Raw genomic sequence first — 42,813 nt, forward strand, 5'->3', positions numbered from 1 at the left:
CTGGGCAAGGGCGATCCCACGCTGACCATCCTGACGGTCATTGGCGACGGCGCGTTCTTCTTCCTGCCGCTGATGGTGGCAGCCTCGGCGGCGGTGAAGTTCAAAACTAATATGTCGCTGGCGATTGCCATTGCGGGCGTGCTGGTGCACCCGAGCTTTATCGAGCTGATGGCGAAAGCCGCTCAGGGCGAGCACGTTGAGTTCGCCTTTATCCCGGTGACGGCGGTGAAATACACTTACACCGTCATCCCGGCTCTGGTCATGACCTGGTGCCTGTCATACATCGAGCGCTGGGTGGATCGCATTACCCCGGCGGTCACCAAAAACTTCCTCAAGCCGATGCTGATCGTGCTGATTGCAGCCCCACTCGCCATCGTGCTGATTGGCCCGCTGGGCATCTGGATCGGTAGCGCCATCTCCGCGCTGGTCTACACCATTCACGGCTATCTGGGCTGGCTCTCCGTCGCCATTATGGGCGCGTTGTGGCCGCTGCTGGTGATGACCGGGATGCACCGCGTGTTTACGCCGACCATCATTCAGACCATTGCCGAAACGGGCAAAGAGGGGATGGTGATGCCGTCGGAAATCGGCGCCAACCTGTCGCTCGGCGGCTCGTCGCTGGCGGTGGCGTGGAAAACGAAAAACCCGGAGCTGCGCCAGACGGCGCTAGCGGCGGCGGCCTCCGCCATCATGGCGGGGATCTCTGAACCGGCGCTGTATGGCGTGGCGGTACGCCTGAAGCGTCCGCTGATTGCGAGCCTGATCAGCGGCTTTATCTGCGGCGCGGTGGCGGGCATGGCCGGTCTTGCCAGCCACTCGATGGCGGCACCGGGGCTGTTCACCAGCGTGCAGTTCTTCGACCCGGCCAACCCGATGACCATCGTATGGGTGTTTGGCGTGATGGGGCTGGCAGTGGTGCTGTCGTTTGTTCTGACCCTGATACTCGGCTTTGAGGATATCCCGGTCGAAGACGAGGCTGAAAAAGCGCGCGCCCTGCAGACCGCACCGGTTCAGAACAAAGCAGCAGAAGCATAAATTGAAAGCGAGGTAAGAATGTCTGTTTTTCCACAAGGATTTTTATGGGGCGGCGCGCTTGCCGCCAACCAGAGTGAAGGTGCTTACCGTGAAGGCGGCAAAGGGCTAACCACGGTCGATATGATCCCGCACGGCGCGAATCGCCTGGCGGTGAAGGTCGGTAAGGAAAAGCGTTTCTCGCTGCGTGACGACGAGTTCTACCCGAGCCACGAGGCGATTGATTTTTACCATCGCTATAAAGAAGACATCGCCCTGATGGCGGAGATGGGCTTTACGGTGTTCCGCACCTCGATAGCCTGGAGCCGCCTCTACCCAAACGGCGACGAGCCGCTGCCGAACAAAGAGGGTATTGCCTTCTACCGCGCGGTGTTCGAGGAGTGCAAAAAGTACAACATTGAGCCGCTGGTAACCCTGTGCCACTTCGACGTGCCGATGCACCTGGTAACGGAGTACGGCTCCTGGCGCAACCGCAAGATGGTCGATTTCTTCGCCCGCTACGCCCGCACCTGCTTTGAAGAATTTAACGGGCTGGTGAAATACTGGCTGACCTTCAACGAAATCAACATCATGCTGCACAGCCCGTTCTCCGGCGCGGGGCTGGTGTTTGAGGAGGGTGAAAACGAAGATCAGGTGAAATACCAGGCCGCGCACCACGAGCTGGTGGCGAGCGCGCTGGCAACCAAAATTGCTCACGAGGTGAACCCGGAAAACCAGGTCGGCTGCATGCTGGCGGGCGGGAATTTCTACCCGTACTCCTGCAAGCCGGAAGACGTGTGGATGGCGCTGGAGAAAGACCGCGAGAACCTGTTCTTTATCGATGTGCAGGCGCGCGGCAGCTACCCGGCCTACTCCGCTCGCGTGTTCCGCGAAAAAGGCGTGGTGATTGTGAAAGACCCGGGCGACGACGACCTGCTGAAAAACACCGTCGACTTTGTCTCGTTCAGCTATTACGCCTCGCGCTGCGCGTCGGCGGACATGAACGCGGGCAACACCAGCGCGGCGAACATCGTGAAGTCCCTGCGTAACCCGCATATTCAGGTGAGCGAATGGGGCTGGGGTATTGACCCGCTCGGCCTGCGCATCACCATGAACATGATGTACGACCGCTACCAGAAGCCGCTGTTCCTGGTGGAAAATGGCCTCGGGGCGAAGGACGAGATCGACGCGAATGGCGAGATCAACGACGACTACCGCATCAGCTACTTGCGCGAGCACATCCGCGCGATGGGCGACGCGATTGAGGACGGCGTGCCGCTGATGGGCTACACCACCTGGGGCTGCATCGACCTGGTGGCCGCCTCAACGGGCGAAATGAGCAAACGCTACGGTTTTGTGTACGTTGACCGCGATGACGCCGGAAACGGCACGCTGGACCGCAAGCGCAAGAAATCGTTCGGGTGGTACAAGAAGGTGATTGCGAGTAATGGGGGGGATCTGGAGTAGCCTGTTTTGCCGGGTGGCGGCTTCGCCTTACCGGGCCTACAAAACCGTAGGCCCGGTAAGCGTAGCGCCACCGGGCGCTGTTCAGAGCCGGGAAAATCCCCCGTCCCCAACCCATCCGGCAAGCCGTGAATAGACCACGTCCACCGCCTCTTTCACCGGCGGCGTCATCGGGTAATAAAACCCAACGATGTCCGGCTGAATGCCCAAAAACAGCACCTCGCCCACGTCGTCTTTAATCTGATCGACCAGGTAGTTCAGCGGCATATTGTGCGTCGTCATCATAAACATCTCGGCGATGTCGTCCGGGTCAATCAGGCGGATCTCACCGGGGTTAAGACCCATATCGGTGGCATCGACGATTAACAGCCTGTCCGGACGCAGTTCGCGAATGGCGACCACGTCGTTTTCCGGCGCGCTGCCGCCGTCAATCACTACCCAGCCGCCCTGCGGGTTCGCGGCGCACATCTCTGCCAGTAGCGGCCCCGCGCCGTCGTCGCCCATCATGCTGTTGCCCACGCACAGTAAAACGTCAGTCACGTAATCTCCTCACCATCAGGTAGATGGCGCTCTCCTGATGAATATCATGCAGCATGCTGAGCAGCGTTTTGCTCCACGCCTGCTGCTCGGGGGTTTGCCTGCTCAGCGCCGCGTTAAAGGCGTTGGCGAGCATCGCAATGTGGTTGGCGTCGATGACGATCTCGCCATACTTCGGCACGCCCTCCATCTTGCGCCGCGCCGTGCTGCCCTCCTCCAGCGTGGCGATCCACGTCAGGTACTCGGGCCACGGGCAGCTTAACGCCGCCTCCAGGCAGTCGATCACCCCGAGGTGGTGCCCAATCGCCAGGCTGTAATAGACCACCTGCTGCGCCGCATCCGGCGTGGCATCGTTCTCATCAATAAACTTACGGCTCAGCTGGCTGAACACCACCGTTTCACTCATCGGATACGCGCCTCATCCACAATGCTGTTCAGGTTCGCCACGATCTCATTGAGACGCGGATCGTTTTCCGCCTCCAGCCAGCGCGCCACCTGATGTTCGCCCTGGCTCAGCAGGCGCAGATAATCGTCGGCAATCTGACGCCCGTAGCGGTAGCCAGCCAGCCTGCGCGCCGTGCGGTCCACTTTCACCCGCAGCGGCTGCACCATGTCCGGGTGCAGGATGGCCGCAGGTTGGTTGTCCAGCTCGCCCGGCTCGCGGGCGTGGATTTTTTGCTCCAGCAGGCCGAGCGCCATCGCAAAGCCGTACAGCGTCGCGGCGGGCGTTGGCGGACAGCCCGGAATGTAGACGTCCACCGGCACGATTTTGTCGGTGCCACCCCAGACGCAGTAAAGGTCGTGGAAGATGCCGCCGCTGTTGCCGCAGGCCCCGTACGAGATGCAGATTTTCGGGTCCGGCGCAGACTGCCAGGCGCGCAGCGCGGGGGAGCGCATGGCGCGGGTGACGGCCCCGGTAAACAGCAGAATGTCCGCATGACGCGGAGACGGCACCACCTTGATGCCGAAGCGCTCGGCGTCAAACAGCGGTGACAGGGTGGCGAAGATCTCAATCTCGCAGCCGTTGCAGCCGCCGCAGTCCACGCGGTAGACGTAGGCCGAGCGTTTGATTTTTTTCAGCAGCGACGCCTTCATGCTGGCGATGGATTCGTCCACCGTCATCGGCACCGGAATGCCGTTTGCGTCGCGCGGGCCGAGTAAATTGTCCATCAGCTGGCCTCTCTCATATGGCGGGTGATATCAATGCGGTCGGACGGCAGCAGGCACTTCTGACGCTTGCACTCCGGGCAGGTTTCAAAGCTTTCACGATGATGCTCCGCGCGGGCGTCGCCGTTGTGCTGCAGCAGCGCGATGGCGTAGTCGATCTCTTTCTGCACGGCGAACGGGCGTCTACAGACGCGGCAGCTGCACAGATCAAAGCGCGACTGCTGGAGGAAATCCTCTTTCTTCCACACCGCCAGCTCGTACTCCTGCGACAGGCGAATGGCGACCGTCGGGCAGACCTCCTCGCAGCGGCCGCAGAAGATGCAGCGCCCGAGGTTAAACTGCCAGGCCAACTCGCCAGTTTTGAGATCCGTTTCCACCGTCAGGGCATTCGACGGACAGGCGTTGACGCAGGCCGCGCAGCCGATGCACTGCTGCGGATTGTGCTCCGGCTTGCCGCGAAAGTTTTTATCCACCGGCATCGGCTCCAGCGGATAGCTGCTGGTCTGCGTGCCGGTTTTGATCACTTTTTTGATAAAGGTAAACATGGCGAGTCCTTATTTCAGCGGCGAGTTTTTACGCTCGATGCTGTAGCGCTCAAGCTCTTTGTACGGCACCACCTGGCTTTTCTTCTTGCGCACGTCCACGACGGTCATGCGGTCGGTGCAGGAGTAGCACGGGTCGAGGCTGCCGATGATCAGCGGTGCATCGGAAACCGTGTTGCCGCGCAGCATGTAGCGTAGGGTTGGCCAGTTGGCGTAGGTGGCCGCGCGGCAGCGCCAGCGGTAGAGCTTCTGGTTGTCGCCGGTCATGCTCCAGTGAATGTCGTCCCCGCGCGGCGCTTCGGCAAAGCCGAGGGCAAAGCGGTTCGGGATGTAGGTGAAGCCCTCCACCATCAGCGGGCCGCCCGGCAGGTTATCGAGGCCGAAGTCGATCATATTCAGGGCGGTGAATACCTCGTTGATACGCACCTTGAGGCGCGAAATAACGTCGCAGCCCTGCTCGCTGTGCACGGTCATCGGCAACAGGCCGTAGCCGACGAACGGGTGATCGGCGCGGGTGTCGCGGGCGTGGCCGCTGGCGCGCACCATTGGGCCGACGTTGCTGAAGTCGCGGGCGATTTCCGGGTCAAGGCGGCCGATGCCGACGGTGCGCTGCTCGATGTTTGGCGTACTGAGCAGCATGTCCACCAGCTCCTGCACGTCGCGGCGCATCTGCTGCGCCAGCTGACGGGTCTGGATCATGTCGTCCTTCAGCAGGTCGCGGCGGATCCCACCGATCAGGTTCAGACCGTAGGTTTTACGCGCCCCGGTGAGGATCTCCGCCATCTTCATCGACGCCTCGCGCACGCGGAAGAACTGCATAAACCCGGAGTCAAAACCGACGAAGTGACAGGCCAGGCCGAGGTTCAGCAGGTGCGAGTGCAGGCGCTCCACCTCCAGCAGAATGGCGCGGATCATCTGCGCGCGTTCGGGCACCACGATCCCCATGCCGTTCTCCACCGAGGTGGTGTAGGCGGTGCTGTGGGCGAAGCCGCAGATCCCGCACACGCGGTCAGAAAGAAACGTCACTTCGTTGTATCCCATGCGGGTTTCCGCCAGCTTTTCCATGCCGCGATGGACGTAGAACAGGCGGTAGTCGGCGTCGATAATGTTTTCGCCATCGACGAACAGGCGGAAGTGGCCCGGTTCGTCGGAGGTGACGTGCAGCGGGCCAATCGGCACCACGTTGTTCTTCTTGCTGCCCAGCTCGTTGATGAACTCGTAGGTTTCGCTGTCGGTGGTCGGCGCCGGGCGCTGGCGGTAGTCCATGCTGTCTTTGCGCAGCGGATAAAGTTCGTCCGGCCAGTCGTCCGGCAGCACCAGGCGTCGCTCGTCCGGCAGGCCGACCGGCACCAGGCCGTACATGTCTCGCACTTCGCGCTCGCCCCAGACGGCGGCAGGCACGCGCGGCGTGACGGACGGGTATTCCGGCTTATTTGGGTCAACTTCGACGCGCACGGTGAGCCAGCACTTTTCGCCCTGCTCCATCGACATCACGTAGTACACCGCATAGTTGCCGCACAGCTGGCGCTCGTCGTTACCGAACAGCACCGACAGCCAGCCGCCCTGCTGGTAGTAGAGAAACTCCACCACTTCCGGCAGATAGTTCACCTTTACGGTGACGGTTATCTGGTCTTTGGTTTGCCAGGACTCCTCCAGAACTACGCCGGGGAAGGCCTGATGCAACGCGGCGAGATACTGCTGACCTTTCTTTTCTTCAGACATAAAAATTCTCTTTAATCACGCCACCAGCAAGGAGACGAACGCTAAAAATGCAAAACCAAAACCGGCCCAGGTGATGCGTGACGTTTCCACAAAACGCAGGCGCGCCATGCTGTTTTCAAACAGGGCAATCACCAGCACGCCGACCAGCAGCTTGAGGGCGGCAACAACAACCGCCAGCACCAGGCCGCCCGCGGAGAAGTGGGTCATCTGCCCCCACGGGAAGAAGACGCCGACAAACATCTGCAGCACTACCAGCTGCTTGAGGCTGATGCCCCACTTCAGCACCGCAAAGCCGTAGCCGCTGTATTCGGTAAGCGGCCCTTCCTGCAGCTCCTGCTCGGCTTCCGCCAGATCGAACGGCAGTTTGCCCATCTCAATAAAGGTGGCGAACGCGCAGGCGCAGAGCGCCAGCACCAGCGGGATCGAGCGCGCCACAGGCCAGTGGTAAACGGTGTCGGTGATAAAGCTGATATGGGTGGAACCCGCGACCTGCGCGGCAACCCACAGCCCCAGCAGCAGGATCGGCTCAACCAGCACGCCCAGCATCGCCTCGCGGCTGGCACCGATGCCGGTAAATGGGCTCCCGGTGTCCAGGCCCGCAATGGCAAAGAAGAAGCGGGCGATGGCGAAGAGGTAGATAAGCGTAATCAGATCGCCAAGCACGTGCAGCGGCGACGCCACTGTGACCACCGGCAGCGCGGTGGCGATGGTCAGCATCACGCCCACCATCACGAACGGCGTCAGGCGGAAGACCCAGCCTGCGGCATCCGGGGCCACGCTCTGACGAGAAAGCAGCTTGAAGAGATCGCGATACTCCTGGAGCACCCCGGGCCCGCGACGGTTATGCATTCGGGCGCGTGCCACGCGCGTGATGCCCGACAGCAGCGGCGCAGCGGCGAACAGCACCAGCGCCTGAAGAATGGCCAGTAACAAACTCATGTCAGGCTCCTCGTGAAATCACAATGATCACCAGCACCGCCAGTTCGATCAGCGCCAGACGACGGAACAGCGCGGGCGCGGCGGCACTCTGCCAACCCGGCACCCAACCCTTCGGGTTCAGCCAGTGGCGCAGCTTCAGCACGACGGCGAAGTTCTCCTTCACCGGCATGGCGAAACCGTGGGCGGTGATAACCATCGACTGTTCGTGTTCGTAGCCGCAGGCCCACGCCGCACCGCGCGCGCGGGAGGCAAGGCGGTCGCGTTTGAAGAACAGCATCAGGACAAGCGGCAGCAGCGGTGCGCCAATCAGCAGCAGCGCGATCATCGGCTGAGAGACGGTGGTATTCGCCACGGTCAGCGGCAGCGGAATGGCGTTGCCCAGCAGCGGCAGCAGCCACGGCGCGGCGACCCCGCCCGCGATGCAGCACAGCGCCAGCGCGACCACGCTGGCACACATCAGTACCGGTGCGCAGCAGGCGTTTTCCGCTTCGCGGGTGCGCGGCGCGCCGAGGAAGGTGACGCCGTAAACCTTCGCCATGCACATCACCGCCAGCGCCCCGGTAATCGCCAGCCCGACCGCCAGCAGCGGGCCGAGCAGGCGTGCGATAAAGACATCGCTCTGCCCGAGCGCGAAGAAGGACTGATAGATCACCCACTCCCCGGCAAAGCCGTTCAGCGGCGGCAGCGCGGCCATTGCCATTAGCCCTACCAGCATCGCCAGTGAAATCACCGGCATCTTTTTGCCAATCCCACCGAGCTTTTCGATATCCCGATGGCCGGTGCGGAACCAGACGCTGCCCGCGCCGAGGAACAGGGTGCTTTTAAACAGGCTGTGGTTGACGAGATGATAGAGACCGCCGATAAACCCGGCCGCAATCAGCGCCGGATGATTGAGCGCCAGCCCGGTCACGCCCGCGCCCATTCCGAGCAGAATGATGCCGATGTTTTCCAGCGTGTGGTACGCCAGCAGGCGCTGGATGTTGTGCTCCATCAGCGCGTACAGCCCGCCGATGAACGCGGTGATCATACCGGCAATCAGCAGCACGACGCCCCACCACAGCGGCGGCTGTCCGCCGGCCAGCGTGATGCTCAGAATACCGAACAGCCCTACCTTCATGACGACGGTGGAAAACAGCGCGGCGGCGGGCGCGGAGGCATTCGCATGCGCCTGCGGCACCCAGCCGTGCAGCGGGATAATCCCGGCGAGCAGGCCAAAGCCGATCACGCCCAGCAGCCAGACGTCATTCCCCAGCGGATGACCGTTGAGCGCAGCGAAGTCCAGCGTGCCGAAACGTTGCCACACCCGCCAGCAGGTCAGCGCCAGCAGCAGCGTGCCGAGGCGTCCCAGCGCAAACCACAGCTTGCCGGAGGCGCTGCAGCCCGTCAGGAACACGCCGCACAGCGCCATGATCTCCGCCATCACCACCAGCGCGCCGAGGTTGCTGGCGATAACGGTACAGATCGCCGTTGCCATCAGCAGGTTAACCAGCAGGCCGTTGGCTTTGGCGTGCGCATGGCGGTGCCAGTCGATATTGAACAGGCTGATAAACAGTCCGCACAGGCCAAAGGTCACCAGCCAGATGGCATTCAGCGGAGTAATAGCCACGGTATGACGAATCAGCGGCATGAGTGTTTCAACAGATTGCCCGCCGATCAGGACGACACCGCCCGCAGCGAGCGTCATCACGCTACCGACCGCCCCGCCGATACCGGCAATCCCCCCGCTCAGGGTTTTATGGAAAGAGAACACCAGCGCCAGCACGGCGGCGGCAGTGAAGCACGCCACGGCGCTGTTAATCATGAATATCGCGTTCATTTCGCCCCCTCGTTAAGCGCCTGCAAAAGCGAAAGATCGCCAAAATCGCTGTTGATGGTCAGCTCGCGCTTGCGCTTGCTGGTGCGGGAGATGTCGCGAATGTTGACCAGAATCAGCGCCCTGGTCGGGCAGGTGCGCACGCAGGCCGGGCCCTGTTCGTCAAAGCTGCACAGATCGCATTTCACCGCGACGGCGCGGATGCCGGGCACCCAGTCCAATAGCGTGCTCACCTTCGCCGGAGCGGGTGGTGCGGGCGGCGCTTTCGGGGTATTTGCGTTTGCCGGAATATGCAGCGGGCGGTTGCCGGAAAATTCAATCGCACCGAACGGGCAGGCAATGCCGCACAGCTTGCAGCTTACACACAGGCTTTCGTTGAGCTGGACAGCGCCATCAACGCGGGTGATGGCATTCACAGGGCAGACACCCGCGCAGGGGGCATCTTCACAGTGGTGGCAGAGCTGCGGAGCAGACTCTTTTTCATTACGCATGACGCGCAGACGCGGCATGGACTGCAGCCCGTGCAGGCGGTGGGTTTCCGAACACGCCGCCTCACAGGTTCGACAGCCAATACAGACCGTCGAGTCAGCAATTACAAAACGGTTCACCGGGCAATCCTCAGGTGATGGTCATTTTTGACGAAGAAAAACTGTCTTATCGACACTTTCGACACTTGGTTATCAGGCAACGTTTGCGGAGGCATTTCCCGCCGTCAGCTGTTTCAGATCGACCGGCAGGTCATGCTCAACCGCGGTATAAAGCCCGTTATAAACCGGCGCGATTTTCTCCAGATAGTGCTCGAGCACCTGCTGGCGATCGCGGTTGCTGACGTAGCCATCGACCATGCCGTCAGCCATCAACTGCGCTTGCGCAATACAGTGTTTTTCACCCTCTTTGTTCTCAACAAAGTACTCAATGGTGTGGCTGTTAAAGCTGTCCGCCAGGGTGACAAAGACCGTGAAGTGGCCAAAAAGGACAAAGCGCATATCGCCCTGCGCCGCGCAGCTCATCGCATGATGCAGACGAGCCTTTGACAGGGTGATCCCCTGAACCAGAGAGTTGCAGTAGAGGTGCCACTGATCCTGGAGCTGCTGATGACGCTGCGCGATGTAATCCGCTTTTTCGCTGATTTCCCAAATAGTCATAAAAGGTATCCGGTTAATGGAGATAGCGGCTGTTAAGCAGATTCCATGCCAATTTTTAAGATTATGATTTATATAGATTTTAACTCTTATTGCACTGTCAACCGCGCGGTGTCGACGTGTCATTTCGACAGTGTTGACACCGTCACGCCCTAACAAAAATCAAGCTGGCACCGTTATTGCATTCAATGGCGCAATTCATTGAGGAGGCGTCATGCACGAAATCACCCTCTGCCAGCGGGCTCTGGATCTTATCGAACAGCAGGCAGTGCAAAACCACGCGAAGCGCGTCACCGGCGTCTGGCTGAAGATCGGGGCGTTTTCCTGCGTCGAGACCAGCGCCCTGACCTTCTGTTTTGAACTGGTGTGCCGCGGCACGCTGGCAGAAGGCTGCGAGCTTCATATTGAAGAGCAGCAGGCGGAGTGCTGGTGTGAGCAGTGTCAGCAGTACGTGACCCTGCTGTCATCAAAGGTTCAGCGCTGCCCGCAGTGCCAGAATACCGGGCTGCGGATCGTGGCGGATGACGGTATGCAGATCCAACGCCTCGAAATTGAGAAGGAGTAATGTATGTGTAGCACCTGCGGTTGCGCCGAAGGCAACCTGTATATCGAAGGGGATGAACATCGTCCTCATTCCGCGTTTCGCTCCGCGCCCTTTTCACCGGCCCCGCGTCCTGCGGCGACGCTGACGGGTATCACCTTTGCGCCGCAGCAATCCTCTGCGGGCGATCTGCACTACGGCCACGGCGAAGCGGGTACCCACGCGCCGGGCATCAGCCAGCGCCAGATGCTGGAGGTGGAAATCAACGTGCTGGACAAAAATAACCAGATTGCCGCCCGCAACCGCGCCCGCTTTGCCGCCCGTCAACAGCTGGTGCTGAACCTGGTGTCCAGCCCCGGCTCCGGCAAAACCACGCTGCTGACCGAAACCCTCAAACGCCTGAACGAACGTGTTTCCTGCGCCGTCATCGAAGGCGACCAGCAAACCGTTAACGACGCGGCGCGCATTCGCGAAACCGGCACGCCGGCGATTCAGGTCAACACCGGCAAAGGCTGCCATCTGGATGCGCAGATGATTGCCGACGCCACGCCGCGCCTGCCGCTGGCGGATAACGGCATCCTGTTCATTGAAAACGTCGGCAACCTGGTCTGTCCGGCGAGCTTTGACCTTGGCGAACGGCATAAAGTCGCGGTGCTCTCCGTCACCGAAGGGGAAGACAAACCGCTGAAGTACCCACATATGTTTGCCGCCGCCTCCCTCATGCTGCTGAATAAAGTTGATCTGCTGCCGTACCTGAATTTCGACGTGGATAAATGCCTGTCCTGCGCCCGGGAAGTGAACCCGGACATTACGATCCTGCTGGTCTCCGCCACGCGCGGCGACGGGATGGATGCATGGCTGAACTGGCTGGAGAGCGGACGATGTGCATAGGCGTCCCCGGACAAATTCACACCATCGACGGTAACCAGGCCAAAGTTGAAGTCTGCGGTATCCTGCGCGATGTCGATCTCACGCTGGTGGGCAGCTGCGATGAAACGGGCGCATCGCGTCTCGGCCAGTGGGTGCTGGTCCACGTGGGGTTTGCCATGAGCGTGATTAACGAAGCGGAAGCCCGCGACACGCTCGACGCCCTGCAAAACATGTTCGACGTGGAGCCTGACGTGGGCGCGCTCCTGTACGGCGAGGAGCGATAGCACATGCGTTACGTTGATGAATACCGCGCGCCGGAACAGGTGATGCAGCTTATCGGGCACCTGAAAACGCGCGCAGCGCTGCTGGACTACACCAAAGAAAGACCGCTGCGGATCATGGAGGTGTGCGGCGGACACACGCACGCCATCTTCAAATTTGGCCTCGACCAGCTGCTGCCGGAAAACATCGAGTTTATCCACGGCCCCGGCTGCCCGGTCTGCGTTTTGCCGATGGGGCGTATCGACAGCTGCATCGACATTGCCAGCCAGCCCAACGTCATTTTCTGCACCTTTGGCGACGCGATGCGCGTGCCGGGGAAAAATGGCTCGCTGCTGCAGGCGAAAGCGCGCGGGGCCGACATCCGGATCGTCTATTCGCCGATGGATGCCCTGACGCTGGCAGCGGATAACCCCGCGCACAAGGTCGTGTTTTTTGGCCTGGGGTTTGAAACCACCATGCCCGCCACCGCCATCACGCTGCAGCAGGCTAAAGCGCACAGCGTCGATAACTTTTTCTTTTTCTGCCAGCACATCACGCTCATCCCCACGCTGCGGAGCCTGCTGGAGGAGCCGGAAAACGGCATTGACGCCTTTCTGGCACCGGGCCACGTCAGCATGGTGATTGGCACAGACGCCTATGGTTTTATCGCTGAACAGTACAATCGTCCGTTAGTGGTGGCTGGTTTCGAACCGCTTGATCTACTGCAAGGCGTAACCATGCTGGTTGAGCAGAAAATAGCGGCCCTGAGCGCGGTGGAAAATCAGTATCGCCGCGTGGTGCCCGATGCAGGTAATGAACGAGCGCAGCAGGCGATAGCCGACGTGTTTAGCGTTGAGGGCGACAGCGAATGGCGCGGTCTGGGAGTGATTGCCGAATCCGGCGTGCGTCTGACGCCCGCGTATCAATCCTTCGACGCAGAGGCACATTTTCGCCCGCAGCCGCAGCAGGTGTGTGACGATCCGCGCGCGCGCTGCGGTGAGGTACTCACCGGCAAATGCAAACCTCATCATTGCCCGTTATATGGCAATACCTGTAACCCACAAACCGCGTTTGGCGCGCTGATGGTCTCCTCCGAAGGAGCATGCGCCGCGTGGTATCAGTTCCGCAATCAGGAGTGTGAAGCATGAACACAGTTGAAATGGCGCACGGCAGCGGTGGTCAGGCGATGCAGCAGCTCATTAATCAGCTGTTTATGGAAGCATTCAACAACCCCTGGCTGGCCGAGCAGGAAGACCAGGCGCGCATTGACCTGTCAACGCTTACCGCTCACGGTGACAGACTGGCGTTTTCGACCGACAGCTACGTCATCGACCCGCTGTTCTTTCCCGGCGGTGATATCGGCAAGCTCGCCATTTGCGGTACGGCCAATGATATCGCCGTCAGCGGCGCGGTTCCGCGCTACCTCTCCTGCGGGTTTATTCTCGAAGAGGGTTTACCGATGGCAACGCTTAACGCGGTGGTCAGCAGCATGGCGCAGACCGCACGCGAAGCGGGCATTGCTATCGTCACCGGTGATACCAAAGTGGTCCAGCGCGGCGCGGCGGATAAACTTTTCATCAATACTGCAGGAATGGGGGCAATACCGGCCGATATTCACTGGGGCGCGCAGCAGCTTGGCGCAGGCGACGTGTTGATCGTGACCGGAACGCTGGGCTGCCACGGGGCAACCATTCTTAACCTGCGCGAAGGCTTAGGTCTGGACGGCGAACTGCGCAGCGACTGCGCGGTACTCACACCGCTGATTCAAACCCTGCGTACCCTTCCGGGCGTAAAAGCCCTGCGGGACGCCACCCGAGGCGGCGTGAATGCCGTCGTGCACGAGTTTGCGGCAAGCTGCGGATGCGGCATTGAGCTGACCGAGCGCGATCTGCCCGTCAAGCCTGCCGTGCGCGGACTGTGCGAACTGCTGGGACTTGATCCGCTTAACTTTGCTAACGAAGGTAAACTGGTGATCGGCGTGGAACGTACCGCTGCAGAAGCGGTGCTGGAACAGCTTCGCGCCCATCCCTCAGGAAAAAACGCCGCTATCATTGGCGAAGTGGTTGAGCGCAAAGGGGTGCGCCTGGCCGGGCTGTATGGCGTTAAACGCACGCTGGATCTGCCGCACGCGGAACCCTTACCCCGAATTTGCTAGAACCGCGCCATAAGCGGTCAGCACTGAATCTCTTTTTTTGCCAGTTTCTATTGGAAAGCAATATGCCGTATACACCGATGAGCGATCTTGGACAGCAGGGCCTGTTTGACATCACGCGCACACTTTTACAGCAGCCCGATCTCGGCGCGCTGAGCGATGCCCTGACCCGGCTGGTCAGGCAATCTGCGCTGGCGGACAGCGCCGCGATTGTGCTGTGGCATAGCGGAACGCATCGCGCGAGCTACTACTCAACGCGTGATAACGGCAAAGCGTTTGAGTATGAGGACGAAACGTACCTCGCGCATGGCCCGGTGCGCCGTATACTCTCCCGGCCTGAAGTGCTGCACTGCAATTTTGCGGAGTTCAGGATGGCGTGGCCAAGGCTGGCGGAGAGCAATCTCTATCAGCCTTTCGGGCATTACTGCATGTTGCCGCTGGCGGCAGAGGGTCAGATTTTTGGCGGCTGCGAGTTTATCCGCACGACCGACCAGCCCTGGAGCGAGGCGGAGTACGAGCGCCTGCACACCTTTACCCAGATAGTGGCCGTGGTGGCTGAGCAGATCCAGAGCCGCGTCACCAACAACGTCGATTACGACCTGCTGAGCCGCGAGCGCGACAACTTCCGCATTCTGGTCGCCATCACCAACGCCGTGCTGTCGCGCCTCGACATGGATGAGCTGGTCAGCGAAGTCTCGAAAGAGATCCACCACTATTTCAAAATCGATGCTATCAGCATTGCGCTTCGCGGCCATCGCAAGGGCAAGCTGAACATCTACTCCACCCACTATCTTGATGAGGCCAATCCGGCACACGAGCAGAGCGAGGTCGATGAGGCCGGTACGCTCTCCGAGCGGGTGTTTAAAAGCAAAGAGATCCTGCTGCTCAACCTGAACGAACAGGATCCGGTGGCGCCTTACGAGCGAATGCTGTTCAACACCTGGGGCAACAAAATTCAGACCCTGTGCCTGCTGCCGCTGATGTCCGGCAACACCATGCTGGGCGTGCTGAAGCTGGCGCAGTGTGAGGAAGGCGTATTCACCACCGCCAACCTGAAGCTGCTGCGCCAGATTGCCGAGCGTATCTCCATCGCGCTGGATAACGCCCTCGCCTACCAGGAGATCCACCGCCTGAAAGAGCGGCTGGTGGACGAAAACCTCGCCCTGACCGAACAGCTCAATAACGTGGACAGCGAGTTTGGCGAAATCATCGGGCGCAGCGACGCCATGTACAGCGTGCTCAAGCAGGTTGAGATGGTGGCGCAGAGCGACAGCACGGTGCTGATTCTGGGCGAAACCGGTACGGGTAAAGAGCTGATAGCCCGCGCCATTCACAACCTGAGCAACCGCAACAGCCGCCGGATGGTGAAGATGAACTGCGCCGCGATGCCTGCGGGACTGCTGGAAAGCGATCTGTTCGGCCATGAACGCGGTGCATTCACCGGGGCCAGCAGCCAGCGGCTGGGCCGTTTTGAGCTGGCGGACAAAAGCTCGCTGTTCCTTGATGAAGTGGGCGATATGCCGCTGGAGCTGCAGCCGAAGCTGTTGCGCGTCCTGCAGGAGCAAGAGTTTGAGCGGCTTGGCAGCAACAAGCTGATTCAGACCGACGTGCGGCTGATTGCCGCCACCAACCGTGACCTGAAAAAAATGGTCGCCGACCGCGAGTTTCGCAGCGACCTCTACTATCGTCTGAACGTCTTCCCGATCTGCCTGCCGCCGCTGCGCGAACGCCCGGAAGATATCCCGCTGCTGGTCAAAGCCTTTACCGCAAAGATTGCGCGGCGGATGGGGAGAAATATCGACAGCATCCCAGCCGAGACGTTACGCACCCTCTCGTCGATGGAGTGGCCGGGCAACGTGCGCGAACTGGAAAACGTTATCGAGCGCGCGGTGCTGCTGACGCGCGGGAGCGTTCTGCAGCTCTCCCTGCCTGAAATCTCCCTGCCGGACGAAACCCTCGTTGCGGCAGAAGTGGCGCAGAACGGCGAAGATGAGTATCAGCTGATTATGCGCGTGCTGAAAGAGACCAACGGCGTGGTGGCCGGGCCTAAAGGTGCCGCCCAGCGCCTGGGGTTAAAACGCACTACCCTGCTGTCGCGCATGAAGCGGCTTGGGATTGATAAAGAGAGCCTGGTTTGAGTCCACATTCCGGCGGTGTTTTCTGACACCGCCTTTCGTTACCCTACGCGATTGTCCCTCATTGACACCAAATCGTTTCCTCTGTATAAAATTCCGCCTTAATAATGAGTTTCATTTGCAACAACAATAATATTAATGAAGGGTAGCGTTTAATGAAAAAGGTCATCTGCGCGTTAGGCCTGGCGATTGCGTCGGTCGGTTCTGCTCTGGCAACCACATATCCCCTGACGATTGAAAACTGTGGGTATAAAGAGACGTTCACCAAAGCGCCGGAACGCGTCGTGGCCCTGGGTCAGAACACCGTCGAAATTTTGCTCCTGCTGGGCCTGGAAGATAAGGTGAAGGCCAGCGCCTTCTGGCCGACCAAAGTGCTGCCGCAGCTGGCTGAAAAGAATGCAAAAATCAAAACCCTGACGGTAGAAATCCCGACGCTGGAATCCATCCTTTCGCAAAATCCCGATTTTGTTCCAGCCCAGCTTCCTCTGCTGCTCGGGCCAGAAAGTAAGGTCGCAAAACGTGAAGATCTGGCCACCGTCGGCGTGAACAGCTATTTATCACCAGGCATGTGCGCCACCAAAAAGGCCGCAGGCGATATGTACGGCAGCCGCCAGACGCTGTGGGATATGACGTACCTTTATCAAGAGATTGAAGATTTCGCGAAGATTTTCAACGTTGAAGCGCGCGGCCAGGCCGTCATTGCCGATTTCAAAAAACGCGAGGCCGACCTGCGTCAGGAATTTGGTAAAAACAAACAAGATCTCTCGTTTGTCTTCTGGTTCTCAAGCGCCTCGCCTTCGGCGGATGCCTATGTCGGCGGGAAAAACAGCGCCTCCGGTTTTATTGCCAACGTGCTGGGCGGCCATAACGCCATTACCGCTGAGACCGAATGGCCAACCGTCGGCTGGGAAAGCATTATCGCCGCGAACCCGGACGTGATTGTTGTCTCCAGCCTGGATCGTAACCGCTGGGCGCTGGATAACGCGGAAGAGAAAATCAAATTCCTGAAAAGCGATCCCGCCGTCAGCCAGCTGGACGCGGTAAAGAAAGGCCATATCGTGGTGATGGACGGCCAGGCCATGAACCCGACAATCCGCACGATTTACGGCGCTGAACAGGTGGGCGAACAGCTCAGAAAGCTGGGGCTGAACTGATGACGGCAGCCGTACTTCAGGCCCGACAGGGCCTGTTCCTGACCACCTCTGCTCTGCTAGCCGTCGTCCTGCTGTTGCTGGTGATCGCCCTCGGCGTCAGCGTCGGCGAGCTGTCGATTCCGCTTTCCAACGTCTTTTACGCTATTGGCAATAAGCTGGGGCTGACCGACGTTCCGCTCAACCGCATCTATGAAAGCGTGATCTGGGACTTTCGCCTGAGCCGCGCGCTGGTGGCGGCCTGCTGCGGCGCGGGGCTAGCCATCTGCGGCGCCGTGCTGCAAAGCCTGCTGAAGAACGCGCTGGCGGAACCTTACGTGCTCGGCGTGTCGGCGGGTGCGTCAACCGGTGCGGTGTCGGTCGTCGTATTAGGGATTGGCACCGGCGCGGTGTCGCTCTCTGCGGGCGCGTTTGCCGGGGCGTTTGCCGCCTTTGCGTTTGTCGCCTTCCTGACGAACGGCGCGCGCGGCGGCAATGAACGCACTATTCTGGCGGGCGTAGCCGCCTCACAGCTGTTCAACGCCATTACCGCCTATACCATCAGCACCTCCGCCAGCGCGCAGCAGGCGCGCGACGTGATGTTCTGGCTGCTGGGCAGCTTCAGCGGCGTACGCTGGCCGGAATTCCAGCTGGCGCTGGTGGTCGTGCTGGCGGGCCTTGCCGTCTGTCTTTACTATTCCCGGGCGCTGGATGCGTTCACCTTCGGTGACGATGCCGCCGCCTCTTTAGGCATTGCCGTACCCTGGGTGCGTCTTGCCTTGTTCACCACCACCGCACTGATTACCGCGACCATCGTCAGCATGGCGGGCTCAATCGGCTTTGTGGGTCTGGTGGTGCCGCACGTCATGCGCTTCCTGTTCGGGCCGCTACACCGCACGCTGCTGATTGCCAGCGCGCTGGCGGGCGCGATCCTGATGGTGCTGGCCGATATCGCCTCGCGCATGCTGATTGCCCCACAGAGCCTGCCCGTCGGCGTAGTCACCGCGCTGGTGGGCGTGCCGTTCTTTGCCGTAATTATCTACCGTTCAAGGAATAAGTGATGAGTATCTGCGCTGAAAATATTACCTGGAAGGTAGGCAAAAAGGTCATCGTCAACGGCGTCTCGCTGAAGGTTTCACGCGGCGAAACGGTAGGACTGCTCGGCCCTAACGGCTGCGGAAAATCGTCGCTTTTGCGCATTCTGGCAGGGCTGCGTCGCCCGGACAGCGGCAGCGTTACCCTGGACGGTCAGGACATCTCCCGCATCGCCAAAAAGCAGCTGGCGCGCCGCGTGGCGTTCGTTGAGCAGCACGGCATGACCGATGCCAACATGCGCGTGCGCGACGTGGTGAAGCTCGGGCGCATTCCGCACCACTCCCCTTTTTCGAACTGGAGCACGCAGGATGACGAAACCGTCACTGCCGCCTTGCAGCGTGTCGATATGCTGGACCGCAGCGAGCAGGGCTGGATGAGCCTGTCCGGCGGGGAACGGCAGCGGGTGCATATCGCCCGCGCGCTGGCGCAAACGCCAACCGAAATCCTGCTGGATGAACCCACCAACCACCTGGACATTCACCATCAGATGCAGCTGATGCATCTCATCAGCGAGCTGCCGGTGACCAGCATCGTCGCCATCCACGATCTTAACCACGCATCGATGTTCTGCGATTCGCTGATCGTTATGCAAAAAGGGCAGATCGTCGCAACCGGCACCCCGCAGGCGATCCTGTCGGAGGAGCTGCTATGGGACGTTTTCAGAGTGAAAACCAAAATTGAGATCTCGCCGTACCATGGTAAAAAGCACATTCACTTTATTGTGTAGAGCCGAGTAAACAGCATGCCATTGCGCCCTGCCGCCACCCTCTGGCCGCCCGTTCTGCTGGGCAGCCAATTTGTTTTCAACATTGGCTTTTATGCCGTTGTGCCCTTCCTGGCGATATTCCTGCGCGATGACCTGCTGCTCTCCGGCGGGCTGATCGGGCTGGTGCTTGGTCTGCGCACGTTTTCGCAGCAGGGGATGTTTATCGTTGGCGGCGCGCTGTCGGACCGCTACGGCGCGAAAATCGTTATCCTGAGCGGCTGCGTCATCCGCGTAGCGGGTTATCTGCTGCTGGCCTTCGGGCAATCGCTGTGGCCTATTATTCTCGGGGCGTGTCTGACCGGCATCGGCGGCGCGCTCTTCTCGCCCGCCATTGAAGCGCTGCTGGCGAAAGCGGGAACGCAAAGTGAGGCAAAAGGTAAACGGAGCCGCGCAGAGTGGTTTGCGCTCTTTGCCGTTTGCGGGGAACTGGGCGCGGTGCTGGGCCCGATTGCGGGTGCCCTGCTGACGGGGCTTGGCTTTCGTCAGGTTGCGCTGGCAGGCGCCGGCGTGTTTGTCGTCGCGCTCGCGGTGCTCTACTTCTGCCTGCCGGCTGCCCGCCATAGCCAGCGTCCGCTCGCTATTCAGCCCTGGTGGACAACATTTCGCCAGACGCGATTCGTCGCCTTTATCATCGCCTACAGCTCGTGGCTGTTGAGCTATAACCAGCTCTACCTGGCGCTACCGGTGGAGATCCAGCGCTCCGGAGGCAGCGAGAAAGATCTGGGCCCACTGTTTATGCTGGCCTCGGTGCTGATCGTCGCGTTTCAACTCCCCCTTGCGCGTGTTGCAAGGCGGATCGGCGCGGTCAGAATTTTGCCCGTGGGCTTTTTGCTGCTCTCCGCGGCCTTTGCCAGCGTGGCGCTGTTTGCCGCAAAGGAGCCGCCGGAAGGCTGGCTGCGGCTGTTGCCCTCTGCGAGCATGGTCACGCTGTTAACGCTGGGGCAGATGCTGCTGGTGCCGTCTGCAAAAGATCTCATCCCCCGCTTCGCCGAGGAATCGACGATTGGGGCCCACTATGGCGCACTCTCAACCGCCGGGGGCATTGCGGTACTGGCAGGAAACCTGCTGTTTGGCAGCCTGCTGGATCGCGCGCTGGAGCCCTCGCTGGAGGCCGTTTATCCCTGGCTACTGCTGGCCATTTTTCCACTCTGCAGCGCTGTCGCCTTGAATATTATCTGTCGACCGCTTCGGTAATAAATACGTTACGTTTTCGGACGATACTTTTGCGGCAACGCCGGTACTGGACGACGATCGTCAATCAGATGACGGAGAGTCAGAATCGGATGACGCCACAGCATTCTCGGCCCCGCCCAGCGCATCACCTGCTTCATCTCTTCTCGCTTCGCGGGCTGGTAGCAGTGAATGGGACACTGTTTACAGGCCGGCTTTTCTTCCCCAAACGCACATTTATCGAGACGCTTATCGGCATAGGTTCTAAGCGCCTGATAATGCCCCTCCTCTGTTGAAGCCTGAGGACATTTTTTCTCATATAAGGCGATCATTTTGGCGATCGTCACTTTTTCTCTTGCGATGCGTTTACCGGACATGGGAGATCACCCTCTCATAAATTGCATTCATGATACTCCTTTACGCAGTGATTTTCAGTCGTTGCATTCCGCTTTCTGAAGACGCCTTCCGCTATTAAGCCGGCGCGATGCCAGGGTTACTGGTATTTTATACAGCCAATACGTTCCCCTGTTAGCCAGCCAAGTGGAGTGCCTATGCAAGCGATTACCGCTACAAAAACATACCGTCATTTAAAAGTCGGCTATTTTAGAAAGCGCCATGAAGATCGTAAAACCAAGATCCCGCGCCGATACAGTATGCACGCTGCACTGAGTCTCAAAGGCGACTGGCTTGAAAAAGCGGGTTTTACAACCCATTCGCGGGTCAGAGTGGGCGTCGAACAGGGGAAAATCATCATTGAGTTGGTGGAAGAAGACGGGAAATAACCATGCCGCCGTGCAGGCGGCGACATCACCTATTCTAGGCCAGTCAGCGCGCGCAGAAGAATATTGGGCGCTTACCCACGGAGAACATAAACCCCTTAGGCCCTTGTTTTGTAATTGAATAATTCATTTTTTTATTCGGATAAACAAAGAAGTCGGGCAGAACATCGCTGATAACGTCATTGGGCAGTGATTCATCATCATTCACATGATGAATATTGAGCGACGTAAAGTGGAAGGAGTCCTTGTTTTCCGTCCAGACATAGGAGACATCCCTGCGGATAACGCCTGCCACTTTGTCGTTCTTATAATACGTGCCGCTTACCGCAACAATGCCGGTTTGCGTCTTCATCGTATACATGAAGTCGAGCGTAATGTTGGCACGTGCATTCTCGTGATACACGACGATAGAGGCCGAACAGGCTTCCGTGTTTTCCATTTTTTCCAGGCGCAAATGATAAAGCCAGGAAATCAGCGCGCCCGCGGCAAAAAACACCAGGCACAGTATAGCGATTGTCCTTTTCTTCATTGCATATACCCCCTGAAATACAATGCCGTGCATTCTGCATTGGGTTTTGCTTCATAAGGCTTTCTGCAGGCGAGCACGGACAGGGCAGGCGCATTGCTGGAAGAAGAGAAATAAATCCACGGATACTTTTTACAATCAAGCCCGGTTTTCATGATAATTTTAATAAAGCGCGAGAAATTACCAATACTTTTAATATCATCACTTTGCGAGAAATAGTGGCAACCGTTTTCGGTTCGGTTAATGGTGTAATTCTGGAAAAAATCTTTATCCGGATTATCTCGGAAGATGTGATGCAGCATGAAATAGCCCAGTGCAAAGGAGATAATCATTAAGAGCACAGGAAAAAACAGGCGACGTAATTTACGCGGCGATTTTTTTTCGACCGGCACCTGAGACGTATTCACCGCCGGTTGTTCGACAGGCACCGTCAGAGGCGCTTCGGGCAACGAAACCTCTGCAGGTTCTTCTGTATCCACCCCATCCGTTTCAACGCGGGTGACCTTTACGCTTTTATGAATCTGGAAACCTTTTCTCGGCACCGTCGCAACCAGCGTGTCGCTCGTTTCTCCAGCCGAACGCAAACCGCGCCGGATAATAGAGATATTCTGATAAAGCGTATTTGCCGGGACGATCATCCCATCCTCGCCCCACACTTTATCGAAGAATTCTTTCTGGTTCACCACCTCTGGCGAGGATTCCAGTAAAAGCGCAAGACAACGACTTGCAGGCGTTGTCAGAATTACGCTTAATTCAGGTTTATTCAACGAGACAAGGACGTTTTTGTCAGGACAAAATTTAATATTATCGTTAATTATCCAAAACATACGCTACTCGCTCGACAGCAAACAGAATCGGGAAACTATTGATATGAATGATAATTATACGCTGCGGCTATTTCTTGTCAAAGCAAGAAGTTACGGCATAAGTGAGCGAAAGAATGCGTTCCTGAATGAATGAATAATATAACGAGTGCTCTTATGCGGAAGGTACGTACAAAAAGCCCCGTTTTCGCATAGATGGAATCCGGTACGCACTTTAGTCGAAAGAGCCTTCTCCTTCTGTTTTCCTGCCCTACAGACTCCGTTATCATGGTCACCAAACATTGCATGATAAGACGCTCAGAATTTCATGAGTTCCAATGAGACAGGAAGACACCTGACAATAAAAACAAAAGCCAACTCATTGAAAGTTAATAAAATGGACACGATACACTAATGAGTACACTAGAGAATTTCGACGCACATACCCCCATGATGCAGCAGTACCTGAAGCTGAAAGCACAGCATCCGGAAATTCTGCTGTTTTACCGTATGGGCGACTTTTACGAGCTCTTTTATGACGATGCTAAACGTGCGTCGCAGTTGCTCGACATATCCCTGACCAAACGCGGCGCATCGGCAGGTGAGCCCATCCCTATGGCCGGTATCCCGCATCATGCCGTGGAAAACTATCTGGCGAAACTGGTGAATCAGGGGGAATCCGTCGCCATTTGCGAGCAGATTGGCGATCCCGCCACGTCAAAAGGCCCGGTTGAGCGCAAAGTCGTGCGCATCGTCACGCCCGGCACCATCAGCGACGAAGCGCTGCTGCAAGAACGCCAGGATAACCTGCTGGCCGCACTCTGGCAGGATGGCAAAGGGTTTGGCTATGCGACGCTGGATATCAGCTCCGGGCGTTTTCGCCTGAGTGAACCGGCTGACCGCGAGACGATGGCTGCCGAATTGCAGCGTACTAACCCGGCAGAGCTGCTCTACGCCGAAGATTTCGCTGAAATGGCGCTGATTGAAGGTCGTCGTGGTCTGCGTCGTCGTCCGCTGTGGGAATTCGAAATTGATACTGCGCGCCAGCAGCTCAACCTGCAGTTTGGCACGCGCGACCTGATTGGCTTTGGCGTGGAAAACGCCCCGCGCGGACTGTGTGCGGCAGGCTGCCTGCTGCAATATGTAAAAGATACCCAGCGTACTGCCCTGCCGCATATCCGCTCTATCACCATGGAGCGTCAGCAGGACAGCATCATCATGGACGCCGCCACGCGCCGTAACCTGGAGATAACCCAGAATCTGGCGGGCGGCGTTGAAAACACCCTGGCTTCCGTCCTCGACAGTACCGTTACGCCGATGGGCAGCCGCATGCTTAAGCGCTGGCTGCATATGCCGATTCGCGACACCAATACGCTTATCGGCCGCCAGCAAACCATCGCCGCATTGCAGGACAGTTACACCGAATTACAGCCGGTACTGCGCCAGGTAGGCGATCTGGAGCGTATCCTCGCACGCCTGGCTCTGCGTACGGCACGCCCGCGCGACCTCGCACGTATGCGCCATGCCTTCCAGCAACTGCCGGAACTGCGCGCTCAGTTGGGCAACGTCGACAGCGCACCGGTGCAAAAATTGCGCGAAACGATGGGCGAATTCACCGAGCTTCGCGAACTGCTTGAGCGCGCCATCATCGATGCGCCTCCGGTACTGGTACGCGATGGCGGCGTGATTGCCCCCGGATATAACGAAGAGCTGGACGAGTGGCGCGCGCTGGCAGACGGCGCCACGGACTACCTTGATAAGCTGGAGATCCGTGAACGCGAGCGTCTGGGTCTTGATACCCTGAAAGTGGGCTATAACGCGGTCCACGGCTACTACATTCAGATCAGCCGCGGGCAGAGTCACCTGGCGCCGATTCACTACGTGCGCCGCCAGACGCTGAAAAACGCTGAGCGCTACATTATTCCCGAGCTGAAAGAGTACGAGGACAAAGTCCTCACCTCGAAAGGAAAAGCGCTGGCGCTGGAAAAGCAGCTGTATGACGAGCTGTTCGACATGCTGATGCCGCACCTGGCCGATCTGCAGCTAAGCGCCGCCGCGTTGGCCGAACTGGACGTGCTGGTCAACCTTGCTGAACGCGCTGAAACGCTGAACTATACCTGCCCGACCTTTACCGACAAGCCCGGCATTCGCATTACCGAAGGGCGTCATCCGGTGGTGGAGCGCGTACTGAACGAACCGTTCATCGCTAACCCGCTCAGCCTGTCGCCGCAGAGACGCATGCTGATCATTACCGGACCGAACATGGGCGGTAAGAGTACCTATATGCGTCAGACGGCGCTGATTGCGCTGCTCGCGTATATCGGCAGCTACGTCCCGGCGCAAAACGTGGAGATTGGCCCAATCGACCGCATCTTTACCCGCGTCGGGGCTGCGGACGATCTGGCGAGCGGTCGTTCAACCTTCATGGTCGAGATGACCGAAACGGCTAACATTCTGCATAACGCCACCGAGCACAGCCTGGTGCTGATGGACGAAGTCGGGCGCGGAACGTCAACCTATGATGGTTTGTCCCTGGCGTGGGCCTGCGCGGAAAGCCTCGCGAATAAAATCAAGGCTATGACGCTGTTTGCGACCCATTACTTCGAACTGACGCAGTTGCCGGAGAAAATGGAAGGAGTGGCGAACGTGCATCTTGATGCACTGGAGCACGGCGACACCATCGCCTTTATGCACACGGTGCAGGATGGCGCGGCAAGCAAGAGCTATGGGCTGGCCGTAGCGGCGCTGGCAGGTGTACCGAAAGAGGTGATCAAGCGCGCGCGTCAGAAACTGCGCGAGCTGGAAAGCCTGTCGCCGAACGCGGCGGCGACGCAGATAGATGGTACGCAGATGTCGCTGCTGGTGCCTGCGGAAGAGACGTCGCCAGCAGTGGAAGCGCTGGAGAATCTCGACCCGGATTCACTGACGCCGCGTCAGGCGCTGGAGTGGATTTATCGGCTGAAAAGTCTGGTTTAGTTCTCTGCGGTCTGTTTTGTCGGGTGGCGGCTTCGCCTTACCCGACCTACAAAACCCGTAGGCCCGGTAAGGCGAAGCCGCCACCGGGCTTTTTTTTACAACAGCGGTGGGATCGTCGGCACCTGCGGTGCCTCATCAATATCCTTCTGCGTCATGCGAAACGCTTCAGGGTAGTGCTCGCGGCTGGTACGGCGCAGCGGTTCGGTATCGCGCCAGGTATACAAACAATGCTGGCACTGGTAAACGGTCCAGACCCCTTTCACCGGTGACGTCGCCATCACTTCAATATGCTCATCGGCACAACGTGGACAAATCATCTTTTCCTCCTTATTGGCGTGCTGCCAGCATCGCGGTCAATTTTTCAGCCCAGGCTTTGGTTTCAGGCAGATCCTGTACCGGCTGGCTGTAGTGGCCACGGGTGTCCGGCGCTACAGGCGTGGTGGCATCGATAATCAGCTTGTCGGTAATGCCCGCCGGACTGGAGCCAGGGTCAAGCTCGAGGACCGACATGTTCGGCAGCTGTACCAGATCCCCTGCCGGGTTCACTTTCGACGACAGCGCCCACATCACCTGCGGGAGGTTGAACGGATCGACATCTTCATCCACCATGATTACCATCTTCACGTAGCCCAGACCGTGCGGCGTGGTCATGGCACGTAAACCGACCGCGCGGGCAAAACCGCCGTAGCGTTTTTTGGTGGAGATAATCGCCAGCAGTCCGTGGGTGTACATCGCGTTCACCGCCTGCACTTCCGGGAATTCCGCTTTTAGCTGCTGGTAAAGCGGTACGCAGGTTGCCGGGCCCATCAGATAATCAATTTCGGTCCACGGCATGCCGAGGTAGAGCGACTCAAAAATCGGTTTGGTGCGGTAAGAGACTTTGTCGATACGTACCACCGTCATGTTACGTCCACCGGAATAGTGCCCGGTAAACTCGCCGAACGGCCCTTCGATTTCACGCTTGCGGCCTTCGATGACCCCTTCGAGGATCACTTCAGAACCCCAAGGCACATCGAAGCCGGTCAGCGGCGCGGTGGCAATCGGGTACGGGCTTTCACGCAGCGCACCGGCCATTTCATACTCGGACTGATCGTATTTCAGCGGCGTGGCGCCCATCAGGGTGATGATCGGGTCGTTACCGAGGGTAATCGCAATCGGCAGGTCTTCACCACGCTCTTCCGCTTTATGCAGATGCAGAGCGATATCGTGCATCGGAACAGGCTGGAGGCCGAGCTTGCGCTTGCCCTTCACTTCCATGCGGTAGATGCCGACGTTCTGCTTGCCGAAGTGGTCCGGGTCGAGCGGATCGCGCGAGACGACGCACGCTTTATCGAGATAAAAACCGCCGTCACCGTCGTTCAGGCGAAATAGCGGCAGAATGTCGAACAGGTTGATCTCTTCACCGTCCACCGTATTCTGCGCCCAGGCCGGGTTGGCGCGGCGCTCTGGCGTAACGGGGAATTTATCCCAGCGGCGAATAAACTCGTCGATCTGTTTTTTTACCGGGGTGTTCGCAGGCAACCCCATCGAAATGGCGTGGTTCTGCCAGGAGCCGATGGTGTTCATCACCACGCGGGCATCGGTAAAGCCGCGAATGTTGTCGAACCACAGCGCGGGCGCGCCGTCGCCAATGCGGCCCGTGGCGTTAGCGGCCGCCGCCAGATCGGGCTCGGCGTTTACCTCTTCCTCAATTTTCAGCAGTTGCCCTTGCTCATCGAGCGCCTGCAGGAAGCTTCTCAAATCATCAAATGCCATCTTTAGTCTCCTGTGAAAAATGTTTCGCCTCGCGCAACCCGTTCCAGCGGCGCGCCTTTTTATGCTCCAGACCGAACTGGTCGAGCACGCGGGTCACGATATGCTGGGTGATGTCATCAGCGGTTTGCGGGTGGTTGTAATAGGCAGGCATGGGCGGCACCATCGCCACGCCCATGCGGGAAAGTGCAAGCATGTTCTCCAGATGAATAGTGCTGAGCGGCGTTTCACGGGGGACCAGCACCAGCTTTCGCCCCTCTTTCAGCACCACATCCGCCGCACGCCCCACCAGCCCCTCGGCGTAGCCCGCGCGGATGCCCGCCAGCGTTTTCATGCTGCAGGGAATGACGATCATGCCGTCGGTGCGAAACGAGCCGGAGGAGATGGTGGCGGCCTGGTCAGCCGGGCTGTGGACGACGTCAGCCAGTGCGGCAACGTCCTGCGCGGCGTAAGGCGTTTCCAGTTCAATGGTGGTTTTTGCCCACTTCGACATCACCAGATGGGTTTCCACCTCCGGCATGTCTCGCAGCGCCTGCAATAAAGCCACACCCAGCGGCGCGCCCGTTGCTCCCGTCATTCCTACTATCAATCTCATTCAGTACCTCAATCATTTTGTTCGTATACGAACATATTGAGTAACCTACTCCTGGAACCTGTTCATGACAAGATCGTTCGCATACGATCACACTAAATGCTAAAAACTCCCGCGTTATAATCCAGGGCGTTAGCGGCTATCATAGAGAGTGATTTTTTTCGTCGGAGTGTTCATGGAACTAAGACAAGAAGCGTTCCACCTGTTGCGCCAGCTTTTTCAACAACATACTGCGCAATGGCAGCATGCTTTGCCGGAGCTGACCAAGCCGCAATATGCGGTTCTGCGCTCAATTGCCGAACATCCGGGTATCGAACAGGTGGCATTGACCGAAGTGGCCGTCAGCACGAAAGCGACGCTGGCAGAGATGCTCAGCCGCATGGAGGCGCGTGGGCTGGTAAAACGCGAGCACGATCCCGCAGATAAGCGCCGCCGGTTTGTCTTCCTGACGCCAGAAGGTGAAGCCCTGCTTGCAGGCTGTAAACCGGTCGGCAATGACGTGGATGAGGCGTTTTTAGGACGCCTGAGCAAGACCGAACGCGAGCAATTTTCTGCGCTGATCAAAAAGATGATGCACGACTAATTCACCCTCGCACGCATAAAATCGATAAACTTTCGGACTTTCGCGGGCACGTGTTGGGCATCGGGATAAACCGCATAGATGCCCTGCTGTGCAAAGGTGTAGCCGGGTAATACCGACGCCAGTTGCCCGGTATCCAGCGCATTTCGCACCAGCCATTCAGGCAGTAACGCCACGCCGCTTCCGGCACGTGCGAAAGCCATCAGCGCCTGAGCACTGTCAGCATACAGACGCGGGGCTTTCGTGATTTCAAACGAGACAAGCTCTCCGCTGCTCGCTTTCACCTGCCAGCGCAGTGGAGAGGGCAAGCGCTCGTGAATGATCCAGTCGGCTTTCGCCAGCTGTTCAAGGGTTTCTACCGGATGGTTAGCCAGCCAGTCCGGCGCTGCCACCGGCAATATGGCGAAAGAGGTAATCATCGCGGCGTGGTAGCGTGAATCGGCGAGCGTTCCCAGCCGGATGGCGACGTCAAAGCGCTCAGAGATAAGGTCGGCATGCAAAGAGGACGAAACGTGGCGCACGCGAAGTTCCGGGTGCTGCTGACTAAATTCCGCCAGCAAAGGCACCACAACCTGCGAGCCGTACTCAGGCGTGGTGGTTATCCGCAATTCTCCGGCGAGTCCCGCATGACTCGCGCGGACATCGTCCTGCAGCTGTTCTGCCTCCTTCAGAAGCGCGACGCTTCGCTGATGAAAAAGCGCGCCCGCCTCGGTTAACGTCAGACGGCGGGTTGACCGCAGCAGCAGTGTAACGCCCAGCTCGTCTTCAAGCTGGCGAATGTTGAAACTCACCACGGCTTTTGTCAGGCCCATTGCCTCTGCCGCGGCGGTGAAGCTGCCCGCCTCCGCGACTGCGATAAACATTGCCGTACGCTGTAGAGTAAACATCGTTAACCTTTATCACTGTCAAAAATATTTTGACAGTATATCGCTGTTTGTCGCGTTTATCCGTAGCTTGCGGGCCGATACGATACGCCACCTCACCGGAGGATCCACCATGACGTATCGCAGCAAAGTCGCCGTTGTCTATCTGCTCGGCTTTTTCCTTGATTTGATAAATATGTTTATTGCCAGCGTCGCCTTTCCGGCCATGGCGCGCGCGTTCAACACTACACCCTCAGCACTTGCCTGGGTCAGTAACGGGTACATTGCCGGTCTGACGCTAGCGATCCCTTTCGGCAGCGCGCTGACGCGCCGCATCGGGCCAAAGCGCGTCATCCTCCTCTCTCTGGCTCTCTTTAGTGCGACCTCCGCTGCTGCGGGACTGTCTTCCTCGCTGGAAAGCCTGATTGCCTGGCGTGCACTGCAAGGGATTGGCGGTGGCTTGCTGATCCCGGTGGGACAGGCGCTGACCTGGCAACAGTTTAAGCCTCACGAACGCGCCAGACTCTCCTCGGCGGTGATGCTGGTCGCGTTGCTTGCCCCTGCCTGCTCCCCTGCTATCGGGGGACTGCTGGTGCAGACGCTAAGCTGGCGCTGGATCTTTTTTGCGACGTTGCCCGTCGCCATCGTCACCTTTGTTTTAGCCTGCGTATGGCTTAACGCTGAAATGCCGCCGAAGAAAACAGCCAGGCTGTTAAACCTCTCCTTGCTGACCGATCCACTTTTGCGTTTTTCCATGCTTGTCTACGTGTGCGTGCCCGGCATCTTTATCGGGGTAAACGTAACGGGCATATATTATCTTCAGAGCAAAGCCAGCATGACGCCCGCTGCAACGGGCATGCTTATGCTGCCATGGTCCGCGGCATCGTTTATGGCCATTATGGTAACAGGACGCTATTTTAACCGCGTCGGCCCCCGGCCTCTGGTGGTTATCGGGTGCCTTTTGCAGGCGACAGGCATTCTGCTTTTACTGAACGTCAGTTCGGCATCGCCAGCGCTGTTATCTGTCGCGGCCTTTGTGTTGATGGGGGCCGGAGGCAGTCTTTGCAGCAGCACGGCGCAGAGCAGCGCGTTTCTGACGACAGCCCAGGACGATATGCCTGACGCCAGCGCCCTGTGGAATCTTAATCGTCAGCTAAGCTTTTTTGCGGGAACCCTGCTACTGGCGCAGGCGCTGAGCATTGCGCAGGTTTATCTTGCGCCGCTCGTCGCCTGGCACGGGATGTTTATTTTTGCCGCAGGCATCACTTTAGTGCCTGTATTGTACGTTTCTCGTCTTAACACGATGCAGGTGCTCAGCCAGCTGCGACAGGAGAATTCATGACGCTTTTTGAACACGACATTATCGACCTCCACATTGCGCTTGAAAACTGGTTAGGCAAAGGTGAAGGTGAGGCTGAAACCTTGCTCACCCGCTTTCGACCGGATTTTCTGATGATACCACCGGGCGGCGCACATCTTGACTATCACGCCCTTGCCCATTTCCTTGATACCCAGCGTGGAAGCCGACCCGGCCTGAAAATCGTCATTGATGAACTCGCCACGATAGAAGCCTGGGATAACGGCGCAGTACTTCACTATCGCGAGACACAAACCCGCCCCGATATGCCGCTAAACGTGCGCTGGTCGACGGCGGTGCTGAATCAGGAAGGCGACAGAATTACGTGGCGCCTGCTGCACGAAACGGCGCAGCCGTAGCACAAAAGAAAAAGGCCCGTCTCACGACGGGCCTTTTTTTGACGAAAGGTTGCTTATTCGCGGAACAGCGCTTCGATATTCAGACCTTGCCCCTGCAGGATTTCACGCAGGCGGCGCAGACCTTCAACCTGAATCTGACGAACACGTTCGCGGGTCAGGCCAATTTCACGGCCGACGTCTTCCAGTGTCGCAGCTTCATACCCCAGTAAACCGAAACGACGTGCCAGCACTTCACGCTGTTTAGCGTTCAGTTCGAACAGCCATTTGACGATGCTCTGTTTCATGTCATCGTCCTGCGTGGTGTCTTCCGGGCCGTTGTCTTTTTCGTCGGCCAGGATGTCCAGCAGCGCTTTTTCGGAGTCGCCACCCAGCGGGGTGTCAACCGAGGTAATGCGCTCGTTGAGACGCAGCATACGGCTTACGTCATCAACCGGTTTATCAAGCTGTTCGGCAATCTCTTCCGCGCTCGGTTCGTGGTCCAGTTTATGGGACAACTCACGCGCGGTACGCAGATAGACGTTCAGCTCTTTGACGATGTGAATCGGCAGTCTAATCGTACGGGTTTGGTTCATAATTGCCCGTTCGATGGTCTGACGAATCCACCAGGTCGCGTAGGTTGAGAAGCGGAACCCGCGTTCCGGGTCAAATTTCTCAACTGCGCGGATGAGACCTAAGTTGCCCTCTTCAATCAGGTCCAGCAGAGCCAGACCACGATTGCCGTAACGGCGAGCAATTTTCACGACCAGTCGCAGGTTACTTTCAATCATGCGACGGCGCGAGGCAACATCACCACGCAAAGCACGACGTGCGAAATAGACTTCTTCTTCGGCCGTTAACAGTGGGGAGTAACCAATCTCCCCAAGGTAAAGCTGAGTCGCGTCCAGTACACGCTGTGTGGCGCCCTGCGATAACAGCTCTTCTTCAGCCAAATCGTTATCACTGGGTTCCTCTTCTACTAAGGCTTTTTCGTCAAAAGCCTCTGCTCCGTTCTCATCAAATTCCGCATCTTCATTTAAATCATGAACTTTCAGCGTATTCTGACTCATAAGGTGGCTCCTACCCGTGATCCCTGAACGAGACACCCTGGCTGGCATGCCCCGTCAAATTATCGCTGCGGCAGATACTGCAGCGGGTTTACGGATTTCCCCTTGTAACGAATTTCAAAATGCAAGCGTGTAGAACTGGTTCCGGTGCTACCCATGGTAGCGATTTTTTGCCCCGCCTTAACTTCTTGTTGTTCCCGGACCAGCATTGTGTCGTTATGGGCGTAGGCACTCAGGTAATCATCGTTATGTTTGATGATAATAAGATTACCGTAACCGCGCAGAGCGTTACCGGCATAGACAACGCGTCCGTCTGAGGTCGCGATGATAGCCTGTCCCTTACTCCCTGCGATATCGATCCCTTTATTTCCTCCCTCGGAGGAAGAGAAGTTTTCGATAACCTTGCCGTCAGTCGGCCAGCGCCATGCAGAGATAGGCGAACTGGTGGAGGTACTGCTGGCAGTCGGTTCAGTAGAGCTAACCACAGGTGCCGTAACCGGTGCTGTGACAGCAGTCGCAGTCCCTTTATTATTCGGCAACATTTTGTTAGCACTCTGATCACCTGAATCCTCAGAATACGTAATTACAGGTTGTGAAGCAACCACCGTGGTGGATTTTTGTGCAGGCATAACGCTGTTATTTTGCGCGGTCACATCCGCCGCAGAAACTGTGTTCCCCGGCGTGAGTGGCGTACCCGTCGCGTTGCCTACCTGGAGCGTTTGGCCGACTTCCAGTCCATACGGGGCCTGCACGTTATTACGCTGTGCCAGATCGCGGAAATCGTTCCCGGTGATCCAGGCAATATAGAACAGCGTGTCGCCGCGCTTCACGGTGTAGGTGCTGCCGCCGGTATAGCTCCCTTTCGGAATGTTCCCATACTTGCGGTTGTATACTATGCGGCCATTTTCCGTCTGAACAGGTTGTTCAACTGGCTGAATCTGTGTTGGCTGCGTGGTTGGACGCTGAACCGGCTGGATCTGCGGAGTTTGCTGCGCCGTGGAGGTGCCCATTTTCGGCGGAGGAGTGATCAACATTCCGCTGGACGTGTTACCCGAGCCGCTGTTCCCGCCGACGGAGCTTACAGGCGCAGGTGCGTTATTCGAACTTGTACAGCCTGCCAGCCAGAGCGAAACCAGTGATAATGCCGCAACACGGCTGATGGTGAATTTTGGGCTTCCCGCGCTCATTTATCCCCCAGGAATGTGTTAACTACCAGTGACTTAAAAATAACCGTGATGGCACGAACCTTTTGCGCCACACAATACGCTGAATTTGCCTTAATAACCCTGGATAAATCCGAGTCTCAGGCCAGCTCTCCCTTAACCAGAGGCACAAAGCGTACGGCTTCTACGGTATCGATAATAAACTCGCCGCCACGCCGACGAACACGCTTCAGAAGCTGGTGTTCATCACCCACGGGCAAGACGAGAATGCCGCCTTCATCCAGCTGCGACAAGAGTGCTGCCGGGATCTCCAGCGGTGCGGCCGTGACGATAATGGCATCAAACGGGGCGCGAGCCTGCCAACCCTGCCATCCATCACCGTGACGTGTTGAAACATTATGTAAATCAAGTTGTTTCAGGCGACGACGCGCCTGCCACTGTAAACCTTTGATGCGTTCGACGGAACAAACATGGCGAACAAGATGCGCGAGGATCGCGGTTTGATACCCCGACCCGGTGCCAATCTCCAGCACGCGGGACTCCGGGGTTAACTCCAGCAGTTCCGTCATGCGCGCCACCATGTAGGGCTGAGAAATGGTCTGGCCTTGCCCAATAGGCAGCGCCACGTTTTCCCACGCTTTGTGCTCAAACGCCTCGTCTACAAACTTCTCGCGCGGAACCTGGGCAAGCGCATCCAGCACATGCTCGTTGGTGATCCCCTGAGCGCGAAGTTGTTCCAGAAGAGTTTGTACACGTTTGCTTACCATTGCACGTTCACCCCGACCCGATCTAACCAGTCCGACACCACATCATGCGCGCTATACGCGGTTAAATCTACGTGCAGTGGCGTAACGGAAACATACCCTTCATCTACAGCAGCGAAGTCCGTATCTGGACCGGCATCGCATTTTTCGCCCGGAGGCCCAATCCAGTAGAGGGTATTGCCGCGCGGATCCTGCTGCGGAATAACCTGGTCAGCAGGATGACGGCTGAAACAGCGCGTCACGCGGATCCCCTTGATCTCATTGAGCGGGAGGTCGGGTACGTTGATATTCAGGATACGGCCCGTACGCAGGGGTTCACGCCCCAGCGCGCGAAGAATCGAACAGGTGATTGACGCCGCCGTGTCGTAATGCGTATGGCCGTTAAGCGAAACCGCCAGCGCCGGGAAGCCCAGATGACGGCCTTCCATCGCTGCCGCCACGGTACCGGAGTAGATCACGTCATCGCCGAGATTGGGTCCGGCATTGATACCTGACACCACAATGTCCGGGCGCGGGCGCATCAGCGCATTCACGCCGAGGAACACGCAGTCGGTCGGCGTGCCCATCTGTACGGCGATATCGCCATTTTCAAAGGTAAAGGTGCGAAGCGACGACTCCAGCGTCAGTGAGTTAGACGCTCCACTGCGGTTACGATCGGGAGCCACAACCTGCACATCCGCAAATTCGCGAAGGTGTTTCGCCAGGGTCTGTATACCTGGCGCGTGGATCCCGTCATCGTTACTCAGCAATATTCGCATAATCACCCGAGGTGTTGATAAGTTCCCTGACAACACTGGTGGCAAAGCTACCTGCAGGTAGCCAGAAGCGTAACTCAACGGTCACGTCATCCCACCAGTTCCAGCTTAACTGCTGCGGGTAGAGCAACATCGCGCGGCGTGCTGCTTCGACTTTTTCCCGCACCAGCAGTGATTGTAATTCTGGCGCGTCCGCGACGGCTGACTGCTCGGCAGCGAGCGCGTCGCCCTGCGTGCCCCAGTCGCCCGTACCGGGCAGCGCGGCCGTAATCATCAGCGCTTTAGCGTCCACACGAGACTGGACATCGGCCATTTCATCGGCCGTTGCCACAAACCAGCTTCCGCGTCCCGCTAATTGTAGCGCATCGCCGACAACAACTTGATTAGCGTCCGATTTTTTCAGACGTTCGCTCACAATCTGATTAAACAACGCACTGCGGGCCGCAGACAACCAAAAACTGCGTTTATTCCTGTCGCGTACCGGTGCATCGCTTTGCGCCCAGCGCAGTGCGCCCTGCAGGTTGCTGCCACCGATACCAAAACGCTGTGCGCCAAAGTAGTTCGGTACGCCGCGTTCGTTTATCGCCTGAAGGCGTTTTTCAACGTCTTCGCGGTCAGTCACTTCACGCAGCACCAGCGTAAAGGCGTTGCCCTTCAACGCGCCCAAGCGCAGTTTGCGCTTGTGACGGGCGTACTCCAGCACCTTACAGCCTTCAAGCTCAAACTGGCTTAAATCCGGCATCGTATTGCCCGGCACGCGCGCGCAGATCCACTGTTCAGTGACCGCATGTTTATCTTTCTGTCCGGCAAAGCTCACTTCGCGGGCATGAATTTTCAGGAATTTTGCCAGCGCGTCGGCCACAAACCGTGTGTTGCAGCCGTTTTTCAGAATGCGCACCAGAATGTGCTCGCCTTCGCCATCCGGCTCAAAGCCCAGATCTTCCACCACGAGGAAATCTTCCGGGCTGGCTTTCAGCACCCCGTTCCCCTGCGGTTTACCGTGCAGGTATGTCAGGTTGTCAAAGTCTGTCATTTGCTCGCCTTCACCAGAAGCGCCACGGCTTCACAGGCAATACCTTCACCACGGCCCGTGAAGCCCAGCTTCTCGGTGGTGGTCGCTTTGACGTTGACGTCGTCCATATGGCAGCCCAGATCTTCCGCGATAAACACACGCATCTGCGGAATGTGAGGCAGCATTTTAGGTGCCTGAGCGATGATGGTCACATCGACGTTACCCAGAGTGTAGCCTTTCGCCTGAATGCGGCGCCACGCTTCGCGCAGCAGTTCGCGGCTGTCTGCCCCTTTAAATGCCGGGTCGGTGTCCGGGAACAGCTTGCCGATATCCCCCAGCGCGGCAGCGCCCAGCAGCGCGTCGGTTAGCGCATGCAGCGCCACGTCGCCATCAGAATGCGCCAGCAGTCCTTTTTCGTAAGGAATACGCACGCCGCCAATGATAATTGGGCCTTCTCCGCCAAAGGCGTGTACATCAAAACCGTGTCCAATTCGCATTATGCCTTCTCCTGATGGGTCGAACGGGTAAGATAAAATTCCGCGAGCTGCAAATCTTCCGGGCGCGTCACTTTTATATTATCAGCGCGCCCTTCAACAAGCTCAGGGTGAAAACCGCAATACTCCAGCGCCGAGGCTTCGTCCGTAATGGTCGCACCGTCTTTAAGCGCGCGCGTCAGGCAGTCGTGGAGCAGTTCGCGGGGGAAAAATTGTGGCGTCAGCGCATGCCATAAATCAACGCGCTCAACGGTATGGGCGATAGCCTGTTTGCCCGGCTCGGCGCGTTTCATGGTGTCACGCACGGGGGCAGCCAGAATCCCGCCGACCTTGCTTGTTTCGCTCAGGGCCAGCAGACGCGCAAGATCGTCCTGATGCAGACACGGACGCGCCGCGTCATGTACCAGTACCCACGAGGCGTTTCCGGCAGCCTGAATGCCCGCCAGCACGGAATCGGCGCGCTCGGCGCCACCGTCAACGACGGTAATCTGTGGGTGGTTTGCCAGCGGGAGCTGCGCGAAGCGCGCATCGCCTGGGCTGATGGCGATGACCACGTGCGTCACCCTCGGGTGCGCCAGCAGCGCCGCCACGGCGTGCTCAAGGATCGTTTTATCGCCAATTGAAAGGTACTGCTTGGGACATTCTGTCTGCATGCGCCGGCCAAAACCTGCGGCCGGCACCACGGCACAGACGTCCGAAAAAGTTGCTGCCATGTCGTAATCCTGGGCCTGATTATCGATTGTTTTGTGCTGAGCCCTGATTGCGTTTAGACGCATCCGGAACCAGACGATAAAAAGTTTCGCCCGGCTTAGTCATACTGAGTTCATTGCGTGCGCGTTCCTCAATCGCCTCTTGCCCGCCATTGAGGTCATCAATTTCAGCAAAGAGTTGATCGTTTCGCGCCTTGAGTTTGGCGTTTGTTGCCTGCTGAGCCGCGACGTCATCGCTTACCCGGCTATAGTCGTGCAGTCCGTTCTTACCGAACCACAACGAATATTGCAGCCAGACCAGCAAAGCCAGCAACAGCAGCGTTAGTTTACCCATCCTGCCCCCTGAAAAAACGGCATCATCATCCCATAACTTTCCGTTCGACTCTACTCCGGGGTTTTAATTATGTCGCAAGTTAGCCCATCAGCCATAAAAACAGCAGGCCAAACATCACCACAACGGTCACAATCGTGATAACCGTACTATACAGGAGTCGGCCATTGAAGAGGGAGTGCAGCGCAATACCCACCACGACCGCCACGGGCATCAGCGCCAGGAAGAAAGGCCAGGTATAGAGGAAGAAGAACAGCGTGTTACCGCCATAAATGAGAAACGGGATGCCCAGCGCCAGTAACCACGAGATAAAGCCGACAATGGCCCCGGGGAAGGACCAGGTTGTCTCGTCGTCGGTCGTTAACGGCTCCGACCCGGTGGTGATAATGTAGTTTTCACTGTTGCGCATAGCTGATCCTGTGACCATGACTCATCGTTCGGGAAGACAGCTCCCGAACGATACCGTCTCAGGATCTGATAATATCGTCCCGTCTGAGCAGGTCTAATAATTGGCTTACTAAATTTGTTACCAATTGTTGACCTTCCAGGTGAATCTCTGGCGATTCAGGCGCTTCGTAGACTGCGTCAATGCCGGTGAAGTTACGCAGTTCTCCGGCACGGGCTTTTTTGTACAGCCCTTTCGGGTCGCGCGCTTCGCAAATCTCCAGCGGCGTATCGACAAATACCTCGATAAAGCGATCCTGACCCACGCGTTCGCGCACCATCTGGCGCTCGGCGCGGTGCGGTGAGATAAATGCGGTCAGCACCACCAGCCCGGCATCCGCCATCAGGCTGGCGACTTCGCCCACCCGGCGGATGTTCTCTTTGCGGTCATCGTCGCTAAACCCCAAATCGCTGCACAGGCCGTGGCGCACGTTGTCGCCGTCCAGCAGGTACGTGCTTACGCCCTGCTGATGCAACGCCTCTTCCAGCGCGCCCGCCACCGTCGATTTACCCGAGCCGGACAGCCCGGTAAACCACAGTACAACGCCACGGTGCCTGTGGAGCTGTTCGCGCTGGGCGACGGTGACCGGATGAGGATGCCAGACGACGTTCTCATCATGGGCGGCCATTACTTGCCTCCCAGCAGATCGCGTGCGCCCCAGTGCGGGAAGTGCTTGCGCACCAGCGCGTTCAGTTCCAGCTCGAAGGCGCTGAATTCAGACGCCACGGCAGCCTGTTCTTTAGGCTCGCGCACCATACCGGCCCCGACGGTCACGTTGGTCAGCCTGTCGATAAAGATCAGCCCGCCCGTAACCGGATTCTGCTGATACGGGTCCAGCACCAGCGGTTCGTCAAAGGTCAGATCGACCAGACCAATGCCGTTCAGCGGCAGCTCGGTGACGTCACGATGGGTCAGGTTGTTGATATCCACCTGGAACTGAATACCGTCCACGCGGGCGCGGGTTTTCTTACCGGCAATTTTAATGTCATAGCTTTGGCCTGCGGTCAGCGGCTGTTCGGCCATCCACACCACATCCACGGACGCGCCCTGCACTGCCGCCAGCGTTTCGTGGGCATCCACCAGCAGATCGCCCCGGCTGATATCAATTTCGTCTTTCAGCACCAGCGTTACCGCTTCACCGGCGCCCGCTTCCTGCAGGTCACCGTCGAAGGTGACGATGCGGGCGATGGTGGATTCCACGCCGGATGGCAGCACCTTAACGCGCTGGCCGACCTTCACGAAGCCTGACGCGAGGGTGCCGGAGAAGCCGCGGAAATCGAGGTTCGGACGGTTCACGTACTGCACCGGGAAGCGCATCGGCTGGGTGTCGACCACGCGCTGAATTTCAACGGTTTCCAGCACTTCCAGCAGCGTCGGGCCGCTGTACCACGGCATGTTCGCGCTCTGGGAGGCGACGTTATCCCCTTCCAGCGCCGAGAGCGGTACAAAGCGAATATCCAGGTTGCCCGGCAGCTGTTCGGCAAAGGTCAGGTAGCTCTGGCGGATCTCCTCGAACTTCTCTTCGCTGAAGTTCACCAGATCCATCTTGTTGACCGCCACCACAAGGTGTTTGATCCCCAGCAGCGTCGAGATAAAGCTGTGACGACGGGTCTGATCCAGCACGCCTTTACGCGCGTCCATCAGCAGGATCGCCAGGTCGCAGGTGGAGGCGCCGGTCGCCATGTTACGGGTGTACTGCTCGTGCCCCGGGGTGTCGGCAATAATAAATTTGCGCTTCTCGGTGGAGAAGTAGCGGTAGGCCACGTCAATGGTGATGCCCTGCTCGCGCTCCGCCTGCAGGCCGTCCACCAGCAGGGCCAGGTCGAGTTTTTCACCCTGGGTGCCGTGACGCTTGCTGTCGTTATGCAGGGAAGAGAGCTGATCTTCGTAAATCTGGCGCGTATCGTGCAGCAGGCGGCCAATCAGGGTACTTTTCCCGTCATCCACGCTGCCGCAGGTCAGAAAACGCAGCAGGCTTTTATGTTGTTGCGCGTGCAGATACGCTTCCACGCCGCCTTCGTTGGCAATTTGTTGAGCAATAGTGGTATTCATGGCGGCTCCTTAGAAATAACCCTGACGTTTCTTCAGCTCCATGGAGCCTGCCTGGTCGCGGTCAATCACGCGCCCCTGTCGCTCGCTGGTGGTGGACACCAGCATCTCTTCGATGATCTCCGGCAGCGTCTGCGCGCTGGATTCCACCGCGCCGGTCAGCGGCCAGCAGCCGAGGGTACGGAAACGCACCATCTGTTGTTTGATTACCTCACCCGGCTGCAGGTCGATGCGATCGTCGTCGATCATCATCAGCATGCCGTCGCGCTCCAGCACCGGGCGCTCGGCGGCCAGATACAGCGGAACGATTTCGATGTTTTCCAGGTAGATGTACTGCCAGATATCCAGCTCGGTCCAGTTGGAGAGCGGGAAGACGCGAATGCTTTCGCCTTTGTTGATCTGACCGTTATAGTTGTGCCACAGCTCCGGGCGCTGGTTTTTTGGGTCCCAGCGGTGGAAGCGGTCGCGGAAAGAGTAGATACGCTCTTTGGCGCGGGATTTCTCTTCGTCGCGGCGCGCGCCGCCGAAGGCCGCGTCAAAACCGTATTTATTCAGCGCCTGCTTCAGCCCTTCGGTTTTCATGATGTCGGTATGTTTGGCGCTCCCGTGCACGAACGGGTTAATGCCCATCGCCACCCCTTCCGGGTTTTTATGCACCAGCAGCTCGCAGCCGTAGGCTTTCGCGGTACGGTCGCGGAACTCGTACATTTCGCGGAATTTCCAGCCGGTATCCACGTGCAGCAGCGGGAACGGCAGCGTGCCCGGATAAAACGCTTTACGCGCCAGATGCAGCATGACGCTGGAATCTTTACCGATGGAGTACATCATCACCGGGTTAGAAAACTCGGCGGCCACTTCGCGGATAATATGGATACTCTCCGCTTCAAGCTGCCGCAGGTGTGTAAGACGTTTTTGGTCCATAACCGTTCCTTAAGCCAAATTTACGACAGAAGAACCAAAGCCTTCTGTATCGGTTGTGTTCTGAAACCAGGCGAGCGTGCTGTGCAACTGCACCACTTCCCCCACCACGATCAGGGCGGGCATCGGGGCGTCTTTCGCCAGGGTTGCAAGATGTTCCAGGGTGCCCGTCGCAACGTGCTGATCGACGCGCGTGCCGCGAGAGATCACGGCAACGGGCGTCGTCGCCTCGCGACCGTGCTGAATAAGTTGTTCGCTGATGTCTGCCGCTTTCATCGTGCCCATGTAGATCGCCAGCGTCTGGCGGCTCTGGGCGAGATGCGACCAGTCAAACGGCGTGCTGTCGGCCTTGTAGTGTCCGGTCACAAAGGTCACGCTCTGGGCGTAATCGCGATGGGTTAGCGGGATACCGGCGTAGGCCGTCACCGCAGAGGCCGCCGTGATGCCGGGCACCACCTGGAACGGTACGCCCGCTTCGGCTGCCGCCTGCAGCTCTTCGCCGCCGCGACCGAAAATAAACGGATCGCCCCCTTTCAGGCGCACCACGGTTTTACCCGCTTTGGCGGCGTCAACCAGCATCTGGTTAGTGTCGTGCTGCGGCACCGAATGCTCGCCAGCCCGTTTGCCGACGCAGATTTGCTCCGCGTCGCGACGGATCAGCTCGCGCACGCCGTCGGTGACCAGATGGTCGTAGAACACCACGTCCGCGTCCTGCAGCACCTGCAGGCCACGCAGCGTCAGCAGACCGGCATCACCAGGCCCAGCCCCCACAAGAATGATCTCCCCGCTCGTGCTGCCGGGGTTATCCAGTTCGTCCTCGAGGATTTTCTGCGCCGCCGTCTCATTACCGGTATGCATCAGGCTGGCAAAGCGGCCGCGAAACACGCGCTCCCAGAAGCGACGGCGTTCCGTCACGCTGGTCAGGCGGTTTTTCAGGTGGTCACGCCAGAAGCTGGCTTTTTCCGCCATGCGCCCGAGGCTGGTCGGCAGCAGCGCTTCGATTTTTTCCCGCAACACGCGCGCCAGCACCGGCGCGGTGCCGCCGGAGGAGATCGCCACCAGCAGCGGCGAGCGGTCAACAATCGACGGGAAGATAAACGAGCACAAAGGCTGGTCGTCCACCACGTTCACCAGGCGGTAACGGGCTTGCGCCGCGTCAGAAATTCGACGGTTGAGTTCACGATTTTCGGTGGCCGCGATCACCAGCACCACACTGTCGATTTGCGACTCCTCGAAATCCGCCTCTTCGACTACCCGTACCTGCGCGCCTGCCCGTTGCAGGAACGCGATTTTGCGATCGGCAATGTCACCCGTACCAACAACCAGCACCGGTCTCTCTTTAATTGCGGCAAATAAGGGCAGATAGTCCACAGGCAACAACTCACTAACAACAGGAATAGTGGGACTATAGGGGGCGACTTAGACCGAATGAAATTACGAATTGGAATGAGTAGTTACTCAATGGAATAACGCCCTGGAAAAGCAAATATCAAAAAGTGCTTAACACGCGAAATTTCGGGCATTTAAGAGCAATTCAAATTGTGTATGCACGATCACAGTTTCATACTAAGCGGGTTAAAAATTTGCTCTGTTTTTAAGGACTCACTATGTTTTCCGCAACGCGCCACCGTATTGCTGCCCTGGCGCTCGGCGTTTGCTTCATCCTTCCGGTTCAGGCAAAAAACCAACCTTATGGTGAAATCGCCAATATGCAGGCGCGGCATATTGCCACGGTCTTCCCTGGACGCATGACCGGCACACCGGCCGAGATGCTCTCCGCAGACTATATTCGTCAGCAGTTTGCCGATATGGGCTACCAGAGCGATATCCGCTCGTTTCACAGCCGCTATATCTATACCTCACGTAATAAAACAAAAAACTGGCACAACGTGACGGGCAGTACGGTCATTGCCGCACACGAAGGGAAAGCGGCTGAGCAGATCATTATCATGGCGCATCTCGATACCTTCGCCCCGATGAGCGACGCCGACACCGACAATAACCTCGGCGGTTTGACGTTGCAGGGGTTGGATGACAACGCGGCGGGTCTGGGCGTCATGCTTGAACTGGCCGAGCGAATGAAAA

At 58.2% G+C, this 42,813-nt stretch carries 47 protein-coding genes (1 of these 47 only partly in view); 18 read left to right on the forward strand and 29 right to left on the reverse strand.

The genetic code is table 11. The annotated features are described in order from the left end of the window. Both ascF and EXW94_RS21950 read left to right on the forward strand, forming a co-directional pair. Positions 1 to 1,035 carry the 3' portion of a PTS cellobiose/arbutin/salicin transporter subunit IIBC gene (gene ascF, locus EXW94_RS21945; protein ID WP_120159338.1) on the forward strand. 417 nt of this gene lie to the left of the window's left edge, so the window shows 1,035 of its 1,452 coding nt (coding positions 418-1,452); the start codon falls outside the window, past its left edge; it ends in the stop codon at positions 1,033 to 1,035. Between the two features lie 18 nt (positions 1,036 to 1,053). Beyond that, positions 1,054 to 2,478 carry a 6-phospho-beta-glucosidase gene (locus tag EXW94_RS21950; protein ID WP_174340999.1) on the forward strand — a complete coding sequence of 475 codons (1,425 nt, stop codon included), beginning with the start codon at positions 1,054 to 1,056 and terminating at the stop codon, positions 2,476 to 2,478. A gap of 81 nt (positions 2,479 to 2,559) precedes the next feature. Here the strand turns inward: EXW94_RS21950 and hycI are convergent, their stop codons facing one another. From hycI to hycA, 9 genes are all read right to left on the reverse strand, one after another. Beyond that, positions 2,560 to 3,015: a hydrogenase maturation peptidase HycI gene (gene hycI, locus EXW94_RS21955; RefSeq protein ID WP_120159340.1), complete on the reverse strand. Its 456-nt coding sequence runs from the start codon at positions 3,013 to 3,015 to the stop codon at positions 2,560 to 2,562. Continuing rightward, positions 3,008 to 3,418 (reverse strand): formate hydrogenlyase maturation HycH family protein, encoded by a 411-nt coding sequence (locus tag EXW94_RS21960; protein ID WP_174341000.1) that lies wholly within the window; start codon positions 3,416 to 3,418, stop codon positions 3,008 to 3,010. The genes hycI and EXW94_RS21960 overlap by 8 nt, the downstream gene beginning before the upstream one ends. Continuing rightward, positions 3,415 to 4,182: a formate hydrogenlyase subunit HycG gene (gene hycG / locus EXW94_RS21965; RefSeq protein ID WP_174341001.1), complete on the reverse strand. Its 768-nt coding sequence runs from the start codon at positions 4,180 to 4,182 to the stop codon at positions 3,415 to 3,417. The genes EXW94_RS21960 and hycG overlap by 4 nt, the downstream gene beginning before the upstream one ends. Further along, positions 4,182 to 4,724: a formate hydrogenlyase complex iron-sulfur subunit gene (locus EXW94_RS21970; RefSeq protein WP_023308967.1), complete on the reverse strand. Its 543-nt coding sequence runs from the start codon at positions 4,722 to 4,724 to the stop codon at positions 4,182 to 4,184. The genes hycG and EXW94_RS21970 overlap by 1 nt, the downstream gene beginning before the upstream one ends. 9 nt (positions 4,725 to 4,733) lie before the next feature. After that, positions 4,734 to 6,443 (reverse strand): formate hydrogenlyase subunit HycE, encoded by a 1,710-nt coding sequence (gene hycE, locus EXW94_RS21975; protein WP_120159343.1) that lies wholly within the window; start codon positions 6,441 to 6,443, stop codon positions 4,734 to 4,736. Between the two features lie 15 nt (positions 6,444 to 6,458). Further along, complete coding sequence (locus EXW94_RS21980; protein WP_174341002.1) at positions 6,459 to 7,382, reverse strand: respiratory chain complex I subunit 1 family protein; 924 nt, start codon at positions 7,380 to 7,382, stop codon at positions 6,459 to 6,461. A gap of 1 nt (position 7,383) precedes the next feature. Further along, positions 7,384 to 9,198, reverse strand: a complete 1,815-nt coding sequence (gene hycC / locus EXW94_RS21985) for a formate hydrogenlyase subunit 3 (RefSeq protein ID WP_174341003.1) — start codon at positions 9,196 to 9,198, stop codon at positions 7,384 to 7,386. Next, on the reverse strand, positions 9,195 to 9,803 hold the full coding sequence (locus tag EXW94_RS21990; RefSeq protein ID WP_174341004.1) for a 4Fe-4S dicluster domain-containing protein: 609 nt from the start codon (positions 9,801 to 9,803) through the stop codon (positions 9,195 to 9,197). The genes hycC and EXW94_RS21990 overlap by 4 nt, the downstream gene beginning before the upstream one ends. A 72-nt stretch (positions 9,804 to 9,875) precedes the next feature. Then, positions 9,876 to 10,340, reverse strand: coding sequence for a formate hydrogenlyase regulator HycA (gene hycA, locus EXW94_RS21995; RefSeq protein ID WP_108416396.1), 465 nt, complete (start codon positions 10,338 to 10,340; stop codon positions 9,876 to 9,878). A 211-nt stretch (positions 10,341 to 10,551) separates the two neighbouring features. Here hycA and hypA point away from each other — a divergent pair, with 211 nt between their 5' ends. From hypA to EXW94_RS22045, 10 genes are all read left to right on the forward strand, one after another. Continuing rightward, positions 10,552 to 10,902 carry a hydrogenase maturation nickel metallochaperone HypA gene (gene hypA, locus EXW94_RS22000; RefSeq protein WP_174341005.1) on the forward strand — a complete coding sequence of 117 codons (351 nt, stop codon included), beginning with the start codon at positions 10,552 to 10,554 and terminating at the stop codon, positions 10,900 to 10,902. Between the two features lie 3 nt (positions 10,903 to 10,905). Next, positions 10,906 to 11,769, forward strand: a complete 864-nt coding sequence (gene hypB, locus EXW94_RS22005) for a hydrogenase nickel incorporation protein HypB (protein ID WP_174341006.1) — start codon at positions 10,906 to 10,908, stop codon at positions 11,767 to 11,769. Beyond that, positions 11,760 to 12,032 (forward strand): HypC/HybG/HupF family hydrogenase formation chaperone, encoded by a 273-nt coding sequence (locus tag EXW94_RS22010; protein WP_108416393.1) that lies wholly within the window; start codon positions 11,760 to 11,762, stop codon positions 12,030 to 12,032. The genes hypB and EXW94_RS22010 overlap by 10 nt, the downstream gene beginning before the upstream one ends. A gap of 3 nt (positions 12,033 to 12,035) precedes the next feature. Then, positions 12,036 to 13,157: a hydrogenase formation protein HypD gene (gene hypD, locus EXW94_RS22015; RefSeq protein WP_174341007.1), complete on the forward strand. Its 1,122-nt coding sequence runs from the start codon at positions 12,036 to 12,038 to the stop codon at positions 13,155 to 13,157. Further along, positions 13,154 to 14,164: a hydrogenase expression/formation protein HypE gene (hypE, locus tag EXW94_RS22020; RefSeq protein WP_108416391.1), complete on the forward strand. Its 1,011-nt coding sequence runs from the start codon at positions 13,154 to 13,156 to the stop codon at positions 14,162 to 14,164. The genes hypD and hypE overlap by 4 nt, the downstream gene beginning before the upstream one ends. Positions 14,165 to 14,226: 62 nt before the next feature. Beyond that, positions 14,227 to 16,299: a formate hydrogenlyase transcriptional activator FlhA gene (gene flhA, locus EXW94_RS22025; RefSeq protein WP_108416390.1), complete on the forward strand. Its 2,073-nt coding sequence runs from the start codon at positions 14,227 to 14,229 to the stop codon at positions 16,297 to 16,299. Between the two features lie 152 nt (positions 16,300 to 16,451). Next, positions 16,452 to 17,450, forward strand: coding sequence for an ABC transporter substrate-binding protein (locus tag EXW94_RS22030; RefSeq protein WP_174341008.1), 999 nt, complete (start codon positions 16,452 to 16,454; stop codon positions 17,448 to 17,450). Beyond that, complete coding sequence (locus tag EXW94_RS22035) at positions 17,450 to 18,487, forward strand: iron ABC transporter permease (RefSeq protein ID WP_042717167.1); 1,038 nt, start codon at positions 17,450 to 17,452, stop codon at positions 18,485 to 18,487. The genes EXW94_RS22030 and EXW94_RS22035 overlap by 1 nt, the downstream gene beginning before the upstream one ends. Beyond that, entirely contained in the window at positions 18,487 to 19,248 is a 762-nt protein-coding gene (locus EXW94_RS22040; RefSeq protein ID WP_174341009.1) for an ABC transporter ATP-binding protein, read from the forward strand. The genes EXW94_RS22035 and EXW94_RS22040 overlap by 1 nt, the downstream gene beginning before the upstream one ends. A 15-nt stretch (positions 19,249 to 19,263) precedes the next feature. After that, on the forward strand, positions 19,264 to 20,481 hold the full coding sequence (locus EXW94_RS22045) for an MFS transporter (RefSeq protein ID WP_174341010.1): 1,218 nt from the start codon (positions 19,264 to 19,266) through the stop codon (positions 20,479 to 20,481). An 8-nt stretch (positions 20,482 to 20,489) separates the two neighbouring features. Here EXW94_RS22045 and EXW94_RS22050 read toward each other — a convergent pair whose 3' ends face one another. Next, complete coding sequence (locus EXW94_RS22050) at positions 20,490 to 20,834, reverse strand: nitrous oxide-stimulated promoter family protein (protein ID WP_174341011.1); 345 nt, start codon at positions 20,832 to 20,834, stop codon at positions 20,490 to 20,492. A 174-nt stretch (positions 20,835 to 21,008) separates the two neighbouring features. On the opposite strand from EXW94_RS22050, the gene EXW94_RS22055 reads away from it, so the two are divergent. Beyond that, positions 21,009 to 21,239 carry a SymE family type I addiction module toxin gene (locus EXW94_RS22055; RefSeq protein ID WP_010434511.1) on the forward strand — a complete coding sequence of 77 codons (231 nt, stop codon included), beginning with the start codon at positions 21,009 to 21,011 and terminating at the stop codon, positions 21,237 to 21,239. Positions 21,240 to 21,282: 43 nt separating this feature from the next. Here EXW94_RS22055 and EXW94_RS22060 read toward each other — a convergent pair whose 3' ends face one another. Both EXW94_RS22060 and EXW94_RS22065 read right to left on the reverse strand, forming a co-directional pair. Further along, positions 21,283 to 21,765 carry a hypothetical protein gene (locus EXW94_RS22060; RefSeq protein WP_108416387.1) on the reverse strand — a complete coding sequence of 161 codons (483 nt, stop codon included), beginning with the start codon at positions 21,763 to 21,765 and terminating at the stop codon, positions 21,283 to 21,285. Continuing rightward, entirely contained in the window at positions 21,762 to 22,589 is an 828-nt protein-coding gene (locus tag EXW94_RS22065; protein ID WP_174341012.1) for a transcriptional regulator, read from the reverse strand. The genes EXW94_RS22060 and EXW94_RS22065 overlap by 4 nt, the downstream gene beginning before the upstream one ends. Positions 22,590 to 22,979: 390 nt before the next feature. Between EXW94_RS22065 and mutS the strand changes: the two genes are divergently transcribed. After that, positions 22,980 to 25,541: a DNA mismatch repair protein MutS gene (gene mutS, locus EXW94_RS22070; protein WP_089601222.1), complete on the forward strand. Its 2,562-nt coding sequence runs from the start codon at positions 22,980 to 22,982 to the stop codon at positions 25,539 to 25,541. 95 nt (positions 25,542 to 25,636) lie between these two features. On the opposite strand, the gene EXW94_RS22075 is transcribed toward mutS, so the two are convergent. From EXW94_RS22075 to EXW94_RS22085, 3 genes are read right to left on the reverse strand one after another with little or no spacing between them, the layout of a single operon-like run. After that, positions 25,637 to 25,858: a non-oxidative hydroxyarylic acid decarboxylases subunit D gene (locus EXW94_RS22075; protein WP_003862116.1), complete on the reverse strand. Its 222-nt coding sequence runs from the start codon at positions 25,856 to 25,858 to the stop codon at positions 25,637 to 25,639. A 10-nt stretch (positions 25,859 to 25,868) separates the two neighbouring features. After that, positions 25,869 to 27,296, reverse strand: coding sequence for a non-oxidative hydroxyarylic acid decarboxylases subunit C (locus tag EXW94_RS22080; protein ID WP_010434519.1), 1,428 nt, complete (start codon positions 27,294 to 27,296; stop codon positions 25,869 to 25,871). Then, entirely contained in the window at positions 27,286 to 27,888 is a 603-nt protein-coding gene (locus EXW94_RS22085; protein ID WP_108416384.1) for a non-oxidative hydroxyarylic acid decarboxylases subunit B, read from the reverse strand. Before EXW94_RS22085 ends, EXW94_RS22080 begins: the two co-directional genes overlap by 11 nt. 172 nt (positions 27,889 to 28,060) lie before the next feature. Between EXW94_RS22085 and EXW94_RS22090 the strand changes: the two genes are divergently transcribed. Next, entirely contained in the window at positions 28,061 to 28,468 is a 408-nt protein-coding gene (locus EXW94_RS22090) for a MarR family winged helix-turn-helix transcriptional regulator (RefSeq protein ID WP_174341013.1), read from the forward strand. On the opposite strand, the gene EXW94_RS22095 is transcribed toward EXW94_RS22090, so the two are convergent. Continuing rightward, positions 28,465 to 29,352 (reverse strand): LysR family transcriptional regulator, encoded by an 888-nt coding sequence (locus EXW94_RS22095; protein ID WP_174341014.1) that lies wholly within the window; start codon positions 29,350 to 29,352, stop codon positions 28,465 to 28,467. The genes EXW94_RS22090 and EXW94_RS22095 overlap by 4 nt on opposite strands. Positions 29,353 to 29,461: 109 nt before the next feature. Here EXW94_RS22095 and EXW94_RS22100 point away from each other — a divergent pair, with 109 nt between their 5' ends. Then, complete coding sequence (locus EXW94_RS22100; RefSeq protein WP_174341015.1) at positions 29,462 to 30,670, forward strand: MFS transporter; 1,209 nt, start codon at positions 29,462 to 29,464, stop codon at positions 30,668 to 30,670. After that, the gene (locus EXW94_RS22105; RefSeq protein ID WP_108416381.1) at positions 30,667 to 31,044 is read left to right on the forward strand and encodes a DUF4440 domain-containing protein; all 378 of its coding nucleotides are present in this window, start codon (positions 30,667 to 30,669) and stop codon (positions 31,042 to 31,044) included. The genes EXW94_RS22100 and EXW94_RS22105 overlap by 4 nt, the downstream gene beginning before the upstream one ends. Positions 31,045 to 31,097: 53 nt before the next feature. Here the strand turns inward: EXW94_RS22105 and rpoS are convergent, their stop codons facing one another. The 13 genes from rpoS to cysG all read right to left on the reverse strand — a co-directional run bounded on the left by rpoS (position 31,098) and on the right by cysG (position 42,099). Beyond that, a complete protein-coding gene (gene rpoS, locus EXW94_RS22110) occupies positions 31,098 to 32,090 on the reverse strand; it encodes an RNA polymerase sigma factor RpoS (protein WP_013098493.1) in 993 nt (330 codons plus the stop codon). Positions 32,091 to 32,149: 59 nt separating this feature from the next. After that, the gene (gene nlpD / locus EXW94_RS22115) at positions 32,150 to 33,274 is read right to left on the reverse strand and encodes a murein hydrolase activator NlpD (protein WP_010434532.1); all 1,125 of its coding nucleotides are present in this window, start codon (positions 33,272 to 33,274) and stop codon (positions 32,150 to 32,152) included. Between the two features lie 116 nt (positions 33,275 to 33,390). Then, positions 33,391 to 34,017 carry a protein-L-isoaspartate(D-aspartate) O-methyltransferase gene (locus EXW94_RS22120; RefSeq protein ID WP_010434533.1) on the reverse strand — a complete coding sequence of 209 codons (627 nt, stop codon included), beginning with the start codon at positions 34,015 to 34,017 and terminating at the stop codon, positions 33,391 to 33,393. Continuing rightward, positions 34,011 to 34,772: a 5'/3'-nucleotidase SurE gene (surE, locus tag EXW94_RS22125; protein WP_174341016.1), complete on the reverse strand. Its 762-nt coding sequence runs from the start codon at positions 34,770 to 34,772 to the stop codon at positions 34,011 to 34,013. The genes EXW94_RS22120 and surE overlap by 7 nt, the downstream gene beginning before the upstream one ends. Then, entirely contained in the window at positions 34,753 to 35,802 is a 1,050-nt protein-coding gene (truD, locus tag EXW94_RS22130; RefSeq protein ID WP_089601206.1) for a tRNA pseudouridine(13) synthase TruD, read from the reverse strand. Before truD ends, surE begins: the two co-directional genes overlap by 20 nt. Further along, complete coding sequence (gene ispF, locus EXW94_RS22135; RefSeq protein WP_008499607.1) at positions 35,799 to 36,278, reverse strand: 2-C-methyl-D-erythritol 2,4-cyclodiphosphate synthase; 480 nt, start codon at positions 36,276 to 36,278, stop codon at positions 35,799 to 35,801. The genes truD and ispF overlap by 4 nt, the downstream gene beginning before the upstream one ends. Continuing rightward, positions 36,278 to 36,988, reverse strand: coding sequence for a 2-C-methyl-D-erythritol 4-phosphate cytidylyltransferase (gene ispD, locus EXW94_RS22140; RefSeq protein ID WP_042716231.1), 711 nt, complete (start codon positions 36,986 to 36,988; stop codon positions 36,278 to 36,280). Before ispD ends, ispF begins: the two co-directional genes overlap by 1 nt. A gap of 19 nt (positions 36,989 to 37,007) precedes the next feature. Then, positions 37,008 to 37,319 carry a cell division protein FtsB gene (gene ftsB / locus EXW94_RS22145; protein ID WP_003862095.1) on the reverse strand — a complete coding sequence of 104 codons (312 nt, stop codon included), beginning with the start codon at positions 37,317 to 37,319 and terminating at the stop codon, positions 37,008 to 37,010. 79 nt (positions 37,320 to 37,398) lie between these two features. Then, positions 37,399 to 37,725, reverse strand: a complete 327-nt coding sequence (locus tag EXW94_RS22150) for a DUF3561 family protein (protein WP_042716229.1) — start codon at positions 37,723 to 37,725, stop codon at positions 37,399 to 37,401. Between the two features lie 58 nt (positions 37,726 to 37,783). Continuing rightward, the gene (gene cysC / locus EXW94_RS22155; protein WP_174341017.1) at positions 37,784 to 38,389 is read right to left on the reverse strand and encodes an adenylyl-sulfate kinase; all 606 of its coding nucleotides are present in this window, start codon (positions 38,387 to 38,389) and stop codon (positions 37,784 to 37,786) included. After that, positions 38,389 to 39,813: a sulfate adenylyltransferase subunit CysN gene (gene cysN / locus EXW94_RS22160; protein ID WP_089601201.1), complete on the reverse strand. Its 1,425-nt coding sequence runs from the start codon at positions 39,811 to 39,813 to the stop codon at positions 38,389 to 38,391. The genes cysC and cysN overlap by 1 nt, the downstream gene beginning before the upstream one ends. Before the next feature lie 9 nt (positions 39,814 to 39,822). Next, complete coding sequence (gene cysD, locus EXW94_RS22165; RefSeq protein ID WP_010434549.1) at positions 39,823 to 40,731, reverse strand: sulfate adenylyltransferase subunit CysD; 909 nt, start codon at positions 40,729 to 40,731, stop codon at positions 39,823 to 39,825. A 9-nt stretch (positions 40,732 to 40,740) separates the two neighbouring features. After that, positions 40,741 to 42,099: a siroheme synthase CysG gene (cysG, locus tag EXW94_RS22170; RefSeq protein ID WP_174341018.1), complete on the reverse strand. Its 1,359-nt coding sequence runs from the start codon at positions 42,097 to 42,099 to the stop codon at positions 40,741 to 40,743. Positions 42,100 to 42,335: 236 nt separating this feature from the next. Here cysG and EXW94_RS22175 point away from each other — a divergent pair. Beyond that, positions 42,336 to 42,813, forward strand: a 478-nt coding sequence (locus EXW94_RS22175) for an aminopeptidase (protein ID WP_174341019.1), incomplete at its 3' end; no start/stop codon positions are given.

Source organism: Enterobacter sp. JMULE2, assembly GCF_013337145.1.
In the GTDB taxonomy this organism is placed as follows: Bacteria; Pseudomonadota; Gammaproteobacteria; order Enterobacterales; family Enterobacteriaceae; genus Enterobacter; species Enterobacter mori.

What these genes read in the sequence shown, in the direction of transcription:
- EXW94_RS21950 (WP_174340999.1), top strand. Translation starts at nt 1,054, where the DNA reads ATGTCTGTTTTTCCACAAGGATTTTTATGGGGCGGCGCGCTTGCCGCC.
- EXW94_RS21960 (WP_174341000.1), bottom strand. Translation starts at nt 3,418, where the DNA reads ATGAGTGAAACGGTGGTGTTCAGCCAGCTGAGCCGTAAGTTTATTGAT.
- hycG (WP_174341001.1), bottom strand. Translation starts at nt 4,182, where the DNA reads ATGGACAATTTACTCGGCCCGCGCGACGCAAACGGCATTCCGGTGCCG.
- EXW94_RS21970 (WP_023308967.1), bottom strand. Translation starts at nt 4,724, where the DNA reads ATGTTTACCTTTATCAAAAAAGTGATCAAAACCGGCACGCAGACCAGC.
- hycE (WP_120159343.1), bottom strand. Translation starts at nt 6,443, where the DNA reads ATGTCTGAAGAAAAGAAAGGTCAGCAGTATCTCGCCGCGTTGCATCAG.
- EXW94_RS21980 (WP_174341002.1), bottom strand. Translation starts at nt 7,382, where the DNA reads ATGAGTTTGTTACTGGCCATTCTTCAGGCGCTGGTGCTGTTCGCCGCT.
- hycC (WP_174341003.1), bottom strand. Translation starts at nt 9,198, where the DNA reads ATGAACGCGATATTCATGATTAACAGCGCCGTGGCGTGCTTCACTGCC.
- hycA (WP_108416396.1), bottom strand. Translation starts at nt 10,340, where the DNA reads ATGACTATTTGGGAAATCAGCGAAAAAGCGGATTACATCGCGCAGCGT.
- hypA (WP_174341005.1), top strand. Translation starts at nt 10,552, where the DNA reads ATGCACGAAATCACCCTCTGCCAGCGGGCTCTGGATCTTATCGAACAG.
- hypB (WP_174341006.1), top strand. Translation starts at nt 10,906, where the DNA reads ATGTGTAGCACCTGCGGTTGCGCCGAAGGCAACCTGTATATCGAAGGG.
- EXW94_RS22010 (WP_108416393.1), top strand. Translation starts at nt 11,760, where the DNA reads ATGTGCATAGGCGTCCCCGGACAAATTCACACCATCGACGGTAACCAG.
- hypD (WP_174341007.1), top strand. Translation starts at nt 12,036, where the DNA reads ATGCGTTACGTTGATGAATACCGCGCGCCGGAACAGGTGATGCAGCTT.
- hypE (WP_108416391.1), top strand. Translation starts at nt 13,154, where the DNA reads ATGAACACAGTTGAAATGGCGCACGGCAGCGGTGGTCAGGCGATGCAG.
- flhA (WP_108416390.1), top strand. Translation starts at nt 14,227, where the DNA reads ATGCCGTATACACCGATGAGCGATCTTGGACAGCAGGGCCTGTTTGAC.
- EXW94_RS22030 (WP_174341008.1), top strand. Translation starts at nt 16,452, where the DNA reads ATGAAAAAGGTCATCTGCGCGTTAGGCCTGGCGATTGCGTCGGTCGGT.
- EXW94_RS22035 (WP_042717167.1), top strand. Translation starts at nt 17,450, where the DNA reads ATGACGGCAGCCGTACTTCAGGCCCGACAGGGCCTGTTCCTGACCACC.
- EXW94_RS22040 (WP_174341009.1), top strand. Translation starts at nt 18,487, where the DNA reads ATGAGTATCTGCGCTGAAAATATTACCTGGAAGGTAGGCAAAAAGGTC.
- EXW94_RS22045 (WP_174341010.1), top strand. Translation starts at nt 19,264, where the DNA reads ATGCCATTGCGCCCTGCCGCCACCCTCTGGCCGCCCGTTCTGCTGGGC.
- EXW94_RS22050 (WP_174341011.1), bottom strand. Translation starts at nt 20,834, where the DNA reads ATGTCCGGTAAACGCATCGCAAGAGAAAAAGTGACGATCGCCAAAATG.
- EXW94_RS22055 (WP_010434511.1), top strand. Translation starts at nt 21,009, where the DNA reads ATGCAAGCGATTACCGCTACAAAAACATACCGTCATTTAAAAGTCGGC.
- EXW94_RS22060 (WP_108416387.1), bottom strand. Translation starts at nt 21,765, where the DNA reads ATGAAGAAAAGGACAATCGCTATACTGTGCCTGGTGTTTTTTGCCGCG.
- EXW94_RS22065 (WP_174341012.1), bottom strand. Translation starts at nt 22,589, where the DNA reads ATGTTTTGGATAATTAACGATAATATTAAATTTTGTCCTGACAAAAAC.
- mutS (WP_089601222.1), top strand. Translation starts at nt 22,980, where the DNA reads ATGAGTACACTAGAGAATTTCGACGCACATACCCCCATGATGCAGCAG.
- EXW94_RS22075 (WP_003862116.1), bottom strand. Translation starts at nt 25,858, where the DNA reads ATGATTTGTCCACGTTGTGCCGATGAGCATATTGAAGTGATGGCGACG.
- EXW94_RS22080 (WP_010434519.1), bottom strand. Translation starts at nt 27,296, where the DNA reads ATGGCATTTGATGATTTGAGAAGCTTCCTGCAGGCGCTCGATGAGCAA.
- EXW94_RS22085 (WP_108416384.1), bottom strand. Translation starts at nt 27,888, where the DNA reads ATGAGATTGATAGTAGGAATGACGGGAGCAACGGGCGCGCCGCTGGGT.
- EXW94_RS22090 (WP_174341013.1), top strand. Translation starts at nt 28,061, where the DNA reads ATGGAACTAAGACAAGAAGCGTTCCACCTGTTGCGCCAGCTTTTTCAA.
- EXW94_RS22095 (WP_174341014.1), bottom strand. Translation starts at nt 29,352, where the DNA reads ATGTTTACTCTACAGCGTACGGCAATGTTTATCGCAGTCGCGGAGGCG.
- EXW94_RS22100 (WP_174341015.1), top strand. Translation starts at nt 29,462, where the DNA reads ATGACGTATCGCAGCAAAGTCGCCGTTGTCTATCTGCTCGGCTTTTTC.
- EXW94_RS22105 (WP_108416381.1), top strand. Translation starts at nt 30,667, where the DNA reads ATGACGCTTTTTGAACACGACATTATCGACCTCCACATTGCGCTTGAA.
- rpoS (WP_013098493.1), bottom strand. Translation starts at nt 32,090, where the DNA reads ATGAGTCAGAATACGCTGAAAGTTCATGATTTAAATGAAGATGCGGAA.
- nlpD (WP_010434532.1), bottom strand. Translation starts at nt 33,274, where the DNA reads ATGAGCGCGGGAAGCCCAAAATTCACCATCAGCCGTGTTGCGGCATTA.
- EXW94_RS22120 (WP_010434533.1), bottom strand. Translation starts at nt 34,017, where the DNA reads ATGGTAAGCAAACGTGTACAAACTCTTCTGGAACAACTTCGCGCTCAG.
- surE (WP_174341016.1), bottom strand. Translation starts at nt 34,772, where the DNA reads ATGCGAATATTGCTGAGTAACGATGACGGGATCCACGCGCCAGGTATA.
- truD (WP_089601206.1), bottom strand. Translation starts at nt 35,802, where the DNA reads ATGACAGACTTTGACAACCTGACATACCTGCACGGTAAACCGCAGGGG.
- ispF (WP_008499607.1), bottom strand. Translation starts at nt 36,278, where the DNA reads ATGCGAATTGGACACGGTTTTGATGTACACGCCTTTGGCGGAGAAGGC.
- ispD (WP_042716231.1), bottom strand. Translation starts at nt 36,988, where the DNA reads ATGGCAGCAACTTTTTCGGACGTCTGTGCCGTGGTGCCGGCCGCAGGT.
- ftsB (WP_003862095.1), bottom strand. Translation starts at nt 37,319, where the DNA reads ATGGGTAAACTAACGCTGCTGTTGCTGGCTTTGCTGGTCTGGCTGCAA.
- EXW94_RS22150 (WP_042716229.1), bottom strand. Translation starts at nt 37,725, where the DNA reads ATGCGCAACAGTGAAAACTACATTATCACCACCGGGTCGGAGCCGTTA.
- cysC (WP_174341017.1), bottom strand. Translation starts at nt 38,389, where the DNA reads ATGGCCGCCCATGATGAGAACGTCGTCTGGCATCCTCATCCGGTCACC.
- cysN (WP_089601201.1), bottom strand. Translation starts at nt 39,813, where the DNA reads ATGAATACCACTATTGCTCAACAAATTGCCAACGAAGGCGGCGTGGAA.
- cysD (WP_010434549.1), bottom strand. Translation starts at nt 40,731, where the DNA reads ATGGACCAAAAACGTCTTACACACCTGCGGCAGCTTGAAGCGGAGAGT.